General features: G+C 72.1%; 46 protein-coding genes and 2 pseudogenes. 34 read left to right on the forward strand and 14 right to left on the reverse strand.

Translation table 11 applies throughout. The features are described 5' to 3' along the window. Together B1L11_RS30215 and B1L11_RS30220 are read right to left on the reverse strand one after the other, a co-directional pair. The coding region (locus tag B1L11_RS30215; protein WP_256863022.1) for an acetyl-CoA carboxylase carboxyltransferase subunit beta at positions 1 to 1062 on the reverse strand (1062 nt) is incomplete at its 3' end. Then, the gene (locus B1L11_RS30220; protein ID WP_079318687.1) at positions 1059 to 1913 is read right to left on the reverse strand and encodes a fumarylacetoacetate hydrolase family protein; all 855 of its coding nucleotides are present in this window, start codon (positions 1911 to 1913) and stop codon (positions 1059 to 1061) included. The genes B1L11_RS30215 and B1L11_RS30220, both read right to left, overlap by 4 nt. A gap of 62 nt (positions 1914 to 1975) precedes the next feature. Here B1L11_RS30220 and B1L11_RS30225 point away from each other — a divergent pair, with 62 nt between their 5' ends. From B1L11_RS30225 to B1L11_RS48795, 6 genes and pseudogenes are all read left to right on the forward strand, one after another. Further along, a complete protein-coding gene (locus B1L11_RS30225) occupies positions 1976 to 2701 on the forward strand; it encodes a FadR/GntR family transcriptional regulator (protein ID WP_079318689.1) in 726 nt (241 codons plus the stop codon). Positions 2702 to 2732: 31 nt separating this feature from the next. Then, positions 2733 to 3983: a DUF3500 domain-containing protein gene (locus B1L11_RS30230; RefSeq protein ID WP_079318691.1), complete on the forward strand. Its 1251-nt coding sequence runs from the start codon at positions 2733 to 2735 to the stop codon at positions 3981 to 3983. Next, on the forward strand, positions 3980 to 4384 hold the full coding sequence (locus tag B1L11_RS30235) for a nuclear transport factor 2 family protein (protein ID WP_218671410.1): 405 nt from the start codon (positions 3980 to 3982) through the stop codon (positions 4382 to 4384). Before B1L11_RS30230 ends, B1L11_RS30235 begins: the two co-directional genes overlap by 4 nt. Positions 4385 to 4387: 3 nt before the next feature. After that, positions 4388 to 5584: pseudogene (locus B1L11_RS55305) on the forward strand (CoA transferase); the annotation flags it as partial. A gap of 415 nt (positions 5585 to 5999) precedes the next feature. After that, on the forward strand, positions 6000 to 6803 hold the full coding sequence (locus B1L11_RS30245; RefSeq protein WP_218671412.1) for a lytic polysaccharide monooxygenase: 804 nt from the start codon (positions 6000 to 6002) through the stop codon (positions 6801 to 6803). Then, the gene (locus B1L11_RS48795) at positions 6800 to 7078 is read left to right on the forward strand and encodes a cellulose binding domain-containing protein (RefSeq protein WP_218671413.1); all 279 of its coding nucleotides are present in this window, start codon (positions 6800 to 6802) and stop codon (positions 7076 to 7078) included. Before B1L11_RS30245 ends, B1L11_RS48795 begins: the two co-directional genes overlap by 4 nt. Before the next feature lie 366 nt (positions 7079 to 7444). Here B1L11_RS48795 and B1L11_RS47240 read toward each other — a convergent pair whose 3' ends face one another. Then, complete coding sequence (locus tag B1L11_RS47240; protein ID WP_256863023.1) at positions 7445 to 8143, reverse strand: vancomycin high temperature exclusion protein; 699 nt, start codon at positions 8141 to 8143, stop codon at positions 7445 to 7447. A gap of 3 nt (positions 8144 to 8146) precedes the next feature. After that, positions 8147 to 9154: a heme A synthase gene (locus B1L11_RS30255; RefSeq protein WP_079318693.1), complete on the reverse strand. Its 1008-nt coding sequence runs from the start codon at positions 9152 to 9154 to the stop codon at positions 8147 to 8149. Between the two features lie 268 nt (positions 9155 to 9422). On the opposite strand from B1L11_RS30255, the pseudogene B1L11_RS30260 reads away from it, so the two are divergent. Next, a pseudogene (locus B1L11_RS30260) lies at positions 9423 to 9908 on the forward strand (GntR family transcriptional regulator); the annotation flags it as partial. A gap of 111 nt (positions 9909 to 10019) precedes the next feature. Here the strand turns inward: B1L11_RS30260 and B1L11_RS30265 are convergent. The 3 genes from B1L11_RS30265 to B1L11_RS30275 all read right to left on the reverse strand — a co-directional run bounded on the left by B1L11_RS30265 (position 10020) and on the right by B1L11_RS30275 (position 12787). Beyond that, a complete protein-coding gene (locus B1L11_RS30265; RefSeq protein WP_079318695.1) occupies positions 10020 to 10931 on the reverse strand; it encodes a DMT family transporter in 912 nt (303 codons plus the stop codon). A 126-nt stretch (positions 10932 to 11057) separates the two neighbouring features. Further along, positions 11058 to 11774 carry an ABC transporter permease gene (locus B1L11_RS30270; protein WP_079318785.1) on the reverse strand — a complete coding sequence of 239 codons (717 nt, stop codon included), beginning with the start codon at positions 11772 to 11774 and terminating at the stop codon, positions 11058 to 11060. A gap of 56 nt (positions 11775 to 11830) precedes the next feature. Beyond that, positions 11831 to 12787, reverse strand: a complete 957-nt coding sequence (locus B1L11_RS30275; protein WP_079318697.1) for an ABC transporter ATP-binding protein — start codon at positions 12785 to 12787, stop codon at positions 11831 to 11833. A 337-nt stretch (positions 12788 to 13124) separates the two neighbouring features. On the opposite strand from B1L11_RS30275, the gene B1L11_RS30280 reads away from it, so the two are divergent. The 10 genes from B1L11_RS30280 (at position 13125) to B1L11_RS30325 (ending at position 23626) form a co-directional block, all read left to right on the forward strand. Then, positions 13125 to 13862 (forward strand): metalloregulator ArsR/SmtB family transcription factor, encoded by a 738-nt coding sequence (locus tag B1L11_RS30280; RefSeq protein ID WP_079318787.1) that lies wholly within the window; start codon positions 13125 to 13127, stop codon positions 13860 to 13862. After that, positions 13859 to 15271 carry a Fe-S cluster assembly protein SufB gene (gene sufB, locus B1L11_RS30285; RefSeq protein ID WP_079318699.1) on the forward strand — a complete coding sequence of 471 codons (1413 nt, stop codon included), beginning with the start codon at positions 13859 to 13861 and terminating at the stop codon, positions 15269 to 15271. The genes B1L11_RS30280 and sufB overlap by 4 nt, the downstream gene beginning before the upstream one ends. Then, on the forward strand, positions 15271 to 16395 hold the full coding sequence (gene sufD, locus B1L11_RS30290; protein WP_079318701.1) for a Fe-S cluster assembly protein SufD: 1125 nt from the start codon (positions 15271 to 15273) through the stop codon (positions 16393 to 16395). Before sufB ends, sufD begins: the two co-directional genes overlap by 1 nt. Further along, complete coding sequence (locus B1L11_RS30295; protein WP_079318703.1) at positions 16392 to 16721, forward strand: non-heme iron oxygenase ferredoxin subunit; 330 nt, start codon at positions 16392 to 16394, stop codon at positions 16719 to 16721. The genes sufD and B1L11_RS30295 overlap by 4 nt, the downstream gene beginning before the upstream one ends. 6 nt (positions 16722 to 16727) lie before the next feature. Then, a complete protein-coding gene (sufC, locus tag B1L11_RS30300; RefSeq protein WP_079318705.1) occupies positions 16728 to 17477 on the forward strand; it encodes a Fe-S cluster assembly ATPase SufC in 750 nt (249 codons plus the stop codon). Further along, positions 17477 to 18739 (forward strand): cysteine desulfurase, encoded by a 1263-nt coding sequence (locus tag B1L11_RS30305; RefSeq protein WP_079318707.1) that lies wholly within the window; start codon positions 17477 to 17479, stop codon positions 18737 to 18739. Before sufC ends, B1L11_RS30305 begins: the two co-directional genes overlap by 1 nt. 3 nt (positions 18740 to 18742) lie before the next feature. Continuing rightward, entirely contained in the window at positions 18743 to 19180 is a 438-nt protein-coding gene (sufU, locus tag B1L11_RS30310; RefSeq protein WP_079318721.1) for a Fe-S cluster assembly sulfur transfer protein SufU, read from the forward strand. A gap of 67 nt (positions 19181 to 19247) precedes the next feature. Continuing rightward, positions 19248 to 19646 (forward strand): metal-sulfur cluster assembly factor, encoded by a 399-nt coding sequence (locus tag B1L11_RS30315; RefSeq protein ID WP_079318723.1) that lies wholly within the window; start codon positions 19248 to 19250, stop codon positions 19644 to 19646. Between the two features lie 418 nt (positions 19647 to 20064). After that, the gene (locus B1L11_RS30320) at positions 20065 to 21624 is read left to right on the forward strand and encodes a DEAD/DEAH box helicase (RefSeq protein ID WP_079318725.1); all 1560 of its coding nucleotides are present in this window, start codon (positions 20065 to 20067) and stop codon (positions 21622 to 21624) included. A gap of 145 nt (positions 21625 to 21769) precedes the next feature. Next, on the forward strand, positions 21770 to 23626 hold the full coding sequence (locus tag B1L11_RS30325) for an alpha/beta fold hydrolase (protein ID WP_079318727.1): 1857 nt from the start codon (positions 21770 to 21772) through the stop codon (positions 23624 to 23626). Here B1L11_RS30325 and B1L11_RS30330 read toward each other — a convergent pair. The 3 genes from B1L11_RS30330 to B1L11_RS30340 all read right to left on the reverse strand — a co-directional run bounded on the left by B1L11_RS30330 (position 23589) and on the right by B1L11_RS30340 (position 26870). Continuing rightward, positions 23589 to 24413 (reverse strand): carbohydrate ABC transporter permease, encoded by an 825-nt coding sequence (locus B1L11_RS30330; protein WP_079318729.1) that lies wholly within the window; start codon positions 24411 to 24413, stop codon positions 23589 to 23591. The genes B1L11_RS30325 and B1L11_RS30330 overlap by 38 nt on opposite strands. 135 nt (positions 24414 to 24548) lie before the next feature. Further along, entirely contained in the window at positions 24549 to 25463 is a 915-nt protein-coding gene (locus B1L11_RS30335; protein ID WP_179155393.1) for a carbohydrate ABC transporter permease, read from the reverse strand. A gap of 150 nt (positions 25464 to 25613) precedes the next feature. Further along, complete coding sequence (locus tag B1L11_RS30340; protein ID WP_079318733.1) at positions 25614 to 26870, reverse strand: extracellular solute-binding protein; 1257 nt, start codon at positions 26868 to 26870, stop codon at positions 25614 to 25616. Between the two features lie 332 nt (positions 26871 to 27202). Here B1L11_RS30340 and B1L11_RS30345 point away from each other — a divergent pair, with 332 nt between their 5' ends. The 8 genes from B1L11_RS30345 (at position 27203) to B1L11_RS30380 (ending at position 33699) form a co-directional block, all read left to right on the forward strand. After that, on the forward strand, positions 27203 to 28168 hold the full coding sequence (locus tag B1L11_RS30345) for an acetylxylan esterase (RefSeq protein WP_079318735.1): 966 nt from the start codon (positions 27203 to 27205) through the stop codon (positions 28166 to 28168). Positions 28169 to 28308: 140 nt separating this feature from the next. After that, positions 28309 to 28572, forward strand: a complete 264-nt coding sequence (locus B1L11_RS30350) for a phosphoribosyl-ATP diphosphatase (protein ID WP_030507281.1) — start codon at positions 28309 to 28311, stop codon at positions 28570 to 28572. 60 nt (positions 28573 to 28632) lie between these two features. Continuing rightward, positions 28633 to 29478 carry an ATP phosphoribosyltransferase gene (hisG, locus tag B1L11_RS30355; RefSeq protein WP_079318748.1) on the forward strand — a complete coding sequence of 282 codons (846 nt, stop codon included), beginning with the start codon at positions 28633 to 28635 and terminating at the stop codon, positions 29476 to 29478. A 55-nt stretch (positions 29479 to 29533) separates the two neighbouring features. Then, complete coding sequence (locus B1L11_RS30360; protein WP_143737649.1) at positions 29534 to 30100, forward strand: hypothetical protein; 567 nt, start codon at positions 29534 to 29536, stop codon at positions 30098 to 30100. A 121-nt stretch (positions 30101 to 30221) separates the two neighbouring features. Further along, a complete protein-coding gene (locus B1L11_RS30365) occupies positions 30222 to 31106 on the forward strand; it encodes an ABC transporter ATP-binding protein (protein ID WP_079318752.1) in 885 nt (294 codons plus the stop codon). A 2-nt stretch (positions 31107 to 31108) separates the two neighbouring features. Next, positions 31109 to 31846 carry an ABC transporter permease gene (locus B1L11_RS30370; protein ID WP_079318754.1) on the forward strand — a complete coding sequence of 246 codons (738 nt, stop codon included), beginning with the start codon at positions 31109 to 31111 and terminating at the stop codon, positions 31844 to 31846. An 81-nt stretch (positions 31847 to 31927) separates the two neighbouring features. Further along, complete coding sequence (locus B1L11_RS30375) at positions 31928 to 33097, forward strand: sensor histidine kinase (RefSeq protein WP_079318767.1); 1170 nt, start codon at positions 31928 to 31930, stop codon at positions 33095 to 33097. Further along, a complete protein-coding gene (locus B1L11_RS30380; RefSeq protein WP_079318769.1) occupies positions 33094 to 33699 on the forward strand; it encodes a response regulator transcription factor in 606 nt (201 codons plus the stop codon). Before B1L11_RS30375 ends, B1L11_RS30380 begins: the two co-directional genes overlap by 4 nt. 15 nt (positions 33700 to 33714) lie before the next feature. On the opposite strand, the gene B1L11_RS30385 is transcribed toward B1L11_RS30380, so the two are convergent. Together B1L11_RS30385 and B1L11_RS30390 are read right to left on the reverse strand one after the other, a co-directional pair. Then, complete coding sequence (locus tag B1L11_RS30385) at positions 33715 to 34707, reverse strand: aldo/keto reductase (RefSeq protein ID WP_079318771.1); 993 nt, start codon at positions 34705 to 34707, stop codon at positions 33715 to 33717. A 164-nt stretch (positions 34708 to 34871) separates the two neighbouring features. Beyond that, positions 34872 to 36269 carry an EAL domain-containing protein gene (locus tag B1L11_RS30390; protein ID WP_256863024.1) on the reverse strand — a complete coding sequence of 466 codons (1398 nt, stop codon included), beginning with the start codon at positions 36267 to 36269 and terminating at the stop codon, positions 34872 to 34874. A 117-nt stretch (positions 36270 to 36386) separates the two neighbouring features. On the opposite strand from B1L11_RS30390, the gene B1L11_RS30395 reads away from it, so the two are divergent. The 5 genes from B1L11_RS30395 to B1L11_RS30415 all read left to right on the forward strand — a co-directional run bounded on the left by B1L11_RS30395 (position 36387) and on the right by B1L11_RS30415 (position 42296). Then, positions 36387 to 37172: an acVLRF1 family peptidyl-tRNA hydrolase gene (locus tag B1L11_RS30395; RefSeq protein WP_079318773.1), complete on the forward strand. Its 786-nt coding sequence runs from the start codon at positions 36387 to 36389 to the stop codon at positions 37170 to 37172. Positions 37173 to 37320: 148 nt separating this feature from the next. Next, complete coding sequence (locus B1L11_RS30400; RefSeq protein ID WP_079318791.1) at positions 37321 to 38919, forward strand: ABC-F family ATP-binding cassette domain-containing protein; 1599 nt, start codon at positions 37321 to 37323, stop codon at positions 38917 to 38919. A gap of 115 nt (positions 38920 to 39034) precedes the next feature. Further along, complete coding sequence (locus B1L11_RS30405; RefSeq protein ID WP_030507271.1) at positions 39035 to 39250, forward strand: helix-turn-helix domain-containing protein; 216 nt, start codon at positions 39035 to 39037, stop codon at positions 39248 to 39250. 265 nt (positions 39251 to 39515) lie between these two features. Further along, positions 39516 to 40307: an enoyl-CoA hydratase/isomerase family protein gene (locus B1L11_RS30410; RefSeq protein WP_079318775.1), complete on the forward strand. Its 792-nt coding sequence runs from the start codon at positions 39516 to 39518 to the stop codon at positions 40305 to 40307. 102 nt (positions 40308 to 40409) lie between these two features. Then, positions 40410 to 42296: an ABC transporter ATP-binding protein gene (locus B1L11_RS30415; RefSeq protein ID WP_079318777.1), complete on the forward strand. Its 1887-nt coding sequence runs from the start codon at positions 40410 to 40412 to the stop codon at positions 42294 to 42296. A 27-nt stretch (positions 42297 to 42323) separates the two neighbouring features. Here B1L11_RS30415 and B1L11_RS52335 read toward each other — a convergent pair whose 3' ends face one another. Beyond that, a complete protein-coding gene (locus tag B1L11_RS52335) occupies positions 42324 to 42479 on the reverse strand; it encodes a hypothetical protein (protein ID WP_256863025.1) in 156 nt (51 codons plus the stop codon). Between the two features lie 33 nt (positions 42480 to 42512). Here B1L11_RS52335 and B1L11_RS55310 point away from each other — a divergent pair, with 33 nt between their 5' ends. From B1L11_RS55310 to B1L11_RS30435, 4 genes are all read left to right on the forward strand, one after another. Next, on the forward strand, positions 42513 to 42830 hold the full coding sequence (locus B1L11_RS55310; RefSeq protein ID WP_372974746.1) for a hypothetical protein: 318 nt from the start codon (positions 42513 to 42515) through the stop codon (positions 42828 to 42830). A gap of 404 nt (positions 42831 to 43234) precedes the next feature. Continuing rightward, a complete protein-coding gene (locus B1L11_RS30425; RefSeq protein WP_079318779.1) occupies positions 43235 to 44197 on the forward strand; it encodes an LD-carboxypeptidase in 963 nt (320 codons plus the stop codon). A gap of 43 nt (positions 44198 to 44240) precedes the next feature. Further along, complete coding sequence (locus B1L11_RS30430; protein ID WP_239108870.1) at positions 44241 to 45146, forward strand: hypothetical protein; 906 nt, start codon at positions 44241 to 44243, stop codon at positions 45144 to 45146. 54 nt (positions 45147 to 45200) lie between these two features. Continuing rightward, a complete protein-coding gene (locus tag B1L11_RS30435; RefSeq protein WP_079318795.1) occupies positions 45201 to 46094 on the forward strand; it encodes a GNAT family N-acetyltransferase in 894 nt (297 codons plus the stop codon). Here B1L11_RS30435 and B1L11_RS45770 read toward each other — a convergent pair. After that, on the reverse strand, positions 46076 to 46251 hold a 176-nt coding region (locus B1L11_RS45770), incomplete at its 5' end, for a glycoside hydrolase family 15 protein (RefSeq protein WP_143737650.1). The genes B1L11_RS30435 and B1L11_RS45770 overlap by 19 nt on opposite strands.

Here is a 46251-nt window from a genome sequence, read left to right on the forward strand (position 1 = left end):
CCCGCGGTGCCGCCCTGGTACGGGCAGCAGCCGGGCGCGCGGGCGTACGGTCCGCCGCCGGGCGGGCCGCCTCCCGGCCGGCCCCCCATGGGCGGCCCGAACCCGCCGCAGAACGGGCCGCAGGACCCCGGGTGGGGGAACTGACGGGGCGTCGTCCCCCGGGGGCGTCTCCTCACGCCGGGGTACGGCGCTGGCTCTCGATCTGGCGGAGGCACTCTGGGTGCCGTTCAGCGGCAGGACGTCGTCGGCGGCATGACGGAGCAGTTCCCGTACGCCGGGCCGGTCGGGCCGGCGGGTGAGGGCGATCGAGGACCAGGCGTCACCCCCGGCGCCCGCCTGCGCCGTTTCGAACTGCGTCTCCCGGGGCGGCGTCCCGGCGGCTGGACGGCGTGTTCCGGAAAAGAGGGCGAGCGCGCGGGCGGCCACCTCGGCCAGTTCCTCCGTGGGGACGACGGCGTCGAGGATTCCCTTGGCGACGAGGTTCTCGGCCACCTGGACGCCGTCGGGAAACGGCTGTCCGCGCAGGGTCCGGTAGACGAGGGGGCCGAGGAAGCCGATGAGCGCGCCGGGCTCGGCGACCGCGACGTGTCCGAGCGACGCCCAGGAGGCGAACACGCCGCCCGTCGTGGGATGGCGCAGGTAGACGAGGTAGGGCAGGCCGGCCGCCTTGTGCGCGACGACCGCCCGGCTGATCTCGACCATCCGGACGAACGCCGGCGTTCCCTCCTGCATGCGCGTGCCGCCCGAGGCCGGACCGGCGATCAGCGGCAGTCGTTCTCGGGTGGCCCGCCGGACGGCGGCGACGATGCGTGCCGCCGTGGCCACTCCGATGGAGCCGCCGAGGAAGCCGAACTCGCTGACGACGAGCGCGGCCGCGTGCCTGCGGATCAGCGCCCGGCCCGTGAGCACGGCCTCGTCGGTGCCGGCCTTCGTCTCCGCCCGCTCGATCGCGGCGAGGTAGCCGGCGTCGTACCCGGTGCGGTCGATCGGCTCGTCCCAGGAGCGGAAGCTGCCGGGGTCGACCGTGGCGTCGATCAGCGCGCGGGCGCCCGGCCGGGTCATGCGCCGCGGATCCGGGCGTCGTTGCCGACGATCGGGTTGCGCACCGTGCCGACGCGCTCGACCTCGACCTCGACGACGTCGCCGGGGTGCAGGAGCCACGGGGGAGTGCGGGCGTAGCCGACCCCGGAAGGGGTGCCGGTGGCGAGCAGGTCTCCCGGACGCAGCGTGAACGTGCGCGAGATGAGAGCGAGGGTGTCGCCGACGGTGTAGACCATCTCGTCGGTGCGCCCGTCCTGCACGACCTCGCCGTTGACCCGGGTGCGCACCCGCAGGCCGTCGCGCAGGTCGCCGACCTCGGCCGCGGGCACCATGGGACCCAGGGGCCCCGAGTTGTCGCCGTTCTTGCCGAGGATCCACTGGCTGGTCAGCTTCTGGGCCCTGCGCGCGGTGATGTCGTTGAAGGCCGAGTAGCCGACGACGGCGGCCAGCGCCTCGTCCGGGCCGGCGTCCACCAGCGGCGCGCCGACGTACGCGACGACCTCGCCCTCCCAGTCCAGGCCCTCCTCGTCGGACGGCACCGGCACCGGGGCGCCGTCGACGGTCAGCGACCGCGTCCAGCGGGCGAACAGCGTCGGGTGCGGCGGGACGCCCTCGCCGGCGAAGGAGCCCTCGGCGACGTGCTTCAGGTAGTTCAGCCCGATGCAGATCACGCGAGCCTCCGGCAGCACCGGCGGCACGAAGGAGACCTCCCGGGCCGGGACGGATTCGCCGGCGGGCTCCCGGGAGACGAATCCCTTCGCGTCGGCCCAGAACAGCTCAAGCGAGGCCAGCACGGTGGCCTGGGCGCCGTCGGGCGACAGCGACGCCACCTCCACCGGGCCGCCGTTCCGGCGGATCCCCACGATCCTCATCGGCCGTCTCCTCCAGTCCGCAATCTTGCGAATCCTTCAAAAGGTTCGTAGGTTTAAGGACTATGCCGCAGACAGACCTTCCGGGACAAGTCCCGGACGACCCGCTGACCGGGGTCGGGCGGGGTGCCCGCACCCGTGCCGAGCAGTTGGCCGCCGCCCTCGACGACCGCATCCGCTCGCGCGGGCTGGCGCCCGGGGCCCCGGTCGGGACGCTGGAGTCGCTGCGCGCGGAGACCGGTCTCGCCTACGCGACGGTCAGCGAGGCCGTACGGCTGCTGCGCGACCGGGGCGTGCTGGAGATCCGGCCCGGACGCGGCGGGGGCCTGTTCGTCGCCGACCGCGGGCCGGTGGTCCGGCTGCGGCACACCCTGCTGAGCGTCGCGGAGGAGCCGGGGACGGTCGCCGACGCCATCGAGCTGCGTGACCATCTCGAGGAGCTCATCGATGTCGGCGCCGCCAGGCATCGGACCGGCCGGGACGTCGCCGACCTCCGCCGTCTGCTGGAGCAGATGCGCGCCGCGCCGGACTGGGACGGCTTCATGCGCGTCAACTGGGCGCTGCACGAACGGATCGCCGCGATCAGCCCGAACGCGATGGCGCGGGCCGTCTACATCGGCACCCTCGGCCATCTGGGCACCGCGTCCTCCCGGCTGGCCGACGACGACGCGGCCGCCGCCCACTACCGGGCCGGCCGCTACCAGGTCCACGCCGACCTGGTCGAGGCGATCGCGGACGGCGACGAGGCCGCCGTCCGCGCCGCCGTCGCCCGGCACAACGCCACCACCTGAGAACGACCACTGAGCGCCGGAAGGGCCCGTCATGCCCGGTGAGTTTCGCCAGCACCTGTTTCCGTACGACCACCCGAGGCTGGCTGAGGTGCGGGGCCTGGACCCCTACGCCTACGGCGAGTTCGCCAAGAAGCCGGGCACGTTCACCGGTGGCCTGATCGAGGGCTGGACGCCGCTGTACAAGAACGACTTCCGCGGCATCACCGAGGACGGCGCCCTCCGGGAGGGCCTCTACCCGCTGACGCCCGCCGAGCCGGGGGAGGAGGCGCCGGTCGCGGCGATGGTGGCCGCCGCGAACGATCTGCTCGCCGTCCTGGACGACAAGGGGCGCGAGCGGATCTCCTTCCCGGTCGACGCCGTGGAGTGGCAGACCTGGGCCAATCCGGAGTTCATGCAGTTCGACACCGGGCTGCGGCTGGACCTGCAGCCGCAGATCGTGCGCGAGAAGGCGCTGGCCCTGATGCGCGCCTCGCTCTCGCCGGAGGGTTACGAACTCGCGCACGGGATGATGCTGATCAACGGCTTCCTCGGAGAGGTCGTCGGGCTGGAGAGCATCCTCAACGAGTTCAGCTACAACATCGCCCTCTACGGCACCCCGGACCCGCAGGCCCCGTGGGGTTGGCAGCTCTACGGCCACCACTGCGCACTCAACTGCCTGGTCGCCGAGGGCCGCATGGCGCTGTCGCCGGTGTTCCTCGGCGCCGAGCCCGACGAGATCGACGCGGGCCCGTACGCCGGCCTGCGCGGCCTGTTCGCCGACCGGGTGGACCTCGGCCTGCGGCTGATGGCCGCCCTGCCCGGCGAGCAACGACGGCGGGTCGTCGTCTGCGAGCGCATGGTCGACCCCGCCATGCCGGAGGGCCGGGTGCATCCGGGCGACGAGCGGCACCTGGCCGGGGCGTTCCAGGACAACCGGGTGATCCCGGTCGAGGGTGTCCGGGTCGCGGACATGCCCGCCGAGGCCCGGCGGCACGCCCTGGCGATCGCCGAGTCCTTCGTGAAGCCGCTCCCGCGGGGCCCGCGCGCCGCCCGGATGCGGGAGATCGCCGAGCACCTCGACGACACCTGGTTCTGCTGGATCGGCGGTCACGAGCCGGGCGACGTCTTCTACTTCCGGTTGCAGTCCCCGGTGGTCATCGCCGAGCTCGACCACCACTGCGGCGTCTTCCTCGACTACGACACCCCCAAGCCGTTCCACGTCCACACCGTGCTGCGCACCCCGCACGGCAACGACTACGGCCGCGCCTGGGTCCGGCAGTGGCAGGAGCGGCGGGCGCGGTGAGCCACGACCGGCAGCCGGGCGCCGAGGCCCGGCATCACATCGCCAACCTGCTGCACACCTACACCGGCATCGCCGATCGCAAGGACGTCGACGCCGCCGTCGCGCTGCTCGGCTCCGCCCGCGTCACCTTCCCCGGGGGCGGCTACGACCGGCCGGGCCGGGCGGCGGCGTTCTTCGCCGCCCTGTGGGCGTCGCCGCTGCCGCACCGGCACGACGTGTCCAACCTCGTGGTCGTGCCGGGCGAGATCCCGGAAACGTGGACGGCGCGGGCCCACTACACCCGCTGGGTGTTCGATCCCGGGCCGGTGCTGCACACCCTGGGTGAGTACACGCTGGTGGTCCGGGAGCCCGGCTGGGCGGTCATGGATCTGACCGTGACCAGGACCTGGACCACAATCTGAACCGTGCCGGACATCGGCCGGGCCACCATCGTCCTCGACGCGATCGCCGAGAGCGGCGGACCGCTGACACTGACGGAGCTGTCCACCCGGACCCGCCTGCCCCGCTCCACCGTGCACCGGGTGATCCGGTCGCTCGAGGAGGAACTGTACGTCGTCCGGGTGCCCGAGCGCCCCGGCTACGTGCTCGGCCCTGGCCTGCTGAAGTTCGGCATGAACGCGCACCTGCGGCTGCTGGCGGCCAACCGCGCCCGCCTGGCCACGCTGGCCCGCGAGGTCAACGAGAACGTCGAGCTGGCGATCTTCAGCGGCCGCGAGGTGGTCGTGGTCGACCAGATCGCCTCGCCGGAACGGCTCAAGGGCGTGACGAAGGTCGGCAAGAGCTTCTCGCTGCACGCGAGCTGCATCGGCATGGCGCTGCTCGCGCAGTTGCCCGACGAACGGGTCGCCGAGCTGCTTCCTACGCGGCTGGAACGATTCACCCCGCACACGGTCACCGACCACGCCGCCCTGAGGGCCGAACTGGCACGGATCCGGCGGTCGCACGTCGCCGTCGACGTCGAGGAGCACGACATAGGGATCTGCGCGGTCGCCACCGGAATGTGCGGGCCGACGGGCGCGCTGCAGGCGGTCTCGGTGGTCATGCCGACCACCCTGACCGGGTCCGGTCCGGACGATCCCCAGCGCGTCGGCGTCCCGATCGCGGACCTGCTGGCCGGCATGTACGGCGCCTACGGCGTGCTGGCCGCGCTGGTGGAGAGGGAACGCACCGGCCGCGGCCAGGTGGTGCGCACCTCGCTGCTCGCGGCGATCGTCGGCGTGCACGCCTTCCAGGGGACGGCCTGGACGGTCGCCGGCCAGGTCGGCCGGGCGCAGGGCAACCACCACCCGTCGATCGCGCCGTACGGGCTGTTCCGCTGCAAGGGCGGATCGGTGCAGTTGTCGTGCGGCAGCGAGTCGCTGTGGCGCCGGTTCTGTACCGAGTTCGGCCTGGACCCCGAGACGCCGGGCATGGCGACCAACGCGGAGCGCGTGGGCGACCGGCAACGGGTGATCGAGTTGCTCGAGGACGCTTTCGAGCACCATCCCGCTGAGGAACTGCTGGCCCGGCTGGCCGCCGCCGGCATCCCGGCCGGCAGGGTGCGCACGATCGACGAGGTCTACACGTGGGGGCAGACCCTGTCGCAGGGGTTGCTCGTCGACGTGGAGCACGACACCCTCGGTCGGCTGCGACTGCCGGCCCGCCCGTGCGCTTCTTCACCCCCCGGCCCCGACCGGCGAGATCGAGACCACCCGCCGCGAGCACGCCGCCCCGCCGGTGCTCGACGCCGACGGCGTCCCCCCGGCGGCCTCGGCCGACCTGACGGATCCCCGGCACGGTCGCCGGCGGGACGGCGGCCTGGGATCGTCCGGCTGGGCCGCTTGGCCCGGACGGCCGGTGCGTGTTTCAATCACTGTGCGCGGTGGCCACTTGATGGGTGGGCTCCAGGAGGGCGTGCGGCGATGCCGCATGCGTTCTTCTCGTACGACAGCCCCGACGGCGCGCCCTTCCCCGGAAGGCGTGCCGCCCACCATGAGGAGAACCCCCACCATGGGAACCCCCACCACGGGAAGCGCAATGCAATCCCCGCGTCCGAGATCGCTGTCCCTGAGATCCGGGCGAAAGCTCGCCGTCCTCGCCGCGGTGGCGGCCGTGCTCGCCGGCCTCGTCGCGGTCCTGACGCAGACGGCCGCCGAGGCGCACGGCGCCCTGCAGGCCCCCGCGAGCCGTACGTACGCGTGCTATACCGACGGCCTCACCGGCGGCCAGATCATCCCGAAGAACCCCGCCTGCAAGGACGCCGTGGCGGCCGGCGGCACCCAGCCCCTCTACGACTGGTACGGCGTGCTCCGCTCCGACGGGGGCGGCCGCACCCGGGGCTTCATCCCCGACGGCCAGCTGTGCAGCGGTGGTTTCAGCAAGTACGCCGCCTACGACGCGCCCAGGGCCGACTGGCCGACCACCACGCTGAAGGCCAACAGCACGTACGACTTCGTCTACGGCGCGTGGGTTCCGCACCCCGGCGGCTTCAAGCTCTACGTCACCAAGGACGGCTACGACCCGACCAAGCCGCTGACGTGGGCCGACATGGAGGAGCAGCCGTTCCTCACGGTCGACCCCGAGCCCGCGGTCAGCAACGGCGCCTACCGCTTCTCCGGCAGGCTGCCCAACAAGAGCGGCCGGCACATCATCTACGCGGTCTGGTATCGGTCGGACAGCCAGGAGACCTTCTACGGCTGCTCGGACGTGAACTTCGTCAACGACAACGCCACGCCCAGCCCCTCGCCGAGCCCGTCGCCGACGCCTCGCCCACCAGGAGCCCGTCGCCGAGCCCCTCGGCCTCCCCGACGGCCGGGAACCCGGCCTGCACGGCCACGGTGAAGCTGACCAACACCTGGCAGGGCGGCTTCCAGGGCGAGGTCACGATCAAGAACACCGGCACGGGCCCGCTCAACGGCTGGTACGTCCAGTGGCAGATGTCGAACGGCGCGACGATCACCCAGGCGTGGAACGGGACGTCGATGCAGAGCGGGCCGTTCGCGATGATCCACGCCCCGGAGTGGAACTCCTCGCTGGCCCCGGGGGCCTCGGCCACGGCCGGGTTCCTCGGCAGCGGGTCGGCCACGCCGACGATCAGCGACATCAGCTGCGGCTGAGCGGATCCCGGCGGTGCCGGGCGGCCGGGCGGGACCCGATCTCGCCGGGTGCGGCCCGGCACCCGACTCCGCGGGTGACGCCCGGGGACGCCGTCACGGCGGCTCCCCGGGCGCTGCGCGATGGGTGGGCGGAGGAGGATCCGCCTCGTACCCGCGGTGCGATAGCCACTGTGGGTGTGGCCTCACCTCCCTCTGGGGATGGTGGGAGCGCTCCCACATGGCCCGGACCCTAACGCGCCGCGCCGTCACCGGCCAGCGGACGCGCCTCCGCCCGCCCTGTCCGCCCAGCTCAGGGCGTGCCGCCCGATGAAAGTTTCGCCGCGCCGCCCGTCGTGCCGTCCTCTCCGGACGCCCGGGAGGCGAGAGTCAGCGGGCCACCGCGCGGTCGAGCGCGGTCTCGCGACGGCCGAGGAAGCGCGGCGAGGAGTGCAGGACCAGGCCGTCCAGCATGCCCTTGGCCGAGGCGGGGAACTCCCTGACGGCGTAGGCCACCGTCTCCACCGGCCAGTCGCGGCTGGAGTCGTCGCCGACGCCGAAGGCGTCCAGCCCGGCCGCGCGGCACAGCGCGACGGCCCGGGGAAGATGGAACACCTGGGTCACGACGACGAGACGGGACGCGCCGAAGATCGTCTTGGCCCGTACGCAGGAGTCCCATGTGTCGAACCCGGCGTAGTCGAGCACGATCCTTTCCGCCGGCACGCCGCGGGAGACGAGATAGCCGCGCATGACCGAGGGCTCGTCGTAGTCCCTGCGGCTGTTGTCGCCGGACAGCAGCAGGGCCCGCACCCTGCCCGTGCGGTACAGCTCGGCCGCGATGTCGAGCCGGGCCCTCAGCATGGCGGACGGATTGTCGCCCTGGACCCCGGCGCCCAGCACGAGCGCGGCCGGCATCGCGGGCACCTCGGCGGTCCAGCGCTTGCCCGGCTCGGCCGTCACCCGGTGGGCGGCGCTCGCCAGCCAGGCCCAGGTCATCGGCGCCAGCGGCAGCACGCTCAGGGCGACCAGCCCCTGGAAGCCCCGGCGCAGGGCCGTACGGGACCAGGTCCAGGGGCGCAGGGCGCGCACCGGTCAGACCCCCGCGTGGTGGAGCTCCGGCTGCTCGGGAGCGGGGGCGGGCGCGGGGCCCCGGGTCCGCATCAGGAACACGACGCGCAGCGCGCAGACCCACACGAGCGTCGCTCCGAGGACGTGCAGGAGCACCAGCGCCGCGGGGACGGCGAGGAAGTACTGCACGTACCCGATCACACCCTGGGACAGCTCCACCCCGAGCAGCACGAGCGCGGCGCGCCGTACGCGCCCGGGGGAGTCGGTGACGTGCAGGGCGAACAGCAGGGCGAACGTCAGCCCGACGACGACGTAGGCGATGTCGGTGTGCAGCCGCACCACGCTCTGGATGTCGAAGCCGAAGCGGGAGGCGGCCTCGTCTCCTGAGTGCGGCCCGGTGCCGGTCACCACCACCCCGGCCAGCAGCAGCGCGAAGGCGGCCGCGGCCAGCACGTATCCGAGCGTGCGGATGTCCCTGTGGACCAGCCGTTGGGCAGGGGCGTCGCCCTCGCCCGCCCGGGCGAACAGCACGACGGCGGCGGCGGTCATGCCGATGGACAGCAGGAAGTGCACGCTGACGGTCACCGGATTGAGCATCGTGTGGACCACGAGCCCGCCCCACAGGGCCTGGACGACGACGCCGACCGGCTGCAGCAGCGCGAGCCGCAGCAGGACCGGGCGGCCGCGCTCGCCCCGGGACAACTGCCACGCGGCGATCACGCACGCGACCGCGACCGCGAGCACGAGGAACGACAGCAGCCGGTTACCGAACTCGATCGCCATGTTGACCGGCGCGTGCGTGTCGATCCTCGCCGGCACGAAGCTGTCCGGCGTGCAGCGCGGCCAGGTCGGGCAGCCGAGGCCGGAGCCGGTGACGCGGACGGCGGCGCCGGTGACCGTGATGCCGACGTTGACCACGATCGCCGCCAGCGCCCACCGCCGCATGGACTCGCTCGTCGGGAACATGAACGAGCGGTAGAAGGCGAGCAGCGTGCCGCGGATCCGGTCAGTCGTGGGATTCACGGATTTCATCGTAGGCGGCCCCGCGGGTGGTCCCTTCCCCGGCCCACGTGCCGTCCGGCGATGCCCGGGCGGGCACGCGCTGATCGTTTCCCCCGGCACAGGCCGGTACGATCGGCCGTACGGGACCGAGGAGGGCGGTGGCCGGTCGATGGGCGGGGCGTGGGACGGCCCGGCGGGCCGCGAGCGCGACGACCACCGCGCGCCGGGCGCCGGAGCGCGGCAGAACCTGCGCGAGCAGGTGGCGCAGGCGCTGCGCGACGCGCTGGTGGCCGGGGAGATGCGGCCCGGCGTCGTCTACTCGGCCCCCGCGCTGGCGGCCAGGTTCGGGGTCTCGGCCACACCGGTGCGGGAGGCGATGCTCGACCTCGCCAAGGAGGGCCTGTTCGAGGCCCTGCGCAACAAGGGCTTCCGGGTCGCGGAGGTGTCCGAGCGCGACCTCGACGAGATCATCGAGATCAGGCGGCTGATCGAGGTGCCCACGGTGGCCCGGCTCGCCGGACAGTCCCTGGCCGCGGAGGCCGAGGGGCTGCGCCCGATCGCCGAGGAGATCGTCTCGGCCGCGGGAAGGGGCGACCTGCTCGCCTACGTGGCCGCCGACCAGCGGTTCCACCTCGCGCTGCTGGCCCTGTCGGGCAACGCCCGGCTGGTCGAGACGGTCAGGGACCTGCGCGCCCGGGCCCGGCTCTACGGGCTGCGCGGGCTGCACGGGCTGTCCAGTGCGCGGATGATGGCGGCCTCGGCGCGCGAGCATCTCGACCTTCTCGACGCTCTCGTACGCGGCGACGCCGCGGCGGCCGAGAGCCTGATGAACCACCATCTCCAGCACGTGCGCGCGATCTGGTCGCGCACCCGCCCCCGGCCTGAGCGGTACGGCTCAGCCGTCGCCGACGCGGGTGGCGCCGATGGAGGCCACGACCACGCAGCCGATCGCCGCCCACTCGCGGACCAGGAGCACCTCGTGCAGGACGAACAGGCCGACGAGCGCGGCGGCGGCGGGCTCCAGGCTCATCAGGATGCCGAAGACCCGCTTGGGCATCCGGCGCAGTGCCTCGAGTTCCAGCGAGTAGGGGATGACCGAGGAGAGCAGGCCGACCCCCGCACCGATCAGCAGGACCTCGGGCCGCAGCAGGCCGCTCCCGCCCGCGGTGACCCCGATGGGCGCGATGACGATCGTGGACACGATCATGGCGAACGACAGCCCGCTCGCGCCGGGGAAGCGGGCGCCCGTTGCCGCGGAGAACACGATGTAGGCGGCCCAGCACGCCCCCGCCAGTGCCGCGAACCCGATGCCGGCCCAGCTCACGGCCCCCGCCCCTCCCCAGGGGGCGAGCAGGATCACGCCCGCGGCGGCCAGACCCACCCACAGCAGGTCGAGCCGGCGGCGGGAGGACAACACGGCCAGGGTGAGCGGCCCGATGAACTCGATGGCCACCGCGATCCCGATCGGCAGCCGGGCGAGGGCCTCGTAGAACGACAGGTTCATCAGGCCGAGGCTGAGCCCGAACGCGACGCCGACGGCGAGGTCGCGCCGCGACAGCCCGCGCACCTTGGGCCGGGCGATGGCCAGCAGCATGAGGGCGCCGGTGGCGATGCGCAGGAAGACCACGGCCGAAGGGGGCAGCTGCGTGAACAGGTTCTTGGCCAGTCCGGCGCCCACCTGGACCGACAGGATGCCCAGCAGCACCAGCCCCGACGGCGGTATCGCGTCCGAGGCGGCCCGCAGCGCCCGGCCGGGCGACGGCCTCATGCGATACGGCTCGGCCCCCGGAAGGGATTCAGCGGTCATGCCGGCAACCCCACAAAATGGCATAGATCACGAACAAACGCCGCAATCATATGCGCCAGCCGTCAGGCCGCAGGTGAGGCCCCCGGTATCACCGCAGGCGGCCCGCTCATTCCCGGGGGCCCGGTGTCATTCCCAGCGGAACGTGCGGGCGGCCAGGGCGAGCGCGGCGACCGTCCAGCACAGCAGCACGAGCAGCGCGCCGCCGGGGAAGCCGCCGCCGTCGCTCAGGACGGTCCGCAGGCCGGAGGTGAGCGCGCTGATCGGCAGCAGCCCGAGCACGTGCTGCACCCCGGCAGGGAACCGGTCCAGCGGGAACAGCACGCCGCCGAGCCCGAGCAGCACCAGGTAGACGAGGTTGGCCCCGGCCAGCGTGGCCTCCGCCCGCAGCGTGCCCGCCATGAGCAGGCCGAGGCCGCTGAAGGCCGCCGTGCCCAGCAGCAGGAGCGGCAGGGCCCACAGCGGGTCGCCGTGGGGCGACCAGCCGAGCGCCAGCGCCACCGCGACGATCACCACGACCTGCAGCGCCTCCACGGCGACGACCGCGACGGTCTTGGCCAGCAGCAGTCCGGCCCGCGACAGCGGGGTTGCGCCCAGGCGCTTGAGCACGCCGTACCTGCGCTCGAAGCCGGTCGCGATCGCCTGCCCGGTGAACGCGGTGGACATGACCGCGAGCGCGAGGATGCCGGGGGCGACGAAGTCGACGCGCGCGCCGCCGCCGACGTCCACCAGCGGTGCCGTGGAGAACCCGACGAGCAGCAGGATCGGGATGATCATCGTGAGCAGGAGCTGCTCGCCGTTGCGCAGCATGGCCCGGATCTCCGCGCCCGCCTGGGCGAGGACCATCCGGTGCAGCGGCGCGGCCCCCGGCCGCGGCGTGAGGTCCAGCGTGGCGATCGTGCTCACCGCAGCTCCCTGCCGGTCAGTTCGAGGAAGACGTCCTCCAGCGTGCGCCGCTCGATGCGCAGGTCCTCGGTGGTGACGCCCTCGGTGGCGCACCAGGCGGTGACGGTGGCGAGCAGCTGCGGGCCGACCTGCCCCTCGATGATGTAGTGCCCCGAGGGCGACTCCTTGGCGGCGCTGCCCGGCGGCAGCGCGGCCAGCAGTTCCTCCAGGTCGAGTCCCGGGCGCGCGCGGAACCTGAGCTGACGCTCGGCGCCGGTCAGCGACGCGGGCGTGCCCTCGGCCACCACCCGGCCGTGGTCGATGACCACCACGTGGTCGGAGAGCTTCTCGGCCTCGTCCATCTGATGGGTCGTCAGCACCACCGACACCCCGGCGGCGCGCAGCGCGGCGACCAGGTCCCAGCAGGCGTGCCGCGCCTGCGGGTCGAGCCCGGCGGTCGGCTCGTCCAGGAAGACCAGTTCCGGCCGCCCGATCACCGCCGCCGCGAGCGACAGGCGCTGCTGCTGGCCGCCCGACAACCGCCGGTACGGCGTGCGCCTGTGGTCGGCCAGGCCGAGCAGGCCGAGCAGGGCGTCGGGGTCGAGCGGGTGGGCGTAGAACCGGGAGACCACCCGCAGCCACTCGCCCGCGCGGGCGGCGGGAGGCACCCCTCCGGTCTGCGGCATGATCCCCAGACGTGGCCTGAGAGCGGGGTCGGCGGGGTCCAGGCCGAGCACGCGCACCGTCCCGCCGTCCGGCCGGCGGAAGCCCTCGCAGATCTCGATCGTGGAGGTCTTGCCCGCGCCGTTCGGCCCGAGGATCGCCGTGACGGCGCCCCGCGCACAGCTCAGGGTCAGCCCGTCGACGGCCGTGGTGCTTCCGTAGCGCTTGACCAGCCCGTCGATCTCGACCGCCGGCGCGCCGTCGCCCGCGCTGCCGAGCGTGCTCTCGAACGTGCTGTCAACCCCCGGCACTCCCACCGGCCTCCCTTCACAGGACCGACCGCCGGAGCCGGCCGGATGCGGCCGCCCTGGTCAGTCGTCGACGGCATCGAGTCTAGGGAGCGGGAGGCGCGCTCTCGTCGGCGAGTGCCGCCATTCCAGCCCTCGGAGGTAAAGGATGCGGAAAAGTCGTGTCGTCGCAGGTTAGGTAAGGCTTACCTGCGTGAGAAATTGCATCTCCGCCGACCTCGCCTTGGGTTTGTCGCCGGGGAAGGAATTACGGCACACTGATGTTGTGAAAAACGTGCAGGGGAAGCAGAGCGCCGAGAAGGCCGTGGTGACGCGGCCCGTTCCGGCAACCCCTGTGCACATGGACATCAGTGCCGAGCGCGGCACCCGGGCCAGGGTGGCACGGCTCATCCTGGAACACGGCCCGGTCACCGCGGCGGCGCTCGGCGAGCGACTCGGGCTGACCCCGGCCGCGGTGCGCCGCCATCTCGACGCGCTGCTGGCCGAGGGCATGATAGAGCCCCGTACGGCCCGCCCGCGCGGCCAGCGGGGGCGCGGCAGACCGGCGAAGATGTTCGCGATCACCGACGCCGGCCGCAGCGCCTTCGTCCACGCCTACGACGACCTGGCCGGCAGCGCGCTGCGCTTCCTGGCCGAGCGCCTGGGCGGCGAGGCGGTGTCGGAGTTCGCTCGGGCGCAGGTGTCCGGGCTGGTCGGCCGGCTCGAGGCGCTGATGCGCGAGGTCCCCGCCGAGCAGCGGGTCCGCGTGCTGGCCGAGGCGCTGTCCGCGGAGGGCTACGCGGCCTCGGCGTCCGCGACGGGCAAGGGCGGCGAGCAGCTGTGCCAGCACCACTGCCCGGTCGCGCACGTCGCGGCGCAGTTCCCCCAGCTGTGCGAGGCGGAGACCGAGGCCTTCGCCCGGCTGCTGGGCACGCCGGTGCAGCGGCTGGCCACGATCGCCAACGGCGACGGGGTCTGCACCACCCACGTGAGTTCACACGCGCTCGCCGCACGGCACGCGCGTCCCGATCTACCGACCGCCGATCTATCGGCCGCACATCTATCGAGCACATCGACGAGCAAGGAGTCCGGAAGGTGACTGTCACCGACCGCCCGGAGCTGGAAGGCCTCGGGAATTACAAGTTCGGCTGGGCCGACACGGACGTGGCCGGGGCCACGGCCCGTCGTGGGCTGTCCGAAGAGGTCGTCCGCGACATCTCCGCGCTCAAGAACGAGCCGGAGTGGATGCTCGACCTGCGCCTCAAGGGCCTTCGGCTGTTCGAGAAGAAGCCGCTGCCGACCTGGGGCTCCGACCTCACGGGCATCGACTTCGACAACATCAAGTACTTCGTCCGCTCGACGGAGAAGCAGGCCGCGTCCTGGGACGAGCTGCCCGCCGACATCAAGAACACCTACGACAAGCTCGGCATCCCGGAGGCGGAGAAGCAGCGCCTCATCGCCGGCGTCGCCGCCCAGTACGAGTCCGAGGTCGTCTACCACAAGATCCGTGAGGACCTCGAGGAGAAGGGCGTCATCTTCGTCGACACCGACACCGGCCTGCGCGAGCACGAGGAGCTCTTCAAGGAGTACTTCGGCACGGTGATCCCGGTGGGCGACAACAAGTTCGCCGCGCTCAACACCGCCGTGTGGTCGGGCGGCTCGTTCATCTACGTGCCGCCGAACGTGCACGTCGAGATCCCGCTGCAGGCCTACTTCCGGATCAACACCGAGAACATGGGCCAGTTCGAGCGGACCCTGATCGTCGTGGACGAGAACTCCTACGTCCACTACGTCGAGGGCTGCACCGCGCCGATCTACTCGTCCGACTCGCTGCACTCTGCGGTCGTCGAGATCATCGTGAAGAAGGGCGCCCGCTGCCGCTACACGACGATCCAGAACTGGTCGAACAACGTCTACAACCTGGTCACCAAGCGCGCCGTGGCGTACGAGGGCGCGACCATGGAGTGGATCGACGGCAACATCGGCTCCAAGGTCACGATGAAGTACCCGGCCGTCTACCTGATGGGCGAGCACGCCAAGGGCGAGACGCTGTCGGTCGCCTTCGCCGGTGAGGGCCAGCACCAGGACGCGGGCGCCAAGATGGTGCACCTCGCGCCCAAGACGTCCTCGACGATCATCTCCAAGTCCGTGGCGCGCGGCGGCGGCCGCACGTCCTACCGGGGCCTGGTGCAGATCGAGGAGGGCGCGGCCGGCTCGGCCTCGACCGTCAAGTGCGACGCGCTGCTGGTCGACCAGATCAGCCGGTCCGACACCTACCCCTACGTGGACGTCCGCGAGGACGACGTGTCGATGGGCCACGAGGCCACGGTCTCCAAGGTGTCGGAGGACCAGCTCTTCTACCTCATGAGCCGCGGCCTCGGCGAGGACGAGGCGATGGCCATGATCGTGCGCGGCTTCGTCGAGCCGATCGCCCGCGAGCTGCCCATGGAGTACGCCCTGGAGCTCAACCGCCTGATCGAGCTGCAGATGGAAGGAGCGGTCGGCTGATGGGCCTGGAGACCAAGCCGCTGTCGACGCTGCATGAGAAGTCGTCGTACGACGTGGGCGACTTCCCGGTGCCGACGGGCCGCGAGGAGGAGTGGCGCTTCACGCCGCTGTCGCGGCTGAAGGGGCTCCACAACGGCACCGCCGCCGTCACCGGCGGCGTCGTGATAGACGTCGAGGCCGCGCCCGAGGTGCGCGTCGAGACCGTCGGCCGCGACGACGCCCGGCTCGGCAGGGCCTACACGCCGGCCGACCGGGTCAGCGCGCAGGCGTACTCGTCGTTCGAGAAGGCCACCGTCGTCACGGTGCCGAAGATGACGGCCGCCTCCCGGCCCACCGTGATCACGCTGCGGGGCTCCGGGGCAGGCGCCGCCGCGTACGGGCACATCCTCGTGTCGGTGGAGCCGATGGCCGAGGCCGTGCTGGTCCTGGACCACCGCGGCAGCGCCGTCTACGCCGACAACGTCGAGTTCGACGTGGCCGAGGGCGCGACGCTCAAGGTCGTCAGCCTGCAGGACTGGGACGACGACGCCGTGCACGTCTCCCACCACCACGCGCGGCTCGGCAAGGACGCGACGTTCCGCTCGTTCGTGGTCACCCTCGGCGGCGACCTCGTACGGCTGTCGCCCTCGGTGTCGTACACCGCCCCGGGCGGCGACGCCGACCTCACCGGGCTGTACTTCGTGGACGAGGGCCAGCACCTGGAGCACCGCCTGCTGGTGGACCACAGCGTGCCGAACTGCCGCAGCAACGTGACCTACAAGGGCGCGCTGCAGGGCGACGGCGCCCACGCGGTCTGGATCGGCGACGTGATCATCCGGGCCGAGGCCGAGGGCACCGACACCTACGAGCTCAACCGCAACCTCATCCTCACCGACGGCGCCCGCGCCGACTCGGTGCCGAACCTGGAGATCCTCACCGGCGAGGTCGCGGGAGCGGGCCACGCGTCCGCCTCCGGCCGCCTCGACGACGAGCACATCTTCTACCTGCAGGCCCGCGGCATCCCGTTCGACGAGGCCCGCCGCCTGGTCATCCACGGCTTCTTCGCCCAGTTGCTGGAGAAGATCGAGGTGCCGGAGATCCGCGAGCGGGTCCTGTCCGCGGTCGAGGCGGAGCTGGCCCGATGAGCGCCGAGACCGCCCATTGGGAGAAGGTCTGCCAGGTCGGCGACATCCCCGACGGCGGCGTCCTCGGCCTGGAGGTCGGGGAGACGCCGGTCGCGCTGGTGCGGACCGGCGGCGAGGTCTTCGCCCTGCACGACGTGTGCTCCCACGCCGAGGTCCGCCTCAGCGAGGGCGAGGTCTACGACCACACGCTGGAGTGCTGGCTGCACGGCTCCTGCTTCGACCTGCGCACCGGCAAGCCCACCGGGCCGCCCGCGACCAGGCCCGTCAACGTCTACCGAGTCAAGATCGAAGGCGACGACGTGTACGTCTCGCTCTCGAAGGAGTAAATACAAGTGTCCACCCTTGAGATTCGTGACCTGCACGTCGCCGTGGGCGACAAGGAGATCCTGCGCGGCGTCGACCTGACGGTCCGCAGCGGCGAGACGCACGCCATCATGGGCCCGAACGGCTCGGGCAAGTCCACGCTGGCGTACGCCGTCGCGGGGCACCCCAAGTACACCGTCACCTCCGGCACCGTGCTGCTCGACGGCGAGGACCTGCTGGAGATGTCGGTGGACGAGCGCGCCCGCGCCGGCCTGTTCCTCGCCATGCAGTACCCGGTCGAGGTCCCCGGCGTCAGCGTGTCGAACTTCCTGCGTTCGGCGATCACCGCGGTCCGCGGCGAGGCGCCGAAGCTCCGCGACTTCGCCAAGGAGCTGAAGTCGGGCATGGACGCGCTGTCCATCGACCCGGCCTTCGCCCAGCGCAACACCAACGAGGGCTTCTCCGGCGGCGAGAAGAAGCGCCACGAGATCCTCCAGCTCGAGCTGCTCAAGCCCAAGATCGCGGTGCTGGACGAGACCGACTCCGGCCTCGACGTCGACGCCCTGCGCGTCGTCTCCGAGGGCATCAACCGGTTCCGTGCCTCCGGTGACACCGGCGTCCTGCTGATCACCCACTACACCCGCATCCTGCGCTACGTGAAGCCGGACTTCGTCCACGTCTTCGCCGGCGGGCGCGTGGTGGAGGAGGGCGGCCCCGAGCTGGCCGACAAGCTGGAGAACGAGGGCTACGAGGCCTACACGAAGGCGGCGTCCGCCTGATGAGTGCGCCCGGCTTCGACGTGGAGAGGATCAGGAAGGACTTCCCGGTCCTCGCCCGCGAACTCCCCGGAGGCAGGTCGCTGGTCTACCTCGACTCCGGCAACTCCTCCCAGAAGCCGACCCAGGTGATCGAGACCATGCGCGATCACCTGACCTGGCACTACGGCAACGTCGGCCGGGCGCTGCACGTGCTGGGCAGCGAGTCGACCGAGGCGTACGAGGCGGCGCGCGACAAGATCGCCGCGTTCGTGAAGGCCCCGTCGCGCGATGAGATCGTCTTCACCAAGAACGCCTCCGAGGCCCTCAACCTCGTGGCGTACGCCTTCGGCAACCCCGTCGGTGAGGACGAGCGGTTCCGGATCGGGCCCGGCGACGAGATCGTCATCTCCGAGATGGAGCACCACTCCAACATCGTGCCGTGGCAACTGCTCGCGCAGCGGACCGGCGCGACGCTGCGCTGGTTCCCGGTGACCGACGAGGGCCGCCTCGACATCGGGGGCCTGGAGGAGCTGGTCAACGAGCGCACGAAGATCGTCTCGATCGCGCACCAGTCGAACGTCCTCGGCACGGTCAACTCGGTCTCGCCGATCCTGGCCCGCGTACGCGAGGTCGGCGCGCTGATGATGCTCGACGCGTCGCAGTCGGTGCCCCACCAGCCCGTGGACGTGACCGAGCTGGGTGTCGACTTCGTCGCGTTCACCGGCCACAAGATGGTCGGGCCGTCCGGCATCGGCGTGCTGTGGGGCCGCCGCGAGCTGCTCGACGCCATGCCGCCGTTCCTCGGCGGCGGCGAGATGATCGAGGCGGTCTGGATGGACCGCTCGACGTACGCGCCGGTGCCGCACAAGTTCGAGGCGGGGACGCCGCCCATCGTCGAGGCGATCGGCCTCGGCGCCGCGGCCGACTACCTGACCGCCGTGGGCATGGACCAGATCAAGGCGCACGAGAAGGAGCTGGTCGCGTACGCGCTGGAGGCGCTGCCGGAGGTCCCCGGGCTCAGGATCATCGGCCCGCGCACGCCCATCGCCCGCGGCGGCACGATCTCGTTCACCCTGGAGGGGATCCACCCGCACGACGTGGGGCAGATCCTCGACGACGTGTACGGGATCGCGGTGCGGGTAGGTCATCACTGCGCCCGGCCGCTCCACCTCAGGTTCGGAATTCCGGCGACCACGCGGGCGTCTTTCTACCTGTACAACACGACGGCCGAGATCGACGCACTGGTCCGCGGCCTCCACCACGTGCAGAAGGTGTTCGGCTGAGCCATGATCGGTGAATCCATGTACCAGGAGCTGATCCTGGAGCACTACAAGCATCCCCAGGGGCGGGGCCTGCGTGAGCCGTACGACGCGGAGGTGCACCACGTCAACTCGACCTGCGGCGACGAGGTGACGCTGCGGGTGAAGGTGGCCGACGGCGGCAAGGTGCTCGACGTGTCCTACGACGGTCAGGGCTGCTCCATCAGCCAGGCCGCCGCCTCCGTGCTGCACGAGCTCGCCACCGGCTCCACGGTGGACGAGTCGCTGTCGGTGGTTGACGAGTTCACCCGGCTCATGCAGGGCAGGGGCCAGGTGGAGCCCGACGAGGACGTGCTGGGCGACGCGGTGGCGTTCGCCGGTGTGGCGAAGTTCCCCGCCCGCGTCAAGTGCGCGCTGCTGGCCTGGATGGCGTACAAGGACGCGTTGATGAGGAGCCAGGGATGACCGGCGGCCTTCGGCGCGTTGGTGAGAACGGCGCCGCGCCGCGGGCGCCGCGAGGTGAGGAGACGACGTGAGCAAGCCGACCCAGACCCCCACGGGACCGGTCGCGGAGACGGCCGGCGCCGCCCCCGGCACGTACGACGGGGAGACCGCCCTCGACGACGTGCTGGAGGCGCTGAAGGACGTCGTGGACCCCGAGCTGGGGATCAACGTGGTGGACCTCGGCCTCGTCTACGGCGTCAACCTCGACCCGGCCGGCGAGGGCGAGCGCCCGATCGCCACCATCGACATGACGCTGACCAGCGCCGCCTGCCCGCTGACCGACGTCATCGAGGACCAGGCCAACTCGGCGCTCGCCGACCTGGTCTCCAACGTGGTCATCAACTGGGTCTGGCTGCCGCCGTGGGGCCCCGACAAGATCACCGACGAGGGTCGTGACCAGCTCAGGATGCTGGGCTTCAACGTCTGACCTGAGCCGGCTTCCCGCCCGGGGCATTCCGCGCCGTCCCGCCGCGTTCGTACGCGGCGGGACGCGTGGCTTTTCGACCGGTTTCGTGCGTGCGGCCGTGCCGCGCCAGGCGCGCTCTGTGCGTCAAGGCGCGCCGCGACGGCGCGAACGGCCGGCGCGGGGCGGGAATGCCGTACAGTTGTTTTTTGCTTTCCCTTGTGCGACGTGAGTGAAAGGCGTCCGTGAGAGCCGCCGCCCGGCGGTCTCCACTTCTGCGGGACGCGTGCTCACCGCATCATGCGGGCGCAGGCCGCTTCAGTCTCCGGCCCGTGGCGCTCGATCGGTACGGCTCGCCTGCCGTACCCGACCCGGCTCGTCCTTTCGCAGAAGTGACGCGCCCGCGTGTTCCGGCACGTCTTTTCTCGAAAGGCACGATTACGTGACCATCTCTGACCTCGGTGAGGGCACGACCACCCCCGCCGAGTTCGCGGTGCTGGGGCTGCCCAGACCGCTCGTGACAGGGCTCGCCCGGCAGGGCATCACCGCGCCGTTCCCGATCCAGCGGGCGGCCATCCCCGACATCCTCGCCGGGTACGACGTACTCGGCCGGGGCCAGACCGGCTCCGGCAAGACGCTCGCCTTCGGCCTGCCCACCCTGGCCAGGGTCGCGGGGGAGAAGGCGCGCCCCGGCCGGCCCCGGGCCCTCGTCCTGGTGCCCACCCGCGAACTGGCCCTGCAGGTGACCGACGCCCTCGAGCCGCTCGGCCGCGGACTGTCGCTGCGCACCCGCACGGTCGTCGGCGGCATGTCCATGGGCCGCCAGATCGAGGACCTGCGCCGGGGGGTCGACATCGTCGTCGCCACGCCCGGCCGCCTCACCGATCTCATCGAGCAGGGCGAGTGCGCGCTGGACGACGTCCAGATCACCGTCCTCGACGAGGCCGACCACATGTGCGACCTCGGGTTCCTGCCCGTGGTGAGCGCGCTGCTGGCGCGCACGCCCGCCGACGGGCAGCGCCTGCTGTTCTCCGCGACGCTCGACGGTGACGTGGACACGCTGGTCAAACGCTTCCTGACCGACCCGGTGATCCATTCCCTGGACCCGGCCACCTCCTCGGTGGAGACGATGGAGCACCACCTGCTCCAGGTGCACCGCGACGACAAGGCGGACGTGACGGCGGAGATCGCCAACCGGGCCGGCCGTACGATCATGTTCGTCCGCACCCAGCACGGCGTGGACCGCGTCGTGAAGCAACTCGCCCGCTTGGGGGTCCGCGCGGGCGGTCTGCACGGCGGCAAGCGGCAGAACCAGCGCACCCGCATCCTCGACGGGTTCCGCGAGGGCACCATCGGGGTGCTCGTCTGCACCGACGTCGCCGCCCGCGGCATCCACGTGGACGACGTGAGCCTCGTGCTGCACGTGGACCCGCCGGCCGACCACAAGAGCTACCTGCACCGGGGCGGCCGTACGGCCCGCGCGGGCGAGCGCGGCGTGGTGCTGACGCTGGTCCTGCCGAGCGAGCGCCGCGCCACCGAGTCGATGACCCGCAAGGCGGGGGTGACCCCGTCCCGTCACCGGGTGGCGCCGGGCGACCCCATCCTGGCCGAGATCGCCGGGGCCCGGCGGCCGAGCGGCGAGGCCGTTCCGGTGTGGGAGCCCGACGTGCGCAGGCCGCTGCGGCCCGCGCGGGACGACCGTACGCCCGGCCGTCGCCGGCACGGCGGGGACCGTCACCGCGGTGCCGACCGCCCGGGCGACGGGGACGGCCGGCGCAGGCCGTCCGACCAGGGTGAGCGGCCTCGCGGTCCCTGGACCGGCGACGGCCGTACCGAGCCCCGCGGCGGCCACCGTCGTGGCCGCGCCGGGGGGGCACGGCGGCCAGGGCGGATACGGAAGCCAGGGCGGGCACGGCGGCCAGGGCGGGCGCGGAGGCTACGGCGGGGGACGGCGGCCGTGGCGGGCGCCGGCGGCAGCGGAAGCCGCTTCACCGGCCGCTGATCCCTACCGTCCTCTCCACCACCACCGCCGTCCGTACGGGCGGCCCGGTGGCGTGTGGGCCCTGTTGACACAAATTATGTAGACCGGTCTATTCTCTCGGCATGATTGAAAAGACGGCCACGGCCGCGGTCAGCATGGCGGCGTCGTGAGCGCCGGGGACCGGCACGCGCTGGTCCTGGGCGCGACCGGCTTCGTCGGGCGGCACCTGGTCCTCGCGCTCGGCCATGCCGGCGTCCGGGTGAGCACGGCCAACCGGAGCCACGAGTCCTACCGGCGGCTCGCCCGGTGGCTGGCCGAGCACGGGCATGACGAGGCCCCGGCCGACCTCCGGGTCGATTTCGCGAAGCCGTCCCCGTTCGAGGGGGCGCTGATCGAGGGAGCGGCCGACGACGTCACTGAGGTCTACAACTGCGCCGGCGCCTACCGGTTCGGCATGTCGGCGGACGAGGCCCGCCGGGCCAACGTCGACAGCGTCCGCGCGGTCGTCGCCTTCGCGGCGCGGCTGCCGCGCCTGCGCCGGCTCGTCCACGTCTCCGGGTATCGCGTGGGCCGGCAGGACTCCCGTCCCTGGAGCGAGGAGCGGCGGCGGGAGACCTACCGGGCCCTGGGCGCGTACGAGGCGTCCAAGGTGGAGGCGGACGCCGTCTTCCGGACCGAGGCGGAGCGGCTGGGCGTTCCCTGGTCGGTCGTCAATCCGGCCAGCGTGATCGGCGACAGCGTCACCGGCGAGTCCGGCCAGTACCTCGGGCTCGCGTCGACCCTGCGCGACCTCTGGCAGGGCGGCCTCGCGGCGGTTCCGGGGAACGCGCGGACGTTCGTCCCCGTGGTCGCGGTCGACCACCTCGCCCGGTTCATGACCCTGCTGCCGGTGGACGAGATCGCCGAGAGCGCCTCCTACTGGCTGCTGGACGACGACACGCCCGCGCTGCCCGGCCTGATCGCGCTCGTCGCGGAGCACTACGGGGTCAGGGCGCCCCGGGTGCGGGTTCCGGTGGCCCTGGTGAAGCGCCTGCCCCGCCGGCTCACGAAGGCCGGTCCGGAGACGCTGACCTTCCTGTCGGCCGACCGTTATCCCACCGGCTCGGCGCGTGCCTTCGCCGCCCGTCACGGGCTGACCATGCCGGACACCGCCACGACGATCCGCCGCTGGGCCGACCACCTGGCGGCGAGCCGGTTCGGGGACGCCCCCGCCGACGGCAGGCGGTTCACCGGCCCGGGCGGGGTGCGGACGTTCGAGCTCGGCGAACCGGGCGCGCCCACGGTGGTGCTGCCGGGTCTGCCGGTCAACGCCGACACCTGGGCGCCGGTCGTCGCGGCGCTGGGCCGGGCCCGCGCCGCCGACCTGCCTGGGTTGGGGATGAGCGCGGGAGGCCGCGACGACTGGCCGTCCTGGCTGACCGCCCTCGTGACCGAGACCGGCGCGCGTCACCTGGTCGGCCACTCCATCGGCGCTGCGGCCGCCGTCGAGGCCGCGGCCGCCCATCCGGAAACGGTGGACCGGCTCACGCTCGTGGCGCCGTTCTTCCTCCAGCCGCGCCCTGCTCCCGCCGCCCGGCTTCCGGCCCGCTGGTATCTCACCCGGGTCTCTCCGCGGACGCTCGCCGAGCGGCTCACCGGAGACCCGGCGCACGCGACCGCCCTCGAATCGAGCGTGGCGGATCTACGCCGCGGCGCCGCCGCCACCGCCGCCCGGCTCCTGGCCGCCGCGGCGTCGCCCCGGTGGCGGGCGGACCTCCGGGCCGAGCTGGCGCGTTACCCGGGACACGTGCACGTCGTCGTGGGCTCCCGCGACCCTCTCGGCCCGGAAGGACGGGCCCTCCTGGACACGCTCCCGCGGGCCACCGTCACGGTGATCCCGGGCGCGGGTCATCACCCCCAGTTGACGCACCCCGAGGAGGTCGCCCACGCCGTCGGCGCGTGGAACGCCTCCCCGGGAGCGCCTGCCGTCCAGCCCTTCAGAACGTTCAGCCCTTCAGGCCGCTCAGCACGATCCCACGGGTGAAGTAGCGCTGGAAGGCGAGGAAGAAGGCGATCGACGGCAGGGAGGCGAGCAGGCCGCCCGCCATGATCGCCCCTTGGTGTTGCGCGCCCCCGAAGTACGTGTTGAGGCGGGCCAGCGCGACCGGGATGTTGGCCATCTCGTCGCTCTGCACGATGATCAGCGGCCACAGGAAGTTGTTCCACTCGGCGAGCACGATGAAGATCGACATCGCGGCGAGGGCCGGGCGCAGCAGCGGCAGCACGATCTGCCACCAGATGCGCCACTCCCCGGCGCCGTCGACCCGGGCGGCCTGGATGAGCTCGTCCGGCACCGAGTGGAGGAACTGCACCAGGAAGAACAGCACGAACGCCTTGGCCAGCGCCGGGATGATGTAGCCCTGGTAGGTGTCCAGCCAGCCAAGGTTCCGCATGATGACGTAGTTCGGCACCAGGGTGGTCTGCCAGGGCACCATCATCGAGGCGACGATCAGCAGGAAGATCAGCCGCCGCCCCGGCACGCGGTGCTTGGTGATCACGTACGCCGCCAGCGAGGCGATCAGCAGCGACCCGACCGTGATGGCGACCGTGATCACCAGGCTGTTGAACATGAAGCGGCCGAACCCGAAGTCCACCTGGAACCGCTGGAAGATGCCCTGGAGATGGCCGGGGTTGACCTGGGTGGGGGAGTAGCCGGGGTCGTAGAAGTTGCTCAGCGTGGGATGCTCGGGCGCGAACGACGGCGGCTGCCGGTTCAGCTCCGTCACCGGCTTGAACACCGTGATCAGCATCCAGTAGAACGGCGCGATCATCGTGAGCGACAGCAGGTAGAACGGCAGGCGCAGCAGGTGGCCCCGCCAGTTGGCGCCCGACCCGGCGGCGGGCGCCTGCCGGGGCGCGGCGGCGGGATCGGCGACGAGCGGGGTGGTCGTGGGGGGCGACGGCCATCACAGCTCCTTCAGGGCGCGGCCGATGCGGAGGTTGACCATGCTGAGGGCGAAGATGATGAGGAAGAGCACCCACGCGATGGCCGAGGCGTAGCCGAGCTTGAAGTGCGTGAAGCCCTGGTCGTACAGGTAGGGCACGATCATCAGGCCCGAGTCGAGCACGCCGCCGATGTTGTTGGTGCCACGGAACACGATGTAGACGGCTTCAAAGACCTGGAAGGCCCCGATGAGGCCGGTCACGACCACGTACGTGGTGACCGGGCGCAGCAGCGGCAGCGTCACCCGGCGGAACTGCTGCCAGGTGCCGGCGCCGTCGATGCGGGCCGCCTCGTAGTACTCCTGCGGGATCGTGTTGAGCCCGGCGACGTACAGCACCATGCCGTAGCCCATCCCGCCCCAGACCGACATGAGCACGAGGATGGGGATCGTCAGCCCGGGGGTGGCGAGCCATTCGACGGCCCTGCCGCCGAACCAGCTCATGACCGTGTTGGCCAGGCCGAAGTCGCCCGGATTGAAGATCCACTTCCAGAGCAGCATGAGCGCGATCGACGAGGTCACCGAGGGCAGGAAGAAGATCGTCCGCATGACGCGGTGCGGCCAGCTCGACCCGCTGAAGGCCAGTGCGAGGCCGAGCGACAGCAGCGTCCCGATCCCGACGGACGCCACGACGTAGAGGAAGGTGTTGCCGAGGGCGTGCCGGAACCGGTCGTCGTCGAACAGCAGGCGCCGGAAGTTCTCCAGCCCCTCGAACTCGGGGGCGTTCACCCCGTCGAACTTGGTGAAGCTGAGGTAGAGCGAGTTGGCCAGCGGCCAGACGAGGAAACCGGCGAACAGGCCGAGGAACGGCAGCAGCATCAGATAGGACGTGCCGTAGCGGCGCCATCGTTGCCGGGGTGCGGCGGCGTGGGTTGCCATGTCGTCTCCAGTCGGGTCGTTCCCCATGAGAGGGAAACCGTGGGCGGACCCGGCCGGTGCGGGGTCGGGCGGCACCGGCCCGGGCAGGTGTGGAGGACGGAGGCCGCGGCCGGTGAGGGGTCAGGCGTCACCGGCGAGCCACGGCCGTCCCTATCCGGCGTTGCGCTCCATGACCTTGGCGGCCTCGGCCAGCGCCGTCTTCACGTCGGCCTTGCCGAGGATCGCGGCCTGGAGCTGCTTGGCCACGTCGGAGGCGCTCTCGTCCCAGCCGGGACACCCGGGCGCCGCCGCACCGGTCTTGATGATCTCCGCGAACACCGCCGAGTGCTCCGGAGTGAACGGGGAGTCGGCGACCTTGTCCGGGCGGGGCGGGATGTAGGCGACGTTGCGGGCCTTCGACTCCGCCGACACCGCGTCGACGGCCTCGTCGGTGTAGAGGAACTTCACGAAGTCCGCCGCCTGCTGGATGTGCTTGCTGTAGGACGTGACTCCGACGGCCCGGCCGCCGATGAAGGTCGTGGGCCCCGCCGGGCCGACCGGCAGCGGGGCGATCGCCCACTTGCCCTTCAGCTTGGGCTTGCTGGTGTCGATGGCGAGGGCGTTCCAGTTGCCGCCGTAGACCATCGCGGTGCCCGCGTCGAGCGCGTCCGGGGTCGTCACCGTGTCCTTCGGAGCGCCGTGCTTGCGGTACAGGTCGATCCAGTACGACAGCGCCTGCTCGGCCTGCGGGGTGTTCAGCGAGGGCTTGCAGTCCGGCGTGTAGAAGCTGCCGCCGGCCTGGTAGAGGAAGTTGAAGTAGCCGATCCAGTCGAGGTTGCCCCAGTCGATGCTGATCGGCGTCTTCACCCCCGACTTCTTGAGCTTCTCGATGTCGGCGGTCAGCTCGTCCCAGGTCTTGGGCGGCTCCTTGAGCCCGGCCTTCTCGAACAGGTCGGTCCGGTAGTAGAGCGCCTCGGTGGACATGTCGAGCGGGATGCCGTAGACGGTGCCGTCGGGGGAGACGGCCGACTTCCACTGGGCGGGCTGCGCCTTGGCCTGGAGCTGCTCGATGCCGTACTTGCGCAGGTCGACCATGCCGCCGCGCAGGCCGAACTGGATGGTCCAGGTCATGCCGCCGGAGATGATGTCGGGCCCGCTGCGGCTGGTCGAGGCCGCGAGCAGCTTCGCGTACGCGTCGTCCCAGCTCAGCGTCTGCACCTTGATCGTCACGTTGGGGTGCGACTTCGTGTACAGGTCGGCGGCCTTCTGGAAGGCCGCGCTCTCGTCGTCGCCCCCGGTGGACCACCACGTGATGCCGGCGGGGGCGTTCGCGTCCGCCTGCTTGGTCTCCGGCGTGCCGCTGGTGGCGCAGCCCGCGCCGAGGGCGGCGATCAGGGCGGCGCAGGTGGCCGCCGTCGTTCGTCGCATGGACGTCTCCGATCTCTACGGAAAGTGATCGACTGACATGTCGCGCCCCCCGAGAGGCGGCCCGCCGCGAGGCCGTGTCCGCGCGGCGCACCTCCCACGCTTGGAATTCGTGCAGAGTCCAGCACTAAACCGGATTAGTTTCAAGAGGGCGTTTCATCCCGTCAATCCGGACGTCACGCCGTTCGGTACGTGATTTCGCAGGTCAGTGGGGTTGCTGGTGGCGCGGTGGATTCCGGCGTACGACTCTTAACCGGGTCAGAAGTATGAAACAGGGCACTTGTGTAACCTTGCGGCGTACACGAGCCAGGCCCACCATCCCCACGGGAGCCCCCATGTTCGTCGACATGCCCCTCGACCAGTTGCGCGCGTACGTGCCCGAGCGCCGGGAGCCGGCCGATTTCGACGCGTTCTGGGACCGCACGCTGGCCGAGGCCCGCGCGCACGACCTGAACCCCGTCTTCGAGCCGTACGAGGCCGACCTCGCGCTGGTGGACGTGGCCGACGTGACGTTCGCGGGATTCGGCGGGCATCCGATCAAGGGGTGGTTCATCGCGCCGGCGGGCGCGTCGGGGCCGTTGCCATGCGTGGTGGAGTTCATCGGGTACGGCGGCGGGCGCGGCCGGCCGCACGACTGGCTGCTGTGGCCGGCCGCCGGATACGCGACGTTCGTGATGGACACCCGCGGGCAGGGCGGCACCTGGCGCTCGGGGGACACCCCCGACCCGGTGGGCGGCAACGGCGCGCAGATCCCCGGCAAGCTCACCCAGGGCGTGTTCGACCGGGACGACTACTACTACCGGCGGCTCTACGCCGACGTCGTGCGCGCGGTCGAGGCGGCCAGGTCGCACCCCCTGGTGGACGCCGGGCGGGTCGTCGTGACCGGCGGCAGCCAGGGCGGCGGCATGGCGCTGGCCGCCGCCGCGCTCGTGCCGGACCTCGCCTACGCGTTCGTCAACGTGCCGTTCATGTGCGACATCCGGCGCGCCGTCGAGATCACCGACGAGGACCCGTACGGCGAGCTGGGCCGGTTCTGCGGGATCCACAGGACCCGGGTGGAGGACATCTTCGCGACCCTCGACTACTTCGACGGACTGCACTTCGCGGCGCGGGCCCGCACGCCCGCCCGGTTCTCCGTCGCCCTGCGCGACGGCGTCACCCCGGCCTCGACGGTCTTCGGGGCCTACAACCACTACGCGGGCCCCAAGGACATCACGGTCTGGCCGTTCAACGGCCACGAGGGCGGGGAGTCGCAGCAGGCGCTCGAGCTGCTCAGGCTGGCCAGGAAGATCCTCGGCTGAATCCGATCTCGCCGGGCCCGAGCAGGGGCCCTGGCGGGGGACCCGATCTCGCAGGGTGGACGCGGGGCGCGGCGGCCCGCCCCCGCGACTACCCTGGGGCCGATACCCTGAACGCGCAGGCACACGACCCGAGAGAGACCATGAAGACCTTCGAAGAGCTGTACGCCGAGCTGGCAGAGAAGGCGCGCACCCGGCCCGCGGGGTCCGGCACCGTGGCCGCCCTGGACGCCGGCGTCCATGCCATCGGCAAGAAGGTCGTCGAGGAGGCCGCGGAGAGCTGGATGGCGGCCGAGCACGAGTCGGCGGACCGGGCGGCCGAGGAGATCTCGCAGCTGCTCTACCACGTCCAGGTCCTGATGCTGGCGCGCGGGATCGGGCTGGACGAGGTCTACAAGCATCTGTAGCCGCCACGGCGGCCCGGATCGTTCATCGACCTCGTTCTTGCCCGAAAGGATCTCCCACTCATGCTGCGCATCGCCGTACCGAACAAGGGCGCGCTCTCCGAGGCCGCCCAGACCATGCTGAAGGAGGCGGGCTACCGCCAGCGGAGGGACAGCAAGGAGCTCGTGGTCGTCGACTCCGAGAACTCCTGCGAGCTGTTCTTCCTCCGCCCGCGCGACATCGCCGTCTACGTCGGCGAGGGCACCCTCGACGCCGGGATCACCGGCCGCGACATGCTCTTCGACTCCGGCGCCCCCGCCGAGGAGGTCATGCCGCTCGGGTTCGGCCGGTCGACGTTCCGCTTCGCCTCCACGCCGGGCGCCTACTCCGGCGTCTCCGGCCTGTCCGGCCTGCGCATCGCCACCTCGTACGCCGGGCTGCTCGGCAAGTACCTGGCCGACCAGGGCGTGGACGCCCGGGTCATCAAGCTCGACGGCGCGGTCGAGACGGCGATCAGGCTCGGCGTCGCCGACGCGGTCGCCGACGTGGTGGAGACCGGCACGACGCTGCGCAACGTCGGCCTGGAGGTGTTCGGCGAGCCCATCGCGCACTCCGAGGCCGTCTTGATCAAGCGGGCCGGCGCGCCCGAGGCCAACGGGTTCCAGCAGCTCATCCGCCGCCTGCAGGGCGTGATCGTGGCCCGCGACTTCGTCATGATCGACTACGACATCCGGGCCGAGCGCATCGACGAGGCCATCGCCATCACCCCCGGCATGGAGGGGCCGACCGTCTCCCCGCTCCACCGCGAGGGCTGGGTGGCCGTGCGGGCGATGGTCCCGCGCAAGGGCCACCAGCAGGTGATGGACCAGCTCTGGGAGATCGGCGCCAAGGCGATCCTCGTCACCGCCATCTTCGCCTGCCGCCTCTGAACCAGGCTCTCTCGACCCGCTGTCACCGTGGCGCGCCCTGTGTCAAGATCGCGTCATGATGCGATTACAACGTCTGCTGGTGCCGTTGATCTGCGCGCTCACCCTCGCGGCGGGCGCGCCCGCCGTCGCGGCGGAGCACTCGGCGACCAGTGCGGGGGCGGCGGAGGTCCCCGCGACGCAACTCGACGCGATCCGCAGGCTCGATTTCATGGTCGGTCGATGGGCCGGTTCGGGATGGGTCGACACCGCCTCCGGCCGGCAGGAGTTCCTCCAGACCGAGAAGGTGGCCTACAAGGCGGGCGGCCAGGTGCTCACGGTGGAGGGCCAGGGGCGGGACAAGGCCGATCCGGGCAGGATCGTGGACACCGCGCTCGCGGTCGTCGGCTACAGCGACGAGACCGGGCAGTACCGGTGGGAGGCGTTCTCCCAGGGGCACGTCACCGAGTCCGTGCCCGTGGTCGGCGACCACTTCTTCCAGTGGAGCCTCCACACCGGGGGGCCCACCATCCGGTACACCCTGCGCTTCACCGGCAGAACGTGGCACGAGGTCGGTGAGTACACCCTCGACGGCGGCGTCACCTGGCGGCAGAACTTCCAGATGGACCTGAGACGAGTGGCCTGACGACCCCTGTGCTTCCTCCCTCCCCTCTCGTACGGGGGAGGGAGGCGGATGACAAATGTCATCGCGAAGGCCGGAGACGCGGCACTGACAGGCGGACCCGCCCGATCCCTACCGTGAGGGCATGAACGCCATCGCCTTCACCGACGTCACCAAGAGATACGGGGACGTGCTCGCGGTCGACGGCCTCGACCTGGAGGTCCCGGTCGGCGCCACGGTCGCCCTCCTCGGGCCGAACGGGGCCGGGAAGTCCACCTCGATCAACATGCTGCTCGGCCTGCTGCGGCCCAGCTCCGGCGAGATCCGGGTCTTCGGCGAGCCGCCGGAGACGGCGGTCGCCAACGGGGAGATCGGCGCGATGCTCCAGGAGGGCGCGCTGATCCCCGAGCTGACCGTGGCCGAGACCGTGGACTTCGTCCGGCGGCTCTACCCCCGCCCGCTGCCGCTGGAGGAGATCCTCCGGCTCGCCGACCTCACCGAGCTCGCCCGCCGGCGGGCCGACCGGCTGTCCGGCGGGCAGACCCAGCGGGTGCGGTTCGCGCTGGCGATCGCGGGCGGGCCGAGGCTGCTGCTGCTCGACGAGCCGACCGCGGCCATGGACGTCGAGTCCCGCCGTACGTTCTGGGACAACATGCGGGCGTACGCCGCGCGGGGCCGGACGATCCTGTTCGCCACCCACTACCTGGAGGAGGCCGACGAGAACGCCGACCGGGTCGTCGTGATCGCCCGAGGCCGGGTCGTCGCCGACGGCAGCGCCGCCGAGATCAAGGCCGGGGTCGCCGGTCAGGCGGTGAGCTTCCTGCTGGGCGAGCAGCCGGTCGCCGGGCTCGACGCCCTGCCCGGGACGACCGGCGTGGAACTCCAGGGCGGCCGGGTCACGCTGCGCACCACCGACCTCGACGCCACCGTCGCCGCGCTGTATCGCAAGACCACCCTCGACATCCGCGACCTCCAGCTCCACGGGGCCGACCTGGAGGACGCCTTCCTCGCCCTCACCAAGGAGGCCTGACGATGCGGCACTACATCAAGGTCGAACTGCTGCGGATGCTGCGCAACAAGCGCTACGTCATCTTCGTGGTCGCCTTCCCCGTCGGGTTCTACCTCCTCTACTCCAATCTGTGGGGATCGGAGTCCGACCAGGCCACCGGGCTGCGCGGCAGCGTCCTGCTGATGGTCTCGATGGCCGCGTACGGCGCGCTGGCCGCCGCCATGATGTCGACGGCCGTGCCGTGGTCGCAGGAGCGGCACAGCGGCTGGCTGCGGCAGCTCCAGATCACCCCGCTGCCCGGCCGGGCGATCATCCTGACGAAGCTGGTCTCCTCGCTGCTGCTGGTCCTGCCGTCGCTGCTGCTGGTCGGACTGGCCGCCGTGCTGACCCAGCACGTGTCGCTGTCGCCGGTGCGGTGGGTGGAGCTGATCCTGGCGATGTGGGCGGGCACGATCCCCTTCGCGGCGCTCGGCCTGGCGATCGGCTCCCTGCTGCCGCCCGACACCGCGCAGCCCGTCGCCATGATCGGGATGTTCGGGCTGGCCCTGCTCGGCGGGCTCTGGTTCCCCGAGAGCATGATGCCCGCGGCCATGAAGAGCATCGCCCACGTGACCCCGTCGTACGACTACGCGCGCATCGGGTGGCGGATCGCGGCGGGCGAGACCCCGCACACGGCCGACGCGGCCGGCATCCTCGTCTGGGGGGTGGCCCTGGTGGCGCTGGCTCTCGTCGCCTACCGTCGTGCCACAGTGCGCGCCTGATCGGACACGTGTCACAGTGCGCCTGATCGGACACGTGTCACAGTGCGCGCCTGACATCACCACGTTCGGAGGGACAGCGGGATGAGTCGGCTGGCCAGAGTGTTCACCTTCGGCGGGATGGACGACCGTCCCTCCCGCCTGAGGCGCCTGATGGGCATGTCGCTGGGCCTGATCTACCTCTTCTACCCGGTGTCCGAGGTGGTCGACGGCACGGTGACCGGCGCGCGGGCGGTCTGGTGGATGGCCGCGCTCGCGGTCTTCGTGGCCGTCTACCTGACGGTCGTGCTGGGGCCGCGCGCCCTCGACGACCATCCCCGGTGGACGTTCCCCCTGCTCGGCGTCGCGACGGTGATGGGGGCCGTCTTCCCGCTGCTGTTCCGGAGCCCTTCCTGGCTGACCCTGCCGGTCTATCTGGTGGTCGCCTACGCCATGGGACTGCCGCCCCGCCGCGCCCTGCTGGGGGTCGCGGCCATGGCCGCGCTCGTCGTCGCCGAGGGCAAGGTCATGGGCGCCGACGACGGCACGGTGTGGGCGCTCGTGCTGCAGGTCGTCACGCTCGGCGTGCTGTTCATGAGCGTCCGCAACACCCGCGTCCTCGTCGTCCAGCTCAGGCAGGCGCAGAGCGAGGTCGCCAGGCTGGCCGCCACAGAGGAGCGGCTGCGGATCGCCCGCGACCTGCACGACCTGCTGGGGCACAGCCTCTCGCTCATCGTGCTGAAGAGCGAGCTGGCCCGCCGCCTGGGCGAGCAGGGCTCGCCGAAGGCCGCAGGCGAGGTGGCCGACATCGAGTCGGTGGCGCGGCAGGCGCTGGCCCAGGTGCGCGAGGCTGTCAGCGGATACCGCCGGCGCCGCCTGTCGGAGGAGATCGACGGCGCCAGGTCGGCGCTGGGCACCGCCGGCGTCGCCCTCACCGTGCGCACCCGCGGCACCCCGCTGCCCGAGGACCTCGACGGCCTGTTCGCCTGGGCCGTACGCGAGGCCACCACCAACGTCGTACGGCACTCCGGCGCCACCCGCTGCGAGATCGACGTGTCGTACGGCGAGGAGGGCGCGGTGCTGGAGATCGGCGACAACGGCCGCGGCGGTGCGTACGAGCCGGGCAACGGCCTCGCCGGGCTCGGCGAGCGGGTGCGCGCGGCGGGCGGGAACCTGGAGGTCGCGGCCGGCAAGCGGGGGTTCCGGGTGCGGATCGCGGTTGCGCCGCCCCCGGACCGTACGGCGGAGATGATCGCGGATAGGTTGGGCAAGTGATCAGGGTCGTGCTTGCGGAGGACCAGAGCATGGTGCGGGGAGCGCTCGCCTCCCTGCTCGGCCTGGAGCCCGACATCGAGGTGGTCGGAGAGGCGGCGAACGGCGACGAGGTGATCACCGTCGCCGAGGCGACCAGGCCGGACATCGCGCTGCTCGACATCGAGATGCCCGGCAGGGACGGGATCGCCGCCGCCGAGGAGCTGCGCCGCCGGGTCCCCGGGTGCCGGGTGGTGATCCTCACGACCTTCGGCAGGCCCGGCTACCTGCGCCGCGCGATGGAGGCCGGGGCGGTGGCCTTCCTGGTGAAGGACAGCCCCGCGAGCGAACTGGCCGCCGCGATCAGGCGGGTGCTGCGGGGCGAGCGGGTGATCGACCCGGGGCTGGCCGCCGCCGCGCTCAGCGCCGGCCCGAACCCCCTGTCGCCGCGCGAGCGCGACGTGCTGTCCGCCGCCGCGGACGGCTCGACGATCAACGACATCGCGCTGCGGCTGCACCTGTCGGAGGGCACGGTGCGCAACTACCTGTCGGCGGCCATCCAGAAGACCGGCGCGCGCAACCGCATCGAGGCCGTCCAGAAGGCCCAGGCGCAGGGCTGGCTCTAGCGGGGCAGGGCGCGGTCACCAGGCGTACGCCTCGGGCGCGGGCCTGGCTCCGTTGGGCCCGGGGGACGGGAAGAGCTCGTCCAGCTTGGCGAGCATACCGTCGTCGAGCGTGATCCTCAGTGCGCGCAGCGAGCCGTCGAGCTGCTCGACCGTCCGCGGCCCGACGATCGGCCCGGTCACGCCGTCCTGCGCGAGCAGCCATGCCAGTCCGACGTGGGCCGGGTCCTCGCCGATGTCGGCGCACAACTTCTCGTACGCCTCGACGGAGTCCCGGTGCTCGGCCAGCGCGGCGGCCCAGAGCCCCGAGCCGCTGCGGCCGGCGACCCCTTCACGCTGCTTGCGCAGGACGCCGCTGAGCACTCCGCCGTGCAGCGGCGACCATGGGATCACCCCCAGCCCGTAGTGCCGCGCGGCGGGCAGCACCTCCAGCTCGGCCCAGCGCGACATCAGGTTGTAGATGGACTGTTCGCTGACGAGCCCGAGGAAGTGCCGGGACCGCGCGGCCTCCTGCGCCTGAGCGATGTGCCACCCGGCGAAGTTGGACGAGCCGAAGTAGAGCACTTTTCCCTGTTGGCGAAGGACGCTGAACGCCTCCCAGATCTCCTCCCACGGCGTGCTCCGGTCGATGTGGTGCATCTGGTACAGGTCGATGTGGTCGGTGCGCAGCCGCCTGAGCGACGCCTCGCAGGCGCGCCGGATGTGCAGGGCGGACAGGAACCGTTCGTTGGGCCGGCTCCCCATCGGCTGGTAGACCTTGGTGGCCAGCACGGTCCTGTCGCGCCGGTCGCCGCCCTTGGCGAACCAGCGGCCGATGATCTGCTCGGTGACGCCTTCGCCCTGTTGCGCGCCGTACGCGTCGGCCGTGTCGAAGAAGTTGAGGCCGTGCTCGTGCGCACGGTCCATGATCGCGTGACTGTCCTCTTCGGACGTACGCGACCCGAAGTTCATGGTGCCGAGGACGAGCCGGGACACCGACAGGCCGCTGCGGCCGAGGCGGGTGTACTCCACGTGTTTCTCCCTCTCAGGGGCGTCACTAGTCGCATCAATCAAGACGCAGTGAAGCTACAACCTGCCACATAAGTGTTGCAAGTTTGCGGCAAGCGGCGACGCGGCCGTACGCATCGCCCGTGAAGAAGGCGGGACGCGCTCCCGGCCGTGGTCCCGCGGCGGGCTCAGCGGGCCGGCTGCGCCTGGAGGTCGGCGGCGTGCCGCAGCAGGTCGCCGACCCGGACGACGCCCATGCACCTGCCGACCTCGTCGACCACCACGAGGTCGTCGTACACGCGGGCGTTGTCCCGCCCCGCCACCTGCATGGCCGCGATCACGGGAGTCGTCTTCGCCACGATCTTCGCGGGGTCCGCCAGGCGGCCGGCCGGCTTCTTCGCGTGCAGCGCGTGGCCGTACGCCCCGGCCATGAAGAGCAGGAACCGGCTGCGGTCGATGCTGCCCTGCGGGCGCTGGTACTCGTCCACGAGGATCACACTCGTGATCGACGGCTCGGCGCTCAGCACGGCGACCACCTCCTCGGCCGTCGACCCGGCGGGCAGCGTCACCGCGGGAAGCAGGAACTCCTGCACCCGGGGGCCCAGCGCCGCGTTGACGGCGGCCGCCTCCGGCACCGGCAGCGGCACGTGGACGCGGTTGTACCCGTGGGAGGGCCGCCAGTCGGACGGCGCCAGCAGGGGACCCTGCGCGAGCCGGATGCCCCAGCCGCGTACGGCCGCCAGTTGCGCCTCGTCCCGCACGCCCGGGGCGAGCACGTGCGCGCCGACGCCGCGCGCCAGGCGGACCAGCGACTCCGCGAGCGCGCCGCGCCGGGGATCGCGCGGCCCCCGCGCCACCAGGTCGGCGGACAGCGCGATCACGTACGGCGAGGCGTCGGCGAGCAGGTCGAGCGGCAGCGCGGCGGTGCCGATGCCGCCGAACGCGATGAGGTAACCCACCGCGCGCAGCCCGTCGATCCCGGACAGCAGGGCCGTACGCTCCACGGGCGCGTGATCGCCCTCGATCACGAGGATGACCTCGCGCGGGCGCCGGTTGCACATGCGCATCGCCTCGTGCAGCGGCGCGAGGCCGGCCGAGCCCCCGGCCACGGCGGCGGCGGAGATCGGCAGGACCAGCGGCAGCAGGGCCTCCTCGCGGGCGGCGGCCAGCACGCCGTTCACCGTGCCCGCCACGCCCGGGGCGCCGGAGGAGGCGCCCTCGGCGATCACCTCGATGGCCACGGCGCCGCCGGTGTCGAGGTCGACCACCGGGAGGAAGAGCGGTGCGGCCGGGCCGGGGAAGCCGGGCACGGGAGCCGCGGGCGCGTAGGCGCGCGGGTCGTACGGCTGGGCGGCGGCCGCCGGGGTGTACCTCCGCACCATGGTGGCCGGGGCGTGTTCCGGCACGACGTCGGCCGGGCCGTGTTCCCACACGACGTTCGCCGGGCCGTGCTCCCGCACGGTGCCCGCCGGGCCGTGTTCCCGCGCGCTGGCCGGGGGGAACGGGGTCGCCGGGGCCGGGCCGGGCGCCGGGACGCTCTGAGGGGTCGCGGCGAGCGGCGCCGCCGAGGGGGAGGGGAGCGACACGATTGAATTGTGGGACTCCGGGCCACCGACGTTGACGTCCGCAGGAGGAAATTCACCTATATTTCCCCGTCAGTTGGACGGAATCCGACAGACGGTGCACGAGTAGGCTGATCAGCCGTGACGGCACGGCCCGCCGCGGGAGGCGGCAGATGGACCTCGGTTGCCCCAGAGCGGCTCGCCGGATGGATCGCGCGCTTCGCCGAGTGGCACGGCGCGGTCGAGGCCGTCGTCCTGCCGGACCTGGTCCGTCTCGACGCCGCCGACGGCGCGGTCGCCGAGTGCCACGTGCCGTTCCCGCCGCTGCGCTCCTCGCCGGTGCCGTCGCCGCGCTCGTCGTCCCCATCATCGGAGCCCGCCCGCGTGGCGCCGCAGCCGGCGGCGCCTTGCGACGGCGCGCGCGATGACGGGAGCGGGGGAGACGGCGGGCGCGAGGGCGAGTTCCGTCTTCCTCCGCCCGCGGCGGCGCTGGTGGCCCACGTGTGCCGTGAGCGGACCGTCGGCGTGCTGCTGGCCCGGCTCGGCGGGTACGCCGCCGGCGTCTTCACCGGTTCCCGCCTCGTCACCGGCAAGGTCGGCTCGCGCCAGGTCCACGGGCGCAGCGCGGCGGGCGGGTGGTCGCAGCAGCGCTTCGCCCGGCGCAGGGACAAGCAGTCGGCCGAGGCGCTGCGGGCCGCCGCCGACGTGGCCGCCCGGGTGCTCCTGCCGAGGCTCGCGGACCTGGAGGCCGTCGTGCTCGGCGGGGACCGGCGCTCGATCGACGAGATCAGGGCCGACCGGCGCCTCGCGCCGCTGTTCGCCCTGGAGGCCGGTCCCTTCCTCACCGTCCCCGACCCCCGGCTGACGGTCCTGGAGGGCACCCCCGCACTGTTCCGCGCCGTACGGATCCGCCTGCTCGATCCCTGACCGGCCTCGCGGCGGCGGGGCGCGGGCGGGGTTTCACCGCAGGCGGCGATGGACGCGGCGGCACTACACTTGAGCCCATGCGCACTCCCGATTGATCGCTCCCGGTGCCGATCCCGACCTCATCACCTACGGGAGTGTCCCCTTCATCATGATCATTGCTTCTGACATCGAACTTCGCGCCGGCTCGCGCCTGCTCATCGAGGGCGCCTCGTTCCGGGTGAACCCGGGCGACAAGATCGGTCTGGTCGGCCGCAACGGGGCCGGCAAGACCACCCTCACCAAGGTGCTGGCGGGAGAGGGCCTGCCCGCCGCGGGCACGGTCACGATCTCCGGCAGCGTCGGCTACCTGCCGCAGGACCCCCGCACCGGCGACCTGAGCGTGCTGGCGCGCGACCGGATCCTGTCGGCCCGCGGCCTCGACGACGTGCTCCGCGAACTGCGCGAGGCCGAGGCCGGCATGGCGGCCGACGACCAGCGCGTACGCGACCGGGCGGTGCGCGCGTACGGCCGCCTGGAGGACCGCCTGCACGTCCTCGGCGGCTACGCCGCCGAGTCGGAGGCGGCCTCGATCGCCTCCAGCCTCGGGCTGCCCGACCGGGTCCTCGGCCAGCCGCTGGAGACCCTGTCCGGCGGCCAGCGACGGCGGGTGGAACTGGCCCGCATCCTGTTCTCCGGAGCGGAGACTCTCCTGCTTGACGAGCCGACAAACCACCTCGATGCGGACTCGATCGGCTGGCTTCGTGATTTTTTGCGCTCGCACCAGGGCGGCTTGGTGATCATCAGCCATGACGTAAACCTTCTTGATGCGACGGTAAACCGGGTGCTCCATCTCGACGCCAACCGCTGCGTCATCGACACCTACAACGTCGGCTGGAAGGCCTACCTCGCCCAGCGGGAGACCGACGAGAAGCGGCGCAAGCGGGAGCGGGCCAACGCCGAGCGGCAGGCGTCCGCCCTGCTGTCCCAGGCCGACCGCATGCGGGCGAAGGCCACCAAGGCCAAGGCGGCCCAGGACATGGAGCGGCGCGCGCGGCGGCTGCTGTCCGGCGTCGAGGGTGAGCGGCGCTCCGACCGCGTGGCCAAGCTGCGCTTCCCCGACCCCGCGCCCTGCGGGAAGACCCCGCTGACGGCCCGCGGCCTGTCCAAGTCGTACGGCTCGCTGGAGGTGTTCACCGACGTCGACGCCGCGGTCGACCGGGGCTCGCGCATCGTCATCCTGGGCCTGAACGGCGCGGGCAAGACCACCCTCCTGCGCCTGCTCGGCGGCATCGAGAAGCCCGACACCGGCGAGGTCGTGCCCGGCCACGGGCTCAAGCTCGGCTACTACGCGCAGGAGCACGAGACGCTCGACCCCGAGCGCACGGTCCTGGAGAACATGCGGTCGGCCGGGCCCGACCTGGCCGACGTCGACCTGCGCAAGGTGCTGGGGTCGTTCCTGTTCACCGGCGACGACGTGGACAAGCCCGCTGGGGTCCTGTCCGGCGGCGAGAAGACCCGTCTCGCCCTCGCGACGCTGGTGCTGTCGAGCGCCAACGTGCTGCTGCTCGACGAGCCCACCAACAACCTCGATCCGGCGTCCCGCGATCAGGTGCTGGCGGCCCTCGGCTCCTACACGGGCGCGATTGTGCTGGTCACGCACGACGAGGGAGCCGTGGAGGCGCTGAAGCCGGATAGGGTGATTCTGTTGCCAGACGGAGTAGAAGACGCATGGAGCGACGAATTTTCCGATCTTGTGGCGCTTGCCTGATCTTAATTTGAGCGGGTAGGGATCTTTTCCCGCGGAGTAGGTAGCCGATCCCGTCGAAATGACTGATCATGGGCTGAAGTAACGCTGCGGAAGTCTGGCACTACAGGAGGTACTCGTGGCCGAGACTCTGAAGAAGGGCACCCGGGTGACCGGGGCCGACCGGGAAAAGCTGGCCGCTGATCTCAAGAAGCGCTATTCCGCGGGTGAGAGCATCCGCGCTCTGGCTGCTTCCACCGGCCGGTCGTACGGGTTCATCCACCGCATCCTGAGCGAGTCCGGGGTGACTCTGCGCGGGCGCGGCGGCGCGACCCGGGGCAAGTCCAAGCGCTAGAGATCCACCTCAAGACGCGCGACCGCAGCCGCTCGTTCCTGCAGGAGGAGCGGTCGCGTCCGACTCGCCAGAACGATATTCGGTAAGCTCGGGCGCGACCGCGGGATGAAACAGGAGGGCGGACGCCCGGCACGGACGGTGCGCCGCACCGGACCGGCCGTGCGAGGCGACGTCGCTCCGCACCGGACGCAGGAGCAGGGCATGGCGGAAGCGGCAATGGGGGGGGAATCTGGAGCACGCCCCTGAAACGGGCGACGGCTCCGATGTGTCGACGATCTCGGCGGCCGCGCCGGCCGAGGTCGGACTGCGCTTCGAGGTGGACGGCGAGATCGCGACCGTCACTTTGGACCGGCCGGACAAGCGCAACGCTCAGACGTTCGCGACATGGTCGGCCCTGGCCCGGATCGGGGAGACCCTTCCGGAGCAGGTGAGAGTGGTCGTGGTCAGAGGCGAGGGGCCGTCCTTCTCAGCCGGGATCGACCTGCGTATGTTCACACCTGAGGGGGTGCCCGGGCAGGGATCGTTCGCGAGCGCCGCGGCGCTCGGCGACACCGAGTTCGAGCAGCGCATCGCCGAGGCCCAGAAGGGCTTCCTGTGGCTGCGCAGGCCGGAGATCGTGTCGATCGCGGCCGTGCAGGGCCACGCGATCGGGGCGGGCTTCCAGCTCGCACTCGCGTGCGACCTGCGTGTCGTCGCCGACGACGTGAAGTTCTGCATGAAGGAGCCCGCGCTGGGGCTGGTTCCCGACCTGACCGGGACCAAGCCCCTGGCCGACATCGTGGGGGTTCCCCGGGCCATCGAGATGTGCTTGACCGCGCGTACCGTGGGGGCCGCCGAAGCCGTACGGCTCGGCCTGGCCGAGATCGCGGTGCCCGCGTCCGAGCTGGCCCAGGCCGTACAGGACCTGGCCGCCGCGCTGCTGGCGACCGACCGCGCCGCCGCGGCCGCCACCAAGAGGCTGCTGCAGGCCGCGCCGGGACGCACGCTGGAGGAGCAGGCCGCCGCCGAGCGGGCCGAGCAGGTGACGCGCATCCGGGCACTGTTCGCGTCGAACTAAGGTCGGTGTCCGGGGCGAACTGATACGTGCTGTTCGCTTCGAGCTGACGGGGGAATCGGGGGAGTCCTCCCACCGCTGCACGGCTGGGAGGATGTACGGCATATGTCGATGATGAACGGGGGCTACGGTCTCCAGGTGATGCGGTCCTTACGGCGTGACAGCTCCGTGACGAAGGAGCGGCTCGCGCCGGGGACCGTCCGGCGCATCGCCGGCTACGCCCGGCCGTTCCGCGCCCAGATCGCCGGGTTCCTCGCGCTGGTCGTGGTCGACGCGGTCATCGTGGTCGCCAACCCGCTGCTGATGAAGGCGATCATCGATTACGGCATCGCCCCCAAGCGGGTCGACGTGGTGGTGTGGCTCGCCGTGGCGATCGGGGCGCTCGCGGTGCTGGACGCCGGGCTCGGCCTGCTGCAGCGGTGGTACTCCGCGCGCATCGGCGAGGGCCTGATCTACAACCTGCGCACCGAGGTCTTCGACCACGTGCAGCGCATGCCGGTCGCCTTCTTCATGCGCGCCCAGACCGGCGCACTGGTCTCCCGGCTGAACAGCGACGTCATCGGGGCGCAGCGGGCCCTCACCAGCACCCTGTCGTCGGTGGTGTCCAACGTCATCAGCCTGGTCATGGTGCTCGGCACCATGCTCGTGCTGTCGTGGCAGGTCACGCTGGTCGCGCTGGTGCTGCTGCCGATCTTCATCTTCCCGGCCAAGTGGGTCGGCCGCCGGATGTCCGCGCTGACCCGCGAGCAGATGCAGCTCGACGCCGAGATGAGCTCGGTGATGACCGAGCGGTTCAACGTCGCCGGGGCCATGGTCGCCAAGCTGTACGGCAGGCCGGACGACGAGGCGGCCCACTTCGCGGAGCGCGCGGGCCGGGTCCGCGACGTTGGCGTGATCGTCGCCATGTACGGCGCGGTGTTCCGCATCGCGCTGGGCCTGGTCGCCGCGCTGGCCACCGCGCTCGTCTACGGACTCGGGGGCGCGCTCGCGATCTCCGGAGCCTTCGCGCTCGGCACCCTCGTCGCCCAGTCGTCCCTGCTCATGCGCCTGTACGGCCCGCTGACCAGCCTGTCGAACGTCCACGTGGACGTGATGACCGCGCTGGTGAGCTTCGACCGGGTCTTCGAGGTGCTCGACCTCAAGCCGATGGTCGCCGAGAAGCCGGACGCGCGGCCGATCCCCGAGGGGCCGGTCACGATCGAGTTCGACGACGTCCGCTTCCGCTATCCGGCCGCCTCCGAGGTGTCGCTGGCCTCGCTCGAGTCGGTGGCCCGCCCGGACACCGGGCCCTCGCAGGAGGTGCTCAAGGGCGTGTCGTTCACCGCGCACCCGGGCGAGCTGGTGGCGCTCGTCGGCCACTCGGGCGCGGGCAAGACGACCATCACCCAACTCGTGTCGCGGCTGTACGACGTGGACGAGGGAACCGTGCGGATCAACGGCGTGGACGTCCGCGACGCCACCCTCGACGGCATCAGGGACACGGTGGGAGTGGTCATGCAGGACGCCCACCTGTTCCACGACACGATCGGCAACAACCTCCGCTACGCCCGTCCCGAGGCGACCGACGAGGAGGTCTGGGAGGCCCTGCGCGCGGCCCAGATCGCCGACCTGGTGAAGAACCTGCCCGAGGAGCTGGAGACGGTCGTCGGCGACCGCGGCTACCGGCTGTCGGGAGGGGAGAAGCAGCGCATCGCCCTGGCCCGGCTCCTGCTGAAGGCGCCGCGGGTGGTGGTGCTCGACGAGGCCACCGCCCACCTGGACTCGGAGTCCGAGGCCGCGGTGCAGCAGGCGCTGAAGACCGCCCTGCGGGGCAGGACGTCGCTGGTGATCGCCCACCGGCTGTCGACCATCCGCGAGGCCGACACGATCCTGGTGGTCGAGGACGGCCAGGTCGTCGAACGCGGCCGGCACGAGGAGCTGCTGGAGCGAGGCGGCGCGTACGCCGAGCTGTATCGCACCCAGTTCACCGGCCCGGGCCAGGACGGCTCCTGAAGGGCCGGGACCGCCCGGGATGACGGTTCAGCGGTAGCCGAGGCGGGTGAGCTCCTCCCTGGCCACCTTCTCGACCAGTTCGGCGTCCTCGGCCGACAGCCGCCTGCGCCAGCTTCCCGGCCGGGGGGATCGTCGCGCCGTACAGCGCGATCGTGGAGACCTTGGCCTCCAGGAAGACGACACCGCGCCCTATGGCCTCCTCCCGGCGAGGCCACCATGTCCTCGTACCGCAGGGTGAGCAGGTGCTCGCCGGGCAGTTCGCGCCGCAGGGCGGCGCTCAGCCGTACGGCGCCGCGCCAGCGCAGGGCGCACTTGCCCGCGGGCGGCATCCCGGCCCAGCGCTCGCGATGCTCGGCGGAGCGCACGCCGAGGAACGGGTTGGGAAACTCGGCGTCCTCGCTCAGCATGTGGGGCTTGACCCAGGTCATGCAGGCGGGGTCGGCGAGCATGTCGGCGACCACGTCACGGCCGTCGCGGATGATCTGGATGAGCCGGGCGTCGGGGAACGCCCGCAGCAGCACCGGCGCACTGTAGAGCAGGTCGGGGCTGGCGTCGCCGAACCGGGACAGCGTGCCCGGCCCGACGCAGGGCCCCGCGCCGACGATGCCGCCCGCCTCCCTGCAGGCGGCCGTGCACTCCGCGCACGCCGCCGGGACCACCTGCCACGCTCCGCCAGCACGTCGCGCAGCACCTGCGGGGCGCCGCCGCTGCGGGCGATCGACGGCCTCCTGGCGAAGGCGTAGACGACCCGGGCCACCGGGCCCCTGCCCATGGTCACGTGGAAGCCGGGCGAGCGCTTGAGGGCACGGCCCAGCAGGTCCGCGCCGGAGTGCGGCGCCGCGATAACGAACACCGGACGGCGGACCTTGACACCGTTGACCACGAGGATGTGCGTCGGAGGTCGCATAGATACCGCTAAGTCTGACACCCTTTGAAGGGTGAGCGAGCGCTTCCCCGGCGGGGCGGGCGGTGACGCCTCGGTAACGGTCCCGAGCCTGCCCCGGCGGCTGCGGCCCGGCGACACCGTCGCGCTGGTCGCACCGGCCGGCCCCGTCGATCCCGTACGGCTCGAGCGCGGCACCGAGGTCCTGACCGGGCTCGGGCTGCGGGTCGTGCACGGGGCGTCGATCCTCGCGCGGGAGGGCTACCTGGCCGGTCCGGACGCCGCACGGGCGGCCGACCTCCAGGACGCGTGGTGCGATCCCGGGGTGGCGGCGGTCGTCTGCGCCAGGGGCGGCTACGGCACCACCCGGCTGCTCGGGCTGCTCGACTGGGACGCCATGGCGGCTGCCGGTCCGAAGATCCTGCTCGGGTCGAGCGACATCACCGCGCTGCACCGGGCCTTCGCCGACCGGCTGGGCCTGGCGACGCTGTTCGGGCCGATGCCGGCCTGCGCGACGATCAGCGATCCGGAGGGGCCCGAGCCGGTCACCTTCGCTCACCTGAAGGAGGCCCTGTTCGAGGGCGGCACGCCCGCCCCGATCACGGGCGACCGGGTGATCGTGCCGGGGCGGGCCGAGGGCCGGCTCACCGGGGGCAACCTCGCCCTGCTCGCCGCCCTGTGCGGCACGCCGTACGCGCTGCGCGCGCGGGACCGTATCGTGCTGCTGGAGGACGTCACCGAGGAGCCGTACCGGATCGACCGCATGGTGACGCAACTGCTGCAGGCCGGGTGTCTCGACGGAGTGGCGGGCATCGTGCTGGGATCGTGGGTGGACTGCGGCGATCCCTTGCCCATGCTGGCCGAACTCCTGGCTCCGCTGGGCGTGCCGACCGTCGCGGGCCTGCCCGTGGGCCACGGCGCACCACAGTTGCCGATGTGGTTGGAGACGAATGTGACTATTGTGACCGAATCGTGCTCTGTCGCGGGCACCTTCCGCGACTCTGACGCGGCAACCTGAGACGCGCCCGGATGCGCCCGGGCCGTGGCGAAGGGATGGTGCGTTGGGACTCTTGCGGCGACTGCTCAGCCGGACGCGGCCGGACCATCCCGCCCCGAGAGCCGTCGAGGACGTCGATCTCGACTCCCTGCTGGCCCTGGTCGCCGAGACCATGGGCTATACCTGCGCGTTCGCGGCCGACGGCACGTCGCTGACGCTGACCTCGCCCGAGCGTGAGCGGGTGGTGAACCTCGTCGGCCTGCGCCGGGAGGCCGCGCGCCGCGCCCGCGAGGACTGGCCGATGCTCGTCTCCGAGCACCTGGCCCACGCCGTGTCGGGCGAGCCGTTCGACGCCTGCAACCTCACGCCGATCAAGCCGCTGCTGCGCACCCGGGTGCACGCCGCCGACGACCCCGCCTTCCCCGACCCCTCCCGTATCATCGGCCGCCACCTCAGCGCCGACCTGATCGAGGTGCTGACCATCGGCGCCCGTCCGGTGCGGCCGGAGGAGGCGTTCTGCTGGCCGATCCCGCCGGCCGAGGCGCTCGACGTGGCCATCGGCAACGCCCTGACCGACGAGCGGCCCACCGTGTCGCGGCTCGACCTCGCCGGGACCGAGGTGTCGCTGCTGACCGCGCCCAGCGCGGCGGCCCACCTGCGCCGCCTGACGGCGTACATGGACGTGCCCGAGGACGGCATGCTCGCCGTGCTGCCGCACCGGGGCATGGTCGCGGTGCACCCGGTGGCCGGCATCGGCGTGGTCCGGGCGATCGAGCGCCTGCGCATCTTCGCCCACCGTGAGCACGCCGGCCGGCCCGACGGGCTGAGCCCCCATGTGTACTGGTGGCGCCGGGGCAAGCTGACCCGCATCCAGGCCGACCTCATCAGCCACGACGGGCAGACCAGGCTGGTCGTCGCGCCGCCGCCGGAGTTCGCCCGGCTCCTCGCCCGCATCGCCGGCCAGCAGTAGCCCGCGCCGGAAATCGGGTGCGGGGGGACGCCGGCCGGGGTGAGACTGGCCGGCATGACGAGCGCGCGCTTCGACCGCAGGCCGTACGCCGGGGTGGATGACCTGTGGGCGATGCAGGATCTCGCCGCCCGGTTGTGGTCGCCCGGGGCGGCCTGGCACGTCGGCGACCTGGCGTGGGAACGCTTCCAGCACACGGGCAGGGAGCACGAGTGGCCGACCATGCTCTGGGCCGCCGGTGACGCGACCGCGGCCTGGGGGTGGGCCGATTCCGGCCACCTCGGTCTGGCGGCAGATCCGCGGCACCCCTCACTGGCCGGCGAGGTCCTGGACTGGTTCGCGGCGACAGCGCCTGCGACAGCACCCGGACCGGCCCGGACGGTCACGGTCTCCAGCACCGAGACGCACCTGTTCCCGGCGCTCGACCGGCACGGCTACCGCCGTACGGCCGAGGGGCCCTTCTTCCTGCACATGGTCATGGACCTGGACGACGGCCTGTCCGAGCCGAGCCCGCTCGCCGGATACCGCCTGCGCGCGGTGGGCGACGCCGACGTCCCCCAGCGCGTCGCCGCGCACCGGGCGGCGTTCCATCCGTCGAGGGTGACCGAGGAGAGCTACCGCGCGGTCCGGCGGGCCTGGCCGTACCGGCCGGACCTGGACTGGATCGCCGAGGCGCCGGACGGGAGCGCCGCGGCGTTCTGCCTGGTCTGGCTGGACGAGGCCAACCGGGCCGCCCGGATCGAACCGGCCGGCACCGCGCCGGGCCACCGCCGGCGCGGCCTCGCGCGGGCCGTCTGCCTGGCCGCGCTGGAGGCGGCGCGGCGGGCGGGCGCACGGCGGGCCGTGGTGAGCCCGCGCGGCGACGACGCCTATCCGGTGCCCGCCCGGCTGTACCGGTCGCTCGGGTTCCGCGAGTGCGCCAGGAGCCTCGGCTACCGCCGTTCGGCGTGACGGGCCAGCGCCTGCGCCGTGCGGATCAGGTGGATGTGGGTGAACGCCTGGGGGAAGTTGCCGAGTTGGCGGCGTGTCCTGGGGTCGTATTCCTCGGCGAGGAGGCCGACGTCGTTGGTGAGGGCGATGAGGCGTTCGAAGAGTTCGACGGCGTCGT

This window comes from Microbispora sp. GKU 823 (assembly GCF_002027145.1).
GTDB classification, from domain to species: Bacteria; Actinomycetota; Actinomycetes; order Streptosporangiales; family Streptosporangiaceae; genus Microbispora; species Microbispora siamensis.

Excerpts from the sequence above, each read along its gene's own strand:
- B1L11_RS30245 (WP_218671412.1), top strand. The coding sequence starts at position 6,000 with ATGCAATCCCCGCGTCCGAGATCGCTGTCCCTGAGATCCGGGCGAAAG.
- B1L11_RS30435 (WP_079318795.1), top strand. The coding sequence starts at position 45,201 with ATGACGAGCGCGCGCTTCGACCGCAGGCCGTACGCCGGGGTGGATGAC.
- B1L11_RS30335 (WP_179155393.1), bottom strand. The coding sequence starts at position 25,463 with ATGGCAACCCACGCCGCCGCACCCCGGCAACGATGGCGCCGCTACGGC.
- B1L11_RS30295 (WP_079318703.1), top strand. The coding sequence starts at position 16,392 with ATGAGCGCCGAGACCGCCCATTGGGAGAAGGTCTGCCAGGTCGGCGAC.
- B1L11_RS30340 (WP_079318733.1), bottom strand. The coding sequence starts at position 26,870 with ATGCGACGAACGACGGCGGCCACCTGCGCCGCCCTGATCGCCGCCCTC.
- B1L11_RS55310 (WP_372974746.1), top strand. The coding sequence starts at position 42,513 with ATGTCCTCGTACCGCAGGGTGAGCAGGTGCTCGCCGGGCAGTTCGCGC.
- B1L11_RS30220 (WP_079318687.1), bottom strand. The coding sequence starts at position 1,913 with ATGAGGATCGTGGGGATCCGCCGGAACGGCGGCCCGGTGGAGGTGGCG.
- B1L11_RS30365 (WP_079318752.1), top strand. The coding sequence starts at position 30,222 with ATGAACGCCATCGCCTTCACCGACGTCACCAAGAGATACGGGGACGTG.
- B1L11_RS30360 (WP_143737649.1), top strand. The coding sequence starts at position 29,534 with ATGATGCGATTACAACGTCTGCTGGTGCCGTTGATCTGCGCGCTCACC.
- B1L11_RS30225 (WP_079318689.1), top strand. The coding sequence starts at position 1,976 with ATGCCGCAGACAGACCTTCCGGGACAAGTCCCGGACGACCCGCTGACC.
- B1L11_RS30345 (WP_079318735.1), top strand. The coding sequence starts at position 27,203 with ATGTTCGTCGACATGCCCCTCGACCAGTTGCGCGCGTACGTGCCCGAG.
- sufU (WP_079318721.1), top strand. The coding sequence starts at position 18,743 with ATGATCGGTGAATCCATGTACCAGGAGCTGATCCTGGAGCACTACAAG.
- B1L11_RS30255 (WP_079318693.1), bottom strand. The coding sequence starts at position 9,154 with ATGAAATCCGTGAATCCCACGACTGACCGGATCCGCGGCACGCTGCTC.
- B1L11_RS30280 (WP_079318787.1), top strand. The coding sequence starts at position 13,125 with ATGGACATCAGTGCCGAGCGCGGCACCCGGGCCAGGGTGGCACGGCTC.
- B1L11_RS30265 (WP_079318695.1), bottom strand. The coding sequence starts at position 10,931 with ATGACCGCTGAATCCCTTCCGGGGGCCGAGCCGTATCGCATGAGGCCG.
- B1L11_RS30230 (WP_079318691.1), top strand. The coding sequence starts at position 2,733 with ATGCCCGGTGAGTTTCGCCAGCACCTGTTTCCGTACGACCACCCGAGG.
- B1L11_RS30330 (WP_079318729.1), bottom strand. The coding sequence starts at position 24,413 with ATGATCGCGCCGTTCTACTGGATGCTGATCACGGTGTTCAAGCCGGTG.
- B1L11_RS30270 (WP_079318785.1), bottom strand. The coding sequence starts at position 11,774 with ATGGTCCTCGCCCAGGCGGGCGCGGAGATCCGGGCCATGCTGCGCAAC.
- B1L11_RS30305 (WP_079318707.1), top strand. The coding sequence starts at position 17,477 with ATGAGTGCGCCCGGCTTCGACGTGGAGAGGATCAGGAAGGACTTCCCG.
- B1L11_RS30370 (WP_079318754.1), top strand. The coding sequence starts at position 31,109 with ATGCGGCACTACATCAAGGTCGAACTGCTGCGGATGCTGCGCAACAAG.
- B1L11_RS30415 (WP_079318777.1), top strand. The coding sequence starts at position 40,410 with ATGTCGATGATGAACGGGGGCTACGGTCTCCAGGTGATGCGGTCCTTA.
- B1L11_RS30350 (WP_030507281.1), top strand. The coding sequence starts at position 28,309 with ATGAAGACCTTCGAAGAGCTGTACGCCGAGCTGGCAGAGAAGGCGCGC.
- sufD (WP_079318701.1), top strand. The coding sequence starts at position 15,271 with ATGGGCCTGGAGACCAAGCCGCTGTCGACGCTGCATGAGAAGTCGTCG.
- B1L11_RS30400 (WP_079318791.1), top strand. The coding sequence starts at position 37,321 with ATGATCATTGCTTCTGACATCGAACTTCGCGCCGGCTCGCGCCTGCTC.
- hisG (WP_079318748.1), top strand. The coding sequence starts at position 28,633 with ATGCTGCGCATCGCCGTACCGAACAAGGGCGCGCTCTCCGAGGCCGCC.
- B1L11_RS30375 (WP_079318767.1), top strand. The coding sequence starts at position 31,928 with ATGAGTCGGCTGGCCAGAGTGTTCACCTTCGGCGGGATGGACGACCGT.